Origin of the sequence: Acinetobacter sp. ANC 4558, from assembly GCF_002135375.1 — a bacterium.
Lineage (GTDB): Bacteria > Pseudomonadota > Gammaproteobacteria > Pseudomonadales > Moraxellaceae > Acinetobacter.
On sequence record NZ_NEGH01000013.1, the window covers coordinates 1 to 57671 of the forward strand.

At 35.7% G+C, this 57671-nt stretch carries 44 protein-coding genes and 2 pseudogenes; 27 read left to right on the forward strand and 19 right to left on the reverse strand.

The genetic code is table 11. The annotated features are described in order from the left end of the window. From B9T31_RS14310 to B9T31_RS14330, 5 genes and pseudogenes are all read left to right on the forward strand, one after another. Positions 1-354 (forward strand): annotated as a pseudogene (locus tag B9T31_RS14310) (urocanate hydratase); the annotation flags it as partial. 108 nt (positions 355-462) lie between these two features. After that, complete coding sequence (hutH, locus tag B9T31_RS14315) at positions 463-1995, forward strand: histidine ammonia-lyase (RefSeq protein WP_086182621.1); 1533 nt, start codon at positions 463-465, stop codon at positions 1993-1995. Between the two features lie 76 nt (positions 1996-2071). Further along, positions 2072-3481, forward strand: a complete 1410-nt coding sequence (locus tag B9T31_RS14320; RefSeq protein WP_086182622.1) for an amino acid permease — start codon at positions 2072-2074, stop codon at positions 3479-3481. Between the two features lie 395 nt (positions 3482-3876). After that, complete coding sequence (locus B9T31_RS14325; protein ID WP_086182623.1) at positions 3877-5151, forward strand: Glu/Leu/Phe/Val family dehydrogenase; 1275 nt, start codon at positions 3877-3879, stop codon at positions 5149-5151. A gap of 334 nt (positions 5152-5485) precedes the next feature. Next, positions 5486-6070 (forward strand): DedA family protein, encoded by a 585-nt coding sequence (locus tag B9T31_RS14330; RefSeq protein ID WP_228146055.1) that lies wholly within the window; start codon positions 5486-5488, stop codon positions 6068-6070. Positions 6071-6117: 47 nt separating this feature from the next. Here B9T31_RS14330 and B9T31_RS14335 read toward each other — a convergent pair whose 3' ends face one another. The 3 genes from B9T31_RS14335 to B9T31_RS14345 all read right to left on the reverse strand — a co-directional run bounded on the left by B9T31_RS14335 (position 6118) and on the right by B9T31_RS14345 (position 10970). Next, complete coding sequence (locus B9T31_RS14335) at positions 6118-7347, reverse strand: SLC13 family permease (protein WP_086182625.1); 1230 nt, start codon at positions 7345-7347, stop codon at positions 6118-6120. 105 nt (positions 7348-7452) lie between these two features. Then, positions 7453-8289: a polyphosphate kinase 2 family protein gene (locus B9T31_RS14340; RefSeq protein WP_086182626.1), complete on the reverse strand. Its 837-nt coding sequence runs from the start codon at positions 8287-8289 to the stop codon at positions 7453-7455. Positions 8290-8390: 101 nt separating this feature from the next. Next, the gene (locus B9T31_RS14345; RefSeq protein WP_086182627.1) at positions 8391-10970 is read right to left on the reverse strand and encodes a plasma-membrane proton-efflux P-type ATPase; all 2580 of its coding nucleotides are present in this window, start codon (positions 10968-10970) and stop codon (positions 8391-8393) included. A gap of 492 nt (positions 10971-11462) precedes the next feature. Between B9T31_RS14345 and B9T31_RS14350 the strand changes: the two genes are divergently transcribed. Further along, the gene (locus tag B9T31_RS14350; RefSeq protein WP_086182628.1) at positions 11463-11822 is read left to right on the forward strand and encodes a hypothetical protein; all 360 of its coding nucleotides are present in this window, start codon (positions 11463-11465) and stop codon (positions 11820-11822) included. 131 nt (positions 11823-11953) lie between these two features. On the opposite strand, the gene B9T31_RS14355 is transcribed toward B9T31_RS14350, so the two are convergent. After that, positions 11954-12577, reverse strand: a complete 624-nt coding sequence (locus tag B9T31_RS14355; RefSeq protein ID WP_086182629.1) for a MarC family protein — start codon at positions 12575-12577, stop codon at positions 11954-11956. Between the two features lie 277 nt (positions 12578-12854). Between B9T31_RS14355 and B9T31_RS14360 the strand changes: the two genes are divergently transcribed. Continuing rightward, entirely contained in the window at positions 12855-13772 is a 918-nt protein-coding gene (locus tag B9T31_RS14360; protein WP_086182630.1) for a LysR family transcriptional regulator, read from the forward strand. 246 nt (positions 13773-14018) lie between these two features. Then, complete coding sequence (locus tag B9T31_RS14365) at positions 14019-14831, forward strand: DUF4198 domain-containing protein (RefSeq protein WP_086182631.1); 813 nt, start codon at positions 14019-14021, stop codon at positions 14829-14831. Positions 14832-15633: 802 nt separating this feature from the next. Here B9T31_RS14365 and B9T31_RS14375 read toward each other — a convergent pair. The 7 genes from B9T31_RS14375 to queG form a co-directional block, all read right to left on the reverse strand. Next, entirely contained in the window at positions 15634-16671 is a 1038-nt protein-coding gene (locus tag B9T31_RS14375) for a fimbrial protein (protein ID WP_086182633.1), read from the reverse strand. 42 nt (positions 16672-16713) lie between these two features. Beyond that, positions 16714-17724, reverse strand: coding sequence for a fimbrial protein (locus B9T31_RS14380; protein WP_086182713.1), 1011 nt, complete (start codon positions 17722-17724; stop codon positions 16714-16716). Next, complete coding sequence (locus B9T31_RS14385) at positions 17721-20279, reverse strand: fimbria/pilus outer membrane usher protein (protein WP_086182634.1); 2559 nt, start codon at positions 20277-20279, stop codon at positions 17721-17723. Before B9T31_RS14385 ends, B9T31_RS14380 begins: the two co-directional genes overlap by 4 nt. Before the next feature lie 59 nt (positions 20280-20338). Continuing rightward, positions 20339-21067 carry a molecular chaperone gene (locus B9T31_RS14390; protein ID WP_086182635.1) on the reverse strand — a complete coding sequence of 243 codons (729 nt, stop codon included), beginning with the start codon at positions 21065-21067 and terminating at the stop codon, positions 20339-20341. 71 nt (positions 21068-21138) lie between these two features. Then, positions 21139-21675 carry a fimbrial protein gene (locus tag B9T31_RS14395; protein ID WP_086182636.1) on the reverse strand — a complete coding sequence of 179 codons (537 nt, stop codon included), beginning with the start codon at positions 21673-21675 and terminating at the stop codon, positions 21139-21141. A 571-nt stretch (positions 21676-22246) separates the two neighbouring features. Beyond that, positions 22247-23236: a biotin synthase BioB gene (bioB, locus tag B9T31_RS14400; RefSeq protein ID WP_086182637.1), complete on the reverse strand. Its 990-nt coding sequence runs from the start codon at positions 23234-23236 to the stop codon at positions 22247-22249. Positions 23237-23517: 281 nt separating this feature from the next. Then, positions 23518-24612 carry a tRNA epoxyqueuosine(34) reductase QueG gene (gene queG / locus B9T31_RS14405; RefSeq protein ID WP_086182714.1) on the reverse strand — a complete coding sequence of 365 codons (1095 nt, stop codon included), beginning with the start codon at positions 24610-24612 and terminating at the stop codon, positions 23518-23520. Positions 24613-24633: 21 nt separating this feature from the next. Between queG and B9T31_RS14410 the strand changes: the two genes are divergently transcribed. Continuing rightward, positions 24634-26088, forward strand: a complete 1455-nt coding sequence (locus B9T31_RS14410; protein WP_086182638.1) for an NAD(P)H-hydrate dehydratase — start codon at positions 24634-24636, stop codon at positions 26086-26088. Positions 26089-26120: 32 nt separating this feature from the next. Here B9T31_RS14410 and B9T31_RS14415 read toward each other — a convergent pair whose 3' ends face one another. Beyond that, positions 26121-27029 carry a lysine exporter LysO family protein gene (locus B9T31_RS14415; RefSeq protein ID WP_086182639.1) on the reverse strand — a complete coding sequence of 303 codons (909 nt, stop codon included), beginning with the start codon at positions 27027-27029 and terminating at the stop codon, positions 26121-26123. 314 nt (positions 27030-27343) lie between these two features. Between B9T31_RS14415 and B9T31_RS14420 the strand changes: the two genes are divergently transcribed. The 3 genes from B9T31_RS14420 to B9T31_RS14430 all read left to right on the forward strand — a co-directional run bounded on the left by B9T31_RS14420 (position 27344) and on the right by B9T31_RS14430 (position 32035). Further along, positions 27344-28351: a helix-turn-helix domain-containing protein gene (locus B9T31_RS14420; RefSeq protein WP_086182640.1), complete on the forward strand. Its 1008-nt coding sequence runs from the start codon at positions 27344-27346 to the stop codon at positions 28349-28351. Positions 28352-28433: 82 nt separating this feature from the next. Further along, entirely contained in the window at positions 28434-29579 is a 1146-nt protein-coding gene (gene zapE / locus B9T31_RS14425) for a cell division protein ZapE (protein ID WP_086182641.1), read from the forward strand. A 293-nt stretch (positions 29580-29872) separates the two neighbouring features. Beyond that, positions 29873-32035, forward strand: a complete 2163-nt coding sequence (locus tag B9T31_RS14430; protein ID WP_086182642.1) for a malate synthase G — start codon at positions 29873-29875, stop codon at positions 32033-32035. A 463-nt stretch (positions 32036-32498) separates the two neighbouring features. On the opposite strand, the gene B9T31_RS14435 is transcribed toward B9T31_RS14430, so the two are convergent. Beyond that, complete coding sequence (locus tag B9T31_RS14435; RefSeq protein WP_086182643.1) at positions 32499-32963, reverse strand: MarR family winged helix-turn-helix transcriptional regulator; 465 nt, start codon at positions 32961-32963, stop codon at positions 32499-32501. An 819-nt stretch (positions 32964-33782) separates the two neighbouring features. Between B9T31_RS14435 and B9T31_RS14440 the strand changes: the two genes are divergently transcribed. Continuing rightward, positions 33783-35306 carry a TerC family protein gene (locus B9T31_RS14440; protein WP_086182644.1) on the forward strand — a complete coding sequence of 508 codons (1524 nt, stop codon included), beginning with the start codon at positions 33783-33785 and terminating at the stop codon, positions 35304-35306. Positions 35307-35382: 76 nt separating this feature from the next. Here the strand turns inward: B9T31_RS14440 and B9T31_RS14445 are convergent. The 3 genes and pseudogenes from B9T31_RS14445 to brnQ all read right to left on the reverse strand — a co-directional run bounded on the left by B9T31_RS14445 (position 35383) and on the right by brnQ (position 38282). Further along, a pseudogene (locus B9T31_RS14445) lies at positions 35383-36250 on the reverse strand (alpha/beta fold hydrolase). Between the two features lie 141 nt (positions 36251-36391). Then, positions 36392-36631, reverse strand: coding sequence for a hypothetical protein (locus B9T31_RS14450; RefSeq protein ID WP_086182645.1), 240 nt, complete (start codon positions 36629-36631; stop codon positions 36392-36394). 358 nt (positions 36632-36989) lie between these two features. Then, complete coding sequence (gene brnQ, locus B9T31_RS14455; protein ID WP_086182646.1) at positions 36990-38282, reverse strand: branched-chain amino acid transport system II carrier protein; 1293 nt, start codon at positions 38280-38282, stop codon at positions 36990-36992. A gap of 319 nt (positions 38283-38601) precedes the next feature. Here brnQ and map point away from each other — a divergent pair, with 319 nt between their 5' ends. Then, positions 38602-39396 carry a type I methionyl aminopeptidase gene (gene map, locus B9T31_RS14460; RefSeq protein WP_086182647.1) on the forward strand — a complete coding sequence of 265 codons (795 nt, stop codon included), beginning with the start codon at positions 38602-38604 and terminating at the stop codon, positions 39394-39396. 53 nt (positions 39397-39449) lie between these two features. Here map and B9T31_RS14465 read toward each other — a convergent pair whose 3' ends face one another. Further along, complete coding sequence (locus B9T31_RS14465) at positions 39450-40355, reverse strand: LysR family transcriptional regulator (RefSeq protein ID WP_086182715.1); 906 nt, start codon at positions 40353-40355, stop codon at positions 39450-39452. A gap of 199 nt (positions 40356-40554) precedes the next feature. Here B9T31_RS14465 and B9T31_RS14470 point away from each other — a divergent pair, with 199 nt between their 5' ends. Beyond that, positions 40555-40884, forward strand: a complete 330-nt coding sequence (locus B9T31_RS14470; protein ID WP_086182648.1) for a hypothetical protein — start codon at positions 40555-40557, stop codon at positions 40882-40884. 45 nt (positions 40885-40929) lie between these two features. Here the strand turns inward: B9T31_RS14470 and glnG are convergent, their stop codons facing one another. Together glnG and glnL are read right to left on the reverse strand one after the other, a co-directional pair. Beyond that, the gene (gene glnG / locus B9T31_RS14475) at positions 40930-42405 is read right to left on the reverse strand and encodes a nitrogen regulation protein NR(I) (protein ID WP_086182649.1); all 1476 of its coding nucleotides are present in this window, start codon (positions 42403-42405) and stop codon (positions 40930-40932) included. Then, positions 42392-43501 (reverse strand): nitrogen regulation protein NR(II), encoded by a 1110-nt coding sequence (gene glnL, locus B9T31_RS14480; RefSeq protein WP_086182650.1) that lies wholly within the window; start codon positions 43499-43501, stop codon positions 42392-42394. The genes glnG and glnL overlap by 14 nt, the downstream gene beginning before the upstream one ends. Before the next feature lie 346 nt (positions 43502-43847). On the opposite strand from glnL, the gene rimO reads away from it, so the two are divergent. The 12 genes from rimO (at position 43848) to lpxA (ending at position 56114) form a co-directional block, all read left to right on the forward strand. After that, positions 43848-45191, forward strand: a complete 1344-nt coding sequence (gene rimO, locus B9T31_RS14485) for a 30S ribosomal protein S12 methylthiotransferase RimO (protein WP_086182651.1) — start codon at positions 43848-43850, stop codon at positions 45189-45191. Between the two features lie 47 nt (positions 45192-45238). Then, positions 45239-45967, forward strand: coding sequence for a UMP kinase (pyrH, locus tag B9T31_RS14490; protein WP_086182652.1), 729 nt, complete (start codon positions 45239-45241; stop codon positions 45965-45967). A gap of 76 nt (positions 45968-46043) precedes the next feature. Beyond that, positions 46044-46598: a ribosome recycling factor gene (gene frr / locus B9T31_RS14495; RefSeq protein WP_086182653.1), complete on the forward strand. Its 555-nt coding sequence runs from the start codon at positions 46044-46046 to the stop codon at positions 46596-46598. A gap of 5 nt (positions 46599-46603) precedes the next feature. Then, positions 46604-47356, forward strand: a complete 753-nt coding sequence (gene uppS, locus B9T31_RS14500) for a polyprenyl diphosphate synthase (protein ID WP_086182654.1) — start codon at positions 46604-46606, stop codon at positions 47354-47356. Positions 47357-47359: 3 nt separating this feature from the next. After that, positions 47360-48184, forward strand: a complete 825-nt coding sequence (locus B9T31_RS14505; protein WP_086182655.1) for a phosphatidate cytidylyltransferase — start codon at positions 47360-47362, stop codon at positions 48182-48184. Then, a complete protein-coding gene (gene ispC, locus B9T31_RS14510; RefSeq protein WP_086182656.1) occupies positions 48185-49372 on the forward strand; it encodes a 1-deoxy-D-xylulose-5-phosphate reductoisomerase in 1188 nt (395 codons plus the stop codon). It begins immediately after the preceding gene. A 13-nt stretch (positions 49373-49385) separates the two neighbouring features. Then, a complete protein-coding gene (gene rseP, locus B9T31_RS14515) occupies positions 49386-50738 on the forward strand; it encodes an RIP metalloprotease RseP (protein ID WP_086182657.1) in 1353 nt (450 codons plus the stop codon). 38 nt (positions 50739-50776) lie between these two features. Beyond that, a complete protein-coding gene (gene bamA, locus B9T31_RS14520; protein WP_086182658.1) occupies positions 50777-53236 on the forward strand; it encodes an outer membrane protein assembly factor BamA in 2460 nt (819 codons plus the stop codon). Between the two features lie 40 nt (positions 53237-53276). Further along, entirely contained in the window at positions 53277-53765 is a 489-nt protein-coding gene (locus B9T31_RS14525; RefSeq protein ID WP_086182659.1) for an OmpH family outer membrane protein, read from the forward strand. A 2-nt stretch (positions 53766-53767) separates the two neighbouring features. Further along, positions 53768-54838, forward strand: a complete 1071-nt coding sequence (gene lpxD, locus B9T31_RS14530; RefSeq protein ID WP_086182660.1) for a UDP-3-O-(3-hydroxymyristoyl)glucosamine N-acyltransferase — start codon at positions 53768-53770, stop codon at positions 54836-54838. Between the two features lie 2 nt (positions 54839-54840). Further along, positions 54841-55323, forward strand: coding sequence for a 3-hydroxyacyl-ACP dehydratase FabZ (fabZ, locus tag B9T31_RS14535; protein ID WP_086182661.1), 483 nt, complete (start codon positions 54841-54843; stop codon positions 55321-55323). A gap of 2 nt (positions 55324-55325) precedes the next feature. Beyond that, entirely contained in the window at positions 55326-56114 is a 789-nt protein-coding gene (gene lpxA / locus B9T31_RS14540; protein WP_086182662.1) for an acyl-ACP--UDP-N-acetylglucosamine O-acyltransferase, read from the forward strand. Positions 56115-57671 lie beyond the last annotated feature (1557 nt).

Sequence of the window (57671 nt, forward strand, 5' to 3'; positions counted from 1 at the left end):
GATCACTTAGATTCAGGTTCAGTATCAAGTCCAAACCGTGAAACAGAATCTATGCAAGATGGTTCAGATGCTGTATCTGATTGGCCATTATTGAATGCATTGCTTAATACGGCTGGTGGAGCAACATGGGTATCTTTACATCATGGTGGTGGTGTAGGCATGGGCTTCTCACAACACTCAGGTGTGGTGATTGTTTGTGATGGTACAGATGAAGCAGCTGCACGTATTGCACGTGTATTAACCAATGATCCGGCAACAGGTGTGATGCGCCATGCGGATGCAGGTTATGAAATTGCAATTGACTGTGCAAAAGAGCAAGGTTTGAACTTGCCAATGATTACAGGTTCAAAGTGATTGAAAATTCAAAATAAATTTTGTCACAACTTTTGAGTCAGTCATTTTAATTCGGCAAAGAAGTCGCAAGAATGTACTAAAGTGATAATTAGGATATAGGATAGAAAAATGAAATTAGTGATGCAAGCAGGAAAACTAACATTATCAGAATTACGGGTAGCATATTTACATTCTGTACATGTGACATTAGATAAGGCTGCAATACCAGATATTCAAGCGAGTGTAGATTGCGTAGAACGAATCATTCAAGAAGGTCGTACAGCATATGGAATTAACACAGGATTTGGCTTATTAGCATCAACAAAGATCGCCCCTGAAGATTTAGAACAATTACAACGTTCATTGGTCTTATCGCATGCTGCTGGTGTGGGGGAAGCTTTAGATGATGCGATGGTGCGTTTAATTATGTTGCTGAAAGCAAATAGTTTGGCACGCGGTTTTTCGGGTATTCGTTTAAAGGTCATTGAAGCAATTTTGGCATTAATTAATGCAGAAGTTTATCCACATATTCCTTTAAAAGGGTCGGTTGGAGCATCTGGAGACTTAGCGCCACTTGCACATATGTCATTGGTTTTACTCGGTGAAAGCAAAGCACGACATAAGGGTCAATGGTTGTCGGCAAAAGATGCACTCAAAATTGCAGGTCTAGAGCCAATTTCATTGGCAGCAAAAGAAGGTTTAGCATTGTTAAATGGAACTCAAGTTTCTACAGCCTATGCATTACGAGGGTTATTTGAGGCTGAAGATTTATTTGCTGCTGCTACGGTATGTGGAAGCTTAAGCGTAGAAGCAATGCTTGGTTCTCGTTCGCCATTTGATGCACGAGTACATGACGTTCGAGGACAACGTGGACAAATTGATGTTGCTTCTGCCTATCGTGATTTGTTAACTGAACAAAGTGAAGTCAGTTTATCGCATGAAGATTGTGAAAAAGTACAGGATCCATATTCATTACGATGCCAACCCCAAGTGATGGGGGCGTGTTTAACCCAATTACGCCAAGCCGCAGAAGTTTTAGAAGTTGAAGCGAATGCGGTATCAGATAATCCATTAGTTTTCGCCCAAGAAGGTGATGTTATTTCTGGTGGTAATTTTCATGCCGAACCTGTTGCAATGGCAGCAGATAATTTAGCATTGGCAATTGCTGAAATTGGTTCATTGTCTGAGCGTCGTATTTCGATGATGATGGATCGTCATATGTCACAGCTTCCACCATTTTTAGTTGAAAATGGAGGAATAAACTCAGGATTTATGATTGCTCAAGTTACTGCTGCGGCATTAGCAAGTGATAATAAGGCACTGGCACATCCAGCAAGTGTGGATAGTTTGCCCACCTCTGCTAATCAAGAAGATCATGTTTCAATGGCGCCAAATGCAGGAAAACGATTATGGTCTATGGCAGAGAATGTACGCGGTATTTTAGCGATTGAATGGCTAGGTGCATGTCAGGGTTTAGATTTTCGTCATGGGCTCAAAAGTTCAGAAAAATTAGAACGTGCACGTAAAATGTTACGTGATCATGTTCCTTATTATAGTGAGGATCGTTTTTTTGCACCTGACATTGAACAAGCCAGTCAACTTTTAGCAAATGGCTGTTTTAATGAGCTAATAATAACGAATTTACTCCCAAGTCTTAAATAATAAGTCAATATTTAGCGTAAAAGGCCACATGAAGTGGTCTAATCCAATATAATTTCCACATGGATTGGAGATAATAATGTCACAGAAGTCAGTATTACAACGGGGATTAAATGCCCGTCATATTCGATTTTTAGCTTTAGGTTCAGCAATTGGTACTGGATTATTTTACGGTTCAGCAACAGCAATACAAATGGCAGGTCCATCAGTCCTGCTTGCATACATTATTGCGGGAATTGCAATTTATATTGTCATGCGAGCATTGGGGGAGATGTCTGTACACAACCCAGTGACAGGTTCATTTAGTCATTATGCAAGTAAATATATTAGTCCATTTGCAGGGTTTACCACAGGGTGGACGTATGTATTTGAAATGATTATCGTTGCCTTGGCTGATGTCACAGCATTTGGAATCTATATGGGATTTTGGTATCCAGATGTTCCAAGATGGATTTGGATTTTATCTCTGATCATGTTCTTAGGTGCGATTAATCTTATTCATGTCAAGGTATTTGGTGAACTTGAGTTTTGGCTATCTATCATTAAGGTCTCTGCCATTATTGCTATGATTGTTGGTGGTTTTGGTCTCATGATATTTGGGTTCCAAACAGGTCAAGGCGATATCTCATCAGGTATTCAAAACTTATGGATCTATGATGGTTTTATGCCGAATGGAATTGCTGGATTAGTCGCATGTTTAGCAGTCGTTGTCTTTGCATTTGGTGGAATTGAAATCATTGGTATTACGGCAGGTGAGACCCAGGATCCGAAAAAAACAATTCCACAAGCAATTAATGCGGTTCCAATTCGTATTTTACTATTTTATGTACTCACCATATTTGTCTTAATGTCAATTTTCCCTTGGAATCAAATTGGCGTGCAAGGAAGTCCATTTGTACAGATTTTTAAAAACTTAGGGATAGAGTCTGCTGCAACGATTTTAAATATTGTCGTTATTTCCGCTGCAATTTCAGCCATTAATAGTGATGTTTTTGGTGCGGGCCGTATGTTGTATGGTATGGCAAAAGATGGTCAAGCGCCGAAAGTATTCACTAAAATATCAAAAAATGGTGTGCCTTGGATGACTGTTGTTGTCATGGCGAGTGTGCTCTTAATTGGTGTGATTCTTAATTATTATATTCCAAAGAATGTTTTCTTAATTATTGCTTCTATTGCAACGTTTGCGACTGTTTGGGTGTGGTTAATGATTTTAATCTCTCAAATTGGAATGCGTCGTAAATTATCAAAAGAAGAAGTGAAAGCACTTGATTTTCCAGTCATCGGTTGGCCATATGCACCTGCTTTTGCTGTCGTATTTTTGGTCTTTGTTTTAATCATCATTGGCTATTTTCCAGATTCACGACCTGCAATTTATGTCGGTGGTATTTGGTTAATCATTTTAGGATTGGTGTATTACTTTAAAATTAAACCCAATCAACGCTTGCTAAGCCAGCATCAAGAGGAACGTCGTACATCTGTAGATGAATAGGGGCGCAGCGATTCAGTCACTTTAAAGTTAGCATGGTGATGTACTTGTACTCACCATGCGATGAATGATTAAAAATAGAATGACAAATTTAATTCTCTTCTTTGCTATGTTTATGGGTTGAATATAATGACTTTATATAAAATATTGATATGATTGACGTATGGTTAGATTTGTCTTTTAAAGTTTTAATGGGCTTATATTAAGTTTTTAAATGATAAAAGAGAACAATCTAGCATTGTCGGAAAGTAAATTAATTGTGTCTAATATCGTGAAAAATACATTTTGCTATAGAACAGAATGCGATTTAAATTTCGATAGATATGATAACTCGATTTTCGATATAAATTATGCGCAATTATAGTGCAGATAAATAATCAAAAAAACAGGAAATAACAATGTCCAATCTTTCTTATGTAGATGCAGAAAACGGTGCTTGGCAGACTTTTTTAGCACAGATCGATCGTGTAGCACCTTATTTAAGTGGTGACCTCCAAGAATATATCGACACACTGAAACGACCAAAAAGAGCATTAATTGTAGACCTTCCAATTGTTATGGATGATGGTTCAATTCAGCATTTTGAGGGATACCGAGTACAACATAATTTATCACGTGGTCCAGGCAAAGGCGGAATTCGATATCATCCGAATGTTGAGTTAAGTGAAGTGATGGCACTTTCAGCATGGATGACGATTAAAACAGCGGTACTTAATTTACCTTTTGGCGGTGCAAAAGGAGGAGTTCGTGTAGATCCACGGAAACTATCTACGCGAGAGTTGGAACGATTAACACGTCGTTATACCAGTGAAATTGCACATATTATTGGACCTCAAAAAGATATCCCTGCGCCTGATGTGGGTACAAATGCGAATGTTATGGGCTGGATTATGGATACCTATTCTTCAGCACAAGGACATACGGTGACAGGTGTTGTAACAGGAAAGCCTGTACATTTAGGCGGTTCATTAGGTCGTGTAAAAGCAACAGGGCGAGGCGTTTATGTCACAGGGTATGAAGCAGCGAAAAAAATTAATTTAAAAGTAGATGGTGCTAAAGTATCAGTGCAAGGCTTTGGTAATGTGGGGAGTGAAGCTGCCAATTTATTTTATGCCTCGAATGCCAAAATTGTATGTATTCAGGATCATACAGGAACTATTTTGAATGAAGCTGGCATTGATGTTCCAAGCTTAAATGCGTATGTTGAAAAAAATCAAGGTGTATTGGGATTTGATGGTGCAGCACAGATTGATAATGAACATTTTTGGGATGTAGAGACTGATATTCTTATACCTGCAGCATTGGAAAGCCAAATTACGGTTGATCGTGCACGAAGATTGACAGCAAAAATGATTTTAGAAGGTGCGAATGGTCCGACATACCCAGCTGCAGATGATATTTTAATAGAAAGAGGTATCACTATTGTACCAGATGTGATTTGTAATGCTGGCGGGGTAACGGTCAGCTATTTTGAATGGGTACAAGATTTTGCCAGTTATTTTTGGAGTGAAGAAGAAATTAATGAGCGACTAGATCGACTCATGGTTCAAGCTGTTGAAGATGTTTGGTCATGTGCAACACAAAATAAATGTACATTACGAACTGCTGCGTATATTTTGGCTTGTGAAAGAATTCTAAAAGCACGTAAAGAGCGCGGTATTTTCCCTGGATAATTAAAATGGGATAAACTAGCCTTTCTTATATTTTATTTTAATAAAAAGGCTAGTTTGATCATTCACTTTGATGAATCATAATTAAATATATAAATAAAATTATTCAGAGATTTATGTAGATAAATGTTGATTTATATAAAATATTTTTAATCATGTGATAAATTAGAAAATATCTAAAATATTTATGCTTGTTATTCTGAGCAAATATTCATGATTTTATGATTCAAGGTTAAATCAGCTACGAATTGTAACTTATTAAATTTTCTTAATTTATATACTTGGCCTAATGAAATGGCTGTTAATTAAGCGTAAATTAGCATTTAGAGTTATTTTAATGGATTGGTCAAATTTATTACAAAATTATGGGTATATTGCTGTTGTTGTTGGTGCATTTTTTGAAGGGGAAACGGTTTTATTACTGGGAGCATATGCAGTTCAGCAAGAAGTATTGAAGTATTGGATATTAATCTTAGCAGGGATGTTAGGTGCATTTATTGGCGACCAATTTTATTACTTTATTGGTGCTAAATTTGGTCATAAATTTATTAATGATCGTCCTAAACTTGCTGAAAAATTTAAAAAAGCCAGTATTTTGATCGACAAGTTTCCAATACTGAGCATTTTATTTATGCGTTTTGCTTGGGGACTTAGAACAGTAATACCAATTAGTTTTGGTATCAAAAAATATCATTTATCTCGTTATATATTGGTGAATATTTTAGCAGCATTTATTTGGTCTTTTATGATTGTAACTATTGGTTTGCAAGTTACACACTGGCTTCATAAATTATGGATGTATTTAATTCACGAAGAAAGTCATATGCATTTGGTCATTGGCGCTGTGATTCTTTGCATCTGCTTGATTGGCATTATTTATGGCGCTATTTTTTATCATAAGAATAAAATAAAGAATCAATGAATAACACGTTTTCTGCCATACATAAAATGACAGAAAACATTGATTTCTTAAATCCAATATACCCAAAATGCGGATAGAAAAATACAGACAAATGCAACAGGTACACCAGCTTTAGCATAATCCATAAATGAAATTTGAATGCCGCAGGTCTTTGCTTGTTCTACAACAACAATACCCGCCAAGCTTCCAAAGATGACCATATTGCTGGAGAAACCAGTACCTAAGGCCAACGCTGCACACAGTGCATTGGCATTTGCACCAGCATCAAGATACGGCACAAGAAGCATGACAGTCGGATTGTTCCCAACAATATTACTGAGCGCTGCACTGGTGATAAACAGTGAAAGAGGTTCATTGAGGTTTAATCCCATATCTTTTAGATCACCTAATAGAGCTTGTGGTAATCCAGTGGTAGACATGGCAGCATTGACAATGAATAAGCCCATAATGAGTAAAAGTAAGTTACCATCGACTTCTTTAAGTACATCATTTGATGCAACGGTACGATTAATCAGTAAAATACCCGCAGCAGTTAATGCCACTAATTCTTGTGGCCAAATATCAACAATAAATAAGACGACAATAACAACAGTGACGATTAAAGCTTTCACGGTTTCCGCAATATCAAGCTTAGGCTGAACGATAGATGGTTTAGGTGTGTTTACTGTTTTTTCAATAGTCCACTTTCCTTTAAATAAATAGCAAAGGATGCCCCATACAATAGGCAATGATAAAAGTGCAGGAATACCCGCAACTTTAAGAAGATCTATAAAAGATACATTGAGTGCTTGTGCTGCAATCATATTTTGAGGGCTACCAATCAGTGTTCCTACCGAACCTGTATTGGCAGCAAAGCAAAAGCCAAGCAAGAATGGAATCGGATTTAAACCTCGGGCCAAAGTGATTGAAACCAGTAAGGGAGTCATTGCAACGACCACAACATCATTGGTCAAAATTGAAGATAGTACGCCACTGACTACAATAAAAACAGCGAGTAATTTTGCAGGGCTGACTCGTAAGGTAGCGACTTTATTTGCAGCCCAAGCATAAAAGCCAGAAACAGCAAATGCGCCTGAAACGATCATCAACCCAAATAATAATCCGACAGTTTTATAGTTAATTGCATTCCATGCATCTTGAGCAGAGATGCTACCCACAGCAAGCATGGCTAAGGCACCAACAAGGGCAGCACCTGTACGATCTATTTTAAAGCCAGGCAGTTTGCCAAAACCCATCGCAATATAGACCAAAAGAAATATTAAAAGTGTTGCATTCATTGGTATTGCCTTAAGACATTGGATAAGAAAGCATAATGCTTCTTTTTGTCATATAAAAAGAAGCATTGAATCGATGAATTAAAATTGTTTATAGGTATGCTGTAATTATTCCTTTCCTTTTTTAATCTCATGGTATTTATGACGAATTTCTTTTAAATCGACGAGAGGCTCTGGTAATTTTAAGTGTAAGTTTTCTAGTGTTTTTACAATAATTTCTGAAACAGCTAAATTGCGGAACCATTTATGATTGGAAGGAATGATGAACCATGGTGCTTCTTTAGTTGAACATTTTTCAAGCATATCTTCATATGCACGAATATACTGATCCCAATATGCGCGTTCTGTATAATCAGATTCACTAATTTTCCATTGTCTAGATGGATCATCTAATCGCTGCTTAAAACGTTCTAACTGCTCTTCAGGGCTAATATATAAGAAGAATTTTAGAATTGTGACATTATTGGTTTGTAATAACGTCTCAAAATTATTGATATGTTCATAGCGCTGAGACCATACTTTTTTTGGCACAATATTATGCACACGTTGTACTAAGACATCTTCGTAATGAGAACGGTTAAAAATTGAAACATCACCTAAACCAGGGGTATGGGGATGTACACGCCATAAAAAATCATGCGACTTTTCCTCAGCAGTGGGTTGTTTAAAACCATGTACATACGTGCCTTGAGGATTCATTGAATTCATTACATGCCAACATGTACCATCTTTACCTGCAGCGTCAATACCTTGTAAGACGATGAGTAAAGCATGTTTCTTTTCCCCATAAAGTTTACGTTGTAATTCTCCTATTTTCTCAACATGTTTTGCTAAAACTTCTTTGGCATGTTCTTCATCGACATAGTCTGCATGAAATGATGCATCTACTTTTTTTAATTTGACTTTAGTTTCTGGTTCAACAATTAGTTTTTTATATAAGCTCATCGGTTAAATACTCTTTTAAGGGAATTGGTGTTTTATACTTTTCTATTTATCGGATCTCCACATATAAGACATCCGATAAAAGAAGATACTTGTTTATTGATTTAGTGATGGCTTTCTCGGCGATCCATAAATTTGTAATATGCAATTTTTGCAAAGTTAGCGATCACTAACCAAATCAAGACATAGATCCAAACGACACCAATCATTTCTAGTGGTAAGGCTGGAACAAATATGCCGAATGCGCACAGTAAAATAGCAATAATTTGGGTTGCCAAAATTGCTAAAAGTAATTTTTGATTTGGGAATGGACGTGCAAAAATAGAACCACGATTACGGACAATGAAAATAAGAAGTTGACCACCAGCTGCAAGTTGTAAGAACACCATGGTTTGAAGGTGATCAACGGTTAATGGAATATGATTCATCAATTCAGGATTATTCATCCAATATTTACACAGTAATACCATCCCAAAACTTTGCGCTAACGCGATGATTCCCATGACTGATGAGAAGGAAATAATGCGATGCATATTCCAGCGAACAGGTTGTGAGCTTACTTTTACATTGTCATAGGCAATGGTCATAATTGGAATATCATCCAATAATGCTAAAACCACAATCATAATCGCGGTGAGTGGTTGTAAGTCGAAAATGATATATGACAGAACGACCACACACATAATTGCAATGGTCATTGCAACACGGTAATACACATACGATGTAATACGTTCAAAAATTTTACGTGCTTCAATAATCGCACTAATAATGGTTGAAAGACCTGGCGCAGTAAGCACAATAGCGGCAGCAGAACGAGCTGCATCGGTTGCGCCACTCACAGCAACACCGCAATCGGCTTGTTTAAGCGCGGGTGCATCATTCACCCCATCACCCGTCATGGCAACAATATGCCCTTGCTGTTGTAAGGCTTTAACAATTTCATATTTATGTTCAGGGAAAACTCGACCAAAACCATCCGCATTTTCTACTGCACGTGCAGTATCTATATGAATGTGGTTCGGGTCTTTATCATTTTTAAAAACATCACTTGCACTTAATAAATTTTGACCAAGTCCCAATTGACGAGAAATTTCTGAACCAATTGCAACGTCATCACCCGTGACCATTTTGACTGAAAGACCGAGTGCTTTGGCTTTCTCAATGGTTTCTTTTGCATCTGGACGAGGTGGATCAAGTAATGGAAGAATCCCCAATAAGATCCATGTTTTACCATCATCATTTGAACGTGCAACCCCAAGTGCGCGTGTACCATGTTTAGCCAGTTCAGCAACTTGTCCAAAATATTGTTGGGAAGTTTGATCTGCACCTGCGTGTTCACCAATACCACATATTTTACCAATGGCTTGCGGTGCACCTTTGGCAAATTGTATCTTTTGACCTTGGACATCACTGACAATCCCCACTGTTTTCTTATTGACAGGATCAAAAGGTACAAAGTCGACAGCTTTATATTGATCTAAAACATTAGGATCTTTCAGTGCTTTTAAAACAGCAAGATCAAGCGCATCGGTACTTTGTCTTTGACACGCCAAACTTGCTGCTAAAATAATGTCATCACTACTGGTTTGATTGAATGTAATGGGTTCTTGAAGGGTGAGTTGATTAAGCGTTAATGTTCCTGTTTTATCTGAGCATAGTACATCTACACCTGCAAGTTCTTCAATTGCAGATAAGCGTGAAACAATCGCTTTTTGCTTAGATAAGGTTAGTGCGCCCAGTGCTTTGGTCACAGACATGACCGCAGGCATAGCCACAGGAACGGATGCAACTAATAAAACCAAAACAAATTGGGCAATTCGACCTGCTTCACTCCATTCCCAATGACCGACGGTGACAATATCTCGATAGACTTGAACTCCAATGAGAATGACGGCAAGGGTAACGGCAAGTAAAATTAAGAAATCACCAATTTTTAAGACGGCTTCTTCAGCATGAGATTTACTTCCTGCCGAAGCAACCAGTTTTGCAGTATGGCCAAAAAAGGTATTATTTCCTGTTAATGTTACCACGCCAGTCATTGAGCCTTGACGAGCAATAGATCCAGAATAAACCGTGTCTCCAATGCCACGAGAAACTGGAAGGGATTCACCAGTTAAAGCTGCTTGATCTACAGAGAGATATTGACCATCGATGAGAAGTAAATCTGCTGGAAGAATTTCCCCTCCTGAAACGGTGACGATATCACCAGGAACAAGTTGGGCTGAGTCAATTGCATCCCATTTACCATCTCGTAATACATGCGCCTTTGCTGCTAAGCCTTGCTTTAAAGCTGCCAACGCACTTGCCGCTTTATTGTCTTGCCAAAAACCAACAACTGCATTGTAAAGTAATAAGATCGTAATGACGAAAAAGTCTGGCCAATCTTGGCGGAACAAAGAAATAAGCGCTGCTGCTTCAATCATCCACGGAATAGGTCCCCAAAAATATCCGAGTAATTTTTTCCAGCGACTTTCTTCATGAGCCTCAATGGCATTAGGTCCATATTGAGTCAATCGTTTTTGTACTTCAGCATTCGTTAAACCTTGAGATGATGTTTGTAAATCATCTAATTTTTTTTGAATACTTACTGCATCTAAAGTAGTCGAGTTATTTTGACTTTTTGAGGTATTATCACTTTTAGTACTGTCTGCAGGCGAATCTGCGGATGCATTCGTTATTTCCATAATAGTTCCCTAATATTAAAGGTCCTCTTTTTATGAAGTGTGGCTTAGAGGTCTACATTTATAATTAACGCTATAGCATGAAAAATATAATTTATTATTTATCATTAACTAGTAATATTTAGTATATATATCAATGAAAGTAAAATACTTTTGCATTATGAAAACAATTTTTTATCATAAATAAACATTGATCATTATTTTGTTGTTTTGATTTGTTGTTTAAATAAAATAATGTGATTAATAATGCATTATTAATTTGATAAATTTTATTTATCACTAATGACTTAGTGATAGATAAAGAAACTGATATGAGTTCTATTTGACTTTTATAATTATTGATAAATAGCGTGTGTTGAAGAATCAATATATAAATGAATAATACATAAGTATAATCTCGCTTATATGGTTGTGAATTCATGTTATATGTTAGTTTAAAGAAGAAGAAAAATGCAGCGTTGTAATGTGAGTTATTTTAGAAGGGAGCGATCATTAATGAACATGAAACTTGTTTTATCTATATCTATTTTAACGAGTTTACCTTTTTTGTTTATGGGATGTGCAAGCCCAAGTCAATCGCAAAAAACCGCAAGAACAGCAGCTTTAGGTGCTGGAGTTGGCGGAGCAGTTGGTCATAATCTTGGAGGGACTACTGGTGCAGCAGCTGGAGGTGCAATTGGTGGCGCTACTGGCAGTAAAATGCAGAATGGATCAAATAAAAATGCTGCCGCAAGTGCTGTAGGTGGTGGTGTGGGGGCTGTAATTGGAAGTAAAGTGGGTGGTGCAAAAGGGGCTGCTATTGGTGGTGCGGTGGGTGCAGGAACTGCATCAAATTTAGAAAGTGGCAAAAAATAAATTTTCTAATGACCATTAGACGCTAAATAGCATTATAAATAAATGATTTATTTTATAATGCTGATTCTATTTTAACCCTGAATATAAATCCTAATCATATGACATAATGTTTATGTTATAGCATTTATATTTTATACATTGATATGGAAGGCAGCTTGTACGCCTTCAATTAACATTTGTGCACCAATGATCGCTAAAATTAAACCCATTAAACGAGTCACGATATTCAAGCCATTTTTACCTACTTTTTCAACAATCTGATTACAGAAGAGGAAACAAATATAAGTAATCACACAGAGTATAAAGAATACGGCAATCGTAATCATGTCCTGTATACCACCATCACTTGAATAGTTCATTGCTGTTGCTATTGTGCCAGGACCTGCGAGTAAAGGAACTGCTAAGGGTGAGACAGAAATATCATTCGAGTTGTCAGAATCAGTAGTTGCAGCAGCATGAAGATTCGATGTCGAACCTTGTAACATATGAAAGCCTATCATAAACACTAAAATACCTCCTGCAATTCGTAAAGCTGGAAAGGTAATACCGAATAGATTGAATATTTTTTGCCCTAATAATGCAAATAAAGCGATTAAAATAAATGTTAAGGTTAACGCTTTTAGTGCCGTCGTTTTTTTCTGTGCTTTGCTCATAGAACCTGTTAATCCTGCAAATGCGGCTGTATTTGCAATAGGATTCATCATGGCAAAAAATGCCATAAAAATAGTCAGTGCATGTTCTAAGAGAGAATTCATTATTGATATTTTCCAAAATGATAGGTGAGCAAAGTTTAGTATTCATTATTTTAAACAAGATGTGAGAAAATAGAAACTTAATGTCATGGCTCGTGGTCAAAAGATTAATTTTAAGCTATAAATACATGCTTATTTGATAAATTCTTCATTGAATATAACGAAGCATAAAATAAATTAGCCATTTTTATGAGATGATGAAAAAAATAAAAAAAGATATTTTTATCAGTTATGCTATGCAGCATGAAGGATTCATATACATTAAATTGGTTATTAAAAGATGTTAGAGCTACGCCATTTAAAAACATTAAAAGCATTACGAGAGCATGGTTCTTTAGTTGCTGCAGCAGGAGATTTATGCTTAACACCATCAGCTTTATCGCATCAGCTGCGAGAACTAGATCAATGGTTTGGTGTAGAAGTTGTTAATCGTAAAAGTCGCCCTGTGAGTTTTTCTAATGTTGGGCAGCGTTTATTAAAACTAGCAGATGAAGTTTTACCACAAGTTCAAATTGCGCAAACAGATATTTCTCGTATTGTGCATGGACAAACTGGACGTATTGTTTTCTCATCGGAATGTCACAGTTGTTTTGATTGGTTGATGCCATTATTAAATCAATATCGACAACAATATCCTGATGTGGATTTGGATTTCGCCTCAGGTTTTGAAGCTAACCCGCATGAGTTATTACAAATTGGGGAGTTTGATTTACTGATAACCGCTGATCCAATTGCTCTGAAAGGTATTGAATATTTTGCAATTTTTGAATATGAATCTCGGTTAGTATTATCAAATACCCACCCATTGGTACGGACTCAAGAAATTACCGTACAAGAGCTGGCAGAAGAAACGTTGGTGACTTATCCAGTTGATAAACATCGTTTAGATATTATGTCTCGTGTATTTATTCCTGCCAATACTTTACCTAAACAAATACGAACAACAGATTTAACACAGATGTTAATTCAATTAGTTGCAAGCGGGCATGGGATTGCAGCATTACCAGATTGGGTGGTGAATGAATATGAACAAAAAGGTTGGGTAACATCACGTCGTTTAGATTGTGTTTCCCCACAAGGTTTGCGTCGTACGTTATATGCAGGTTATCGAAAAGAGGAAAAAGAGAAAGACTATTTTGAAGGTTTTTTAAAACAACTGGATAAATTTTCAAAAAAACGGAATTCTTATTATCCTTAAAATAATAATGTTAAAGGTTAAAAAAAGCTCATGTAAGATGAGCTTTTTTTATTTGATACTGATTTGTAGAGAAAAAAACTAAAATTAATCTAAGTTTTTTATATATTCTGTTTGTAAAACTTAACACAAATGATTATTATCCTCATTTAATTTATTGTCTTAACCTTGTGCTAAGAACAATATGAACTCGTTTTGAGTTTCATTCATTATGGACACAAAATTTTTACCACAATTGGAATTTAGAATATGAAACGTACATTTTTGGCATTACTACTCGGTGCTGTAGCAACAACCAGTATGGCGCATTCACCTTTTGTTGCACCATATAGCTATTTAGTTGATGGTGAAAATACGGGAATTGTTGCAGGTTTTGCAGAACAACCGTTTGATTCAGAAATTGCGATTCGTGGTTATGATTTTAAAGTTATTAATCCAAATGGTGAGATTAAAGATTTAACGCTTATTAATAGTAAAGCGATGAGTATTGCCGATATTGAAGCAGGGCAAGAAGGAACTTACCAAGTGATTGGTTCTCGGGTTGGCGATATTAAATATGCTAAACAAGGTAACCGTTGGTTAAGAGTTATGAATGCAGAAGGAGATACTTTAGCGCCTATTGCTGAACGTAATTTTATCACGCCTGCAGAGGTGAATAGTAAAACTCAGCAACATACAGTTAAACGTTATGATCAATTGAGTAGCTTTTTTACTAAAAAGAAAGTGTCTAAATTGAATGCTCCGATTTCAAATCAGGGATTAAATATTACATTTTCTGAGCATCCGAACCATCTTAGTTTAGCGAAACCTTTAAGCTTGAAAGTGAGCTTAAACCAAAAGCCAGCGAGCAACTATCAAATTGAGCTTGAAAAACAGCCAACATCTGACCTTGAAAAAGCAGAGCTAATTACACTGGTTACGAATCAACAAGGTGAAATTATTTTACCCATCACTGCAGTAGGACAATATGTTGTTTCAGTGACATCTCCAGAGCAAAAAGCAACAGTAAAACCAAATGCTGAATCACATCGTAGTATTTTAAGTTTTTATGTGAATCCATAAGTTGAATATTGAAGTAAATTTTTGATTATATTTAATATTTAACTAAACAATGCCATCGATTAAGATGGCATTGGATGATTAGTAATCATTTAATATTTTGCTAATTAAAATAAGTATCGGTAAAATATTTATATAAAAATGAGATGGTATAGATAAAATTCTCATTAAGGTTATCAGTTGAATATTGATTAAAAAATAATAGTGAAGTTTTTTTGTTTTTAAATTTAGTGGTAATTTATGACTAATACCTTTTGTGAGTACATTTGGGTATTGGTTATATATATCAGAGCAGTATCTTTGAATTTTTGTCTCAATAGAGAGTCGAGAGCAACACCTTGATATGCGCGTTTAATTGCTTTCGTTAAATTTTTACATTCGATATTAGTTGATGCACTTGAACAACTATCCTCAACGATAGCACCTTGGAAATGAATGGTTTCAGCTTTTGTGGTTGTTAAAAATATTGAGCAAAGAATTGGCGGAAAGAAATATTTAAACCTCATATAACACCTTTAGGAAGCGGGATGGTGTTAAGAGTATTTATATTAAAATAATAATGCACAATTAATTTAATATAAATAAACAAATTAATGTGACTCATACCTTATTAATAAAATTTAATGATATTAAAATTAAAAACTAATATAGGTGAGTTGTAACTTTCTATGGTGAGCTGACAGAAATGGCCAGCTAGTTAGGTTGTAAATTCAAAGAGACCTTAAATAAATTTTATAAGTCAAAGAATAAAATTTTATTTGGATATCTTATTTATATTTATAAAAAGCTAGAGCAATTAGAAACTTTATTGGTACTCAATTGTTACAGTTGCAAGCCCTTGAACGAGACCAGGTGTAATTGTTTGTGCTGTTTGTATATAACGTGCAGTTAAAGGTACATTATAATTAATACGTTGATTTGAGTTCACTGTGCCTAAAGTAAATGTAGAGCCTTTGCTGATTATTGTATTGGCATTATTATCTTTATTAATCAATTGAACACTCACGCCATTTGCTTTAGTGTTTGTTGGCGCGCTATTGACAATAGATTTTAAGTCAGAATTTGCTGTAAAGTCATAGCTGAGACTGATTTTATTAGAAGCTTGTACATTGGTGGGGTTTGCACCTCCATTACATAAAATATCAAGGTTAAAACTTTGTTCACCTGTTGTCGTACCCATTCCTTTAAATTTATCTTGAGTGACTGTTGGCAAGGTAATCACTTTATTGATCTCACCTTGAATTTCACATGAGCTTGAAGCGATTGTAATTGCCTTAGCACCCAACACGGTAATGAGTGATGGTTTATTGAGATTATTGTCAAGAAAATGAGATGTATATTGTCCAGGTGATATTTCTCCTGAACCAGTATTTTGAGAAGTTTTAATTATTTCAATAAAAAAGTTCCCAGATGCTAAGGCTAATTTAGTTGGATAGCTTTCGGACTCGTTTGCATGAAGAACTGAATATGGATATTTTAGTGTGGCAGTAACATCTGTAGTGGTTTGAGTTGCTCTAGAAAGACGAATTCCAATGCCTTGAATATTTGTCGAGTAAATATTATTTCCTAAGTTACTAATCGTTGGATTTTTGGTTAATACGCCATTTATTGTAGGACGGGAAGTACAATAGTATGTAGAATTAGGGTCTCTCGTATATGGAATAATAGCCGTTGCAAGTGACTTTCCAATAGGGTCACTCGGGCGGATAATAATGGGTTGATTGATTTTCATTTGAACGACAGTTGTAATGAATCCATCAATAGGCGTGCATGCTGCGTATGTTTTTGTGATAAAGGCAATGCCTAAAATTAGACATGTACTAGATATTTTTTTTAATTTCATATTGTTACCTTTATAGTTATTTATACTTAAATATGATTTATTTTAATCATATTTAATAGTGACAGTTGCAACCCCTTGAACATGACCAGATGTAACAGTTTGTGCTGTTTGAATATAACGAGCTGTTAAAGGCATATTATAATTAATCGTCTGATTTGAGTTTACGGTACCTATATTAAATGTAGCATTTTTGGTGATGACTGCATTGGCATTGTTATATTTATTAATCAATTGAATGCTGACACCATTTGCTTTTGAGTTCGTAGGCGCACTGTTTATGATTGATTTTAAATCAGGATTTGCAATAAAATCATAACTTAGACTAATTTTATTAGAAACTTGCATATTGGTTGGATTCACACCGCCATTACATAAAATTTTAAAGTTAAAAGCTTGCTCACCTGTCGTCGTACCAATTCCTTTAAATTTATCTTTAGTGACTGTTGGTAGGGTAATAATTTTATTGATATTACCTTGAATTTCGCAAGAGGAAGACGCAATCGTAATTGCATTGCCGTAAATTGTTGACGTAAGTCGAGGACGGTTAGGGTGACCTTGATTATAATAGCGACTATACTGTCCAGGTGTTAAGCTGCCCGATCCAGTAACAGCATTTGTTTTATATATTTGGACATGAAAATGACCATCGCCTAAAGAATGGGGTCCTGAATCTAAATCTACGGTGTAAGGATAAAATCCTGAAGCATTACCTCCAGTAGTTGTTCTGTAAAGTTTTATACCAATGCCTGGGATATTCGTAGAATAAATTTTACTTCCTAAAGAGCTTAATTTGAGGGGCTTTGATAATTCGGCAATATTCTTTCCTCCATTTTTATCACATATAACTTGAGAGGAACCAGAGGTGTAGTTGAATTTACCTTCTTTTATTAAATAACCAACAGGCATGCTTGGGGTAACAACTAAATTGCCCATATCCATTGAAACATCAATAGTTTCAGCATTGCTGGGGCTCAAGGTACACGCAGCATATGCTTCAGAGAGGGAAGCGGTGCAAATGCTTAGAAATGTGCTAGTTAATAGTTGAATTTTCATTGACATATTGTCTCTAAAGAAATGACATTCTCAGTTTTGGCATCCGTATTTACATCATAATTTATTTTACATTGTTCTGTAGGATCATCGCCCCATTTAACTGTTATCACATCTTTAAGATGATTTGTACGTATATAAACGAGACTTCCTTGAGCGACCATACCAATGTTTTCATTATTAGAGTTATAAACTTCAGCTGCAAACGGTATGTTTTTTCCATCGGTTGTTACGCTATGAATATAAAAAGCTTTGCCAGATTTCGTTGCAAAGTTGACCTTTGAAATAGCGCCATCATAAGGTGCAATACGTTGACTATTTTCTAAAAGCTCAACATTTGTAGACATGTTTTGAGGATCTAAAGTAATGTTATTTAATCGATAAGGTGTTACATAAGGAATTACAGCATAGCCAGATTTGTTAATGGTTAAACCCGTTGAATTATTCACTTGAGCACCAACGGCATCAGGTGCATAGACCAGTACCATTGTCTGACCTTGATCTGCACCAAAATGAACGCCGTGTGCATGCGCTACAACATTACCACGTGCTGAAACCATTGCTTGTTGATAAGAATTTGCTATTGAATAGGAGCCACCAAAGGTTGCAAAATTGGTTTTATATTGTGCATTAGTATTGAAGCTTGGGTTTTCACCAAATTGATCTGAAGTTGAAGCCCCGTAACTGAAGCGGTTGCCAATCATACCGCTTACTCCCAGTGTTGTATTATTTGGAGTGGTTATAGAGTTAATATTAATCGATGATTTTTTAAAGGTTAAAGGTAGTGAAAGGGTCATCATATATTCAGTATCATTGTTTGTATCTCCAGAAATCGTATTTCTAACTTCTCTCTTTAATGCGGATAAACCATATGTTAGTCCATGGTAAGTATTGCTGTAGCCAATTTGATATTGACGTTGAGACTCATTTCTATTCCAATAATCTGTCCATGAACCCGTCGCATAGAAATTGCCTAAATTATTCGGTAGTCCTTGGTTTAACGTAATCTGAAATTCACTACGCTGTTTACCAATGTGGTTAGAGCTCAGACCACGTTTATCAAAGTCATTAATTAGAAGCGCATCACGTAATTTGTAAAAATTTTCAGTAGAATAACGATAAGCTGCAAGAGTGAAATTGGTATTGGTTGGCACGATGAGCTTGCTATAGCTAAGACGATAACTTTGTCCAGCTAAGTCTTTACGATTTTCAAATTTTGCTTGAGAATGAGTGACGTCTAAAGCGACAGCACCAATAGGAGTTGCAAATGCAGCACCTGTTGAAATCGCTTGATAATTTTTAGCGACTTGAATGCCTGCGAATCCAGTTAAATAGTTATTAATACCTAGCTGAAATTTTCCTTGAAAAATGGCAGGATTAGAATTTATATCTTTGTCTCTAAACTGACCCAATGTTAATGCATAGCGTTTCATTCCTGGGCGAAGCATTTGAACAACAGAAGCATATGGAACGGTAAATGTTTGAATACTTCCATCACTTTCAATAACTGAAACTTTAAGTTCACCGCCAAAACCTGTTGGATATAAATCATTAATTTCAAAGTTACCTGCTGCAACAGTTGATTGATAAATAATTTGACCTTGTTGATGAACTTCAACTTTTGCATTTGTTTTTGCATAACCTCGAATACGTGGTGCATAACCTAGCATGCTATCTGGAAGCATTCGATCATCGCTTGAAAAATCCATCCCTCGATAGCCAAATGAATCAAAAATTTCACCATTTGTGAAATTATCACCTAAAGTAAGTACACCACGATATTGAGGAAATGCTCGTTGTAAGTAGGTAGAAACTGAATCATAGCTAGAACTTGAATTATTATTGAATGCGCTATCGCGCCACTGCCATTGCCCATTATGGCGGAGTTGCCATCCTGCAATGTTAAGTCCTGCATAAATTGAAGAAAATGCATTTGTTGTATTTGCGTTGTTTGACGCATTAAACGATTTATATGCACTTGCATTGTAAGAGAGAAATGCAGCATTTATACCACGATCCCATACACTCGGATCAATATAACCTTGGGCATTTTGTTGAAGAGCAATCTGGGGAATTGAAATATCGATACGAAGTGTAGATGAGTCAAACTCATAAGATGCATCTTCAATCCATTCATTTATTTTTAAACATTGTGGAGATGATAAGTCACTAACTTTCTGTTTTAGTATGTCTGTTTTAACACCAAATTCTAATAAGTTAGATGCCGTGAAACATGTAAATGCATTTGACTTTTGGTCAATTGCTTTGAAAACGATTCGTTGCTTGCGTTTCCAGTTTTGGTTTAAATAGACATCTACGTTATATTCGCCTGGTAAAATCGGATTACCATATTTAAATCGGTCAATATTTACGTGTTGAGCATGATCACCAATGAGGAAATTTGAATCGAAATCGGCAGCTTGCGTTATTGTTGGTTGTGTTAAGCTTGTTTGATCAGCATAAGTAAGAACTGGAAAACTTATGATTACAGCACCAGAAGCCATGTAATAAGCGATATTGTGTTTTATCCATTTATAATTTTGTTTATTTTTTTTCATGAGACAACCCGCCTATTAAATATTAATAGGTGCTTTAGATTAAAAAAGAAAAAGTAAAATTAATTAAGTTTTAATTCAGTCTCAACTCGACCGCCATAGTCATTGATGGTTGTAAATGATAATTTTCCTTGCACCGCATTAGAAATATTCAATTTTTCGGTAGAAAATGGCTTAAGCATTACGCCATCTGCTAATAGTTCAACATTTTTATCGCCTACTGTACTGTTAATACCTGTAATCGTGATGTGGTATGGTGTTGGATTTTTTACTTCCAAAGATGAACCTTTGCGAAACCATTGAAGTTTAGTTGGAGCTAAAGAAATATCTTCTTTTAAACCAGCAGGGCGATAAAAAAACTTAATTCTCGATCGAATGGCGAGTTGTAAAAAATTATCGGGTATATCGGTTTCATTTTTTGTTGTTGGTTTGGGTGGAATATCTAATACATTTAACCAAAATAGTGTTTCTTGGGTTTTACTTAAATTTATTGTTTTGGGTAACGCCGCTATTCTTAAAGCTTGTCCTTTTTGTGCTTCAACACGACTAATAGGAGGTGAAATCAAAAAAGGTGCCTTTGATTGATCAGGCGTTACTTTTGCATCACCATCGTCAATCCATGCTTGAACTAAGGAGGGCTTGGTTCCATTATTACTCACTTGAATTGTTATTTCACGTGCATCTGAAGGATAGATAGCACGAGTCCCATGAATAATAATTTCAGCATGGGCAGTATATATAGGAATAAGTATTGTGCATATAACTGCTTTTAATAACTGATTAAATTTCATATTTTCACCCCACCAAAGTTAATCAAATTAGAACTAAGAAGCGAGCTTCTTAGTTCAAGAATAATTTTTAATTATTGATAGATAATTGTATATTGCACAGAAGTTGTTACAGGACCGGGAGTTGCTGCATTTGTTGCATAGTATTCTGCATAATAATGAAGATCTGCGGCACCATTTGCGACTACGTCAATCCATTGAGAGTTAGTTTGGTTACCAGTCGTACTATTAGCTGCTAAAATAGGAAGAAATTGACTATTACTGCCAAGTAATTGAACTTTTACGTTGGTTGCACCAGCAGTCGCTTGGTTGTTTAAACGGCCAGTAGCAAAGTCAACAGTGGCACCAGGTTCAAAATAAGTTGCAACTTTACCTTGAGAGCATTTTGCTAAATTAATTGAAAATGGTGTTCTACCAGCAACGGCACCCGTTGTTGCAAGTGATTGTTTAGACACTGTCGGAAGAGTGACTGTAAAATCTTTACCAGCAGGTGTAACAATGTCACAAGTTTTATCTGTTACCAGTCCATTGATTGTGATCGTACCATCTGCTGCATAGGCTTGAGTAATGGCAACTAAAGAAAGCGCAGAAATTAAGGCAATTTTTTTCATTTTTAAAACTCATTATTGTAAAATATTGTTATAATTACAGCTAACTTTTAATGCTCAGCAGCCAACCGCAATTGTTTTTTATTTTATATTATTTTTGTAAAGTGTTAACTGTTTATCATTATTTCTGTTTTTGAATTTTATTATTTTTTAGATTATTAATAACTTTAATTTTATTAAGAGTGTTGGTTTTAACTTGATTTGTCTTCATGCTTAAAATCGAATTATAAGTGTAATTTTTATATTAGGTAAGTTGGCTGATGATATTTTAAAAATAATTCAGTTTTTAATTTTGATTAAATATAGTTGTTATTTAAGTATTTTTAATGATTCATTTATGCAGTAGAAAAAATGTATTAAATTTAAATGATCATTAATTTGATTTGATCGGTAGTATGTTCCTTGAAAATATGGATCTTATTTTTTAGTTTAAACTTTCATATACTAACTCTTGAAATACATGATTATTAATTTTTTTTTCTCGATAGGATGATGCATTTTAGGGATGAATGGTTACAAAAAAGTATAAAAACAATTTTATTTGCTTTAAAGCCTCGTATTGAGGCTTTAGTGTTTAGGCCTGCATTGCATCAATTGTTAGTTCTAAAATACTGAGTTTGGGCTTTTCCACGTTTAATCCTAATTTTTTAAGTAGAACTTTATCCCTACCATCCCCAGCATTAGGCGTTGTAAGTAGTTTTTCACCTGAAAAGAATGAATTAGCACCAGCCATAAATGCCATTGCTTGGTCTGTATCACTTAATGATTCTCGACCAGCAGATAGGCGAATATAACTTTTTGGCATGATGATGCGTGCTACAGCAATCGTACGGATCCATTCTGTAACATCAAGTTTCTCTACGTCTTGCATAGGCGTGCCTTCTATAGGGACAAGCATATTAATGGGTACGGATTCAGGATGAATTGGAAGAGTAGCAAGTTCATATAGTAGACCAATTCGATCTTTTTGACTTTCGCCTAGACCTAAAATACCACCACTACATATTTTCATACCAGCATTTCGAACATGATCTAACGTATCTAAACGATCATCAAAAGTGCGTGTACTAATAATGTGAGAATAGTATTCTCTGGAAGTATCTAAATTATGATTATAATAATCTAATCCAGCATCTTTTAAACGTTCAGCTTGTGATTGATTTAACATCCCTAAGGTCATACAGGTTTCTAAGCCAAGTGCTCTTACTTCTTTCACCATTTCTAAAACATAGGGCATATCACGTTCATGGGGGTTGCGCCATGCTGCACCCATGCAAAAACGAGTTGAACCTTGCTCAACGGCTTGCTTTGCTTCTTCAATGACTTTTTCCACTGCAATTCTTTTTTCTGTTTCTAATTTTGAATCGTAATGGGCAGACTGTGAGCAGTATTTACAATCTTCTGGACATTTTCCAGTTTTAATAGAAAGTAATGTACTGACTTGAACCGTATTTGCGACAAAGTTTTTACGATGAACATTTTGTGCTTCAAATACTAAATCTAAGAATGGAAGAGCATAAAGTGCTTGAATTTCATCGCGTGTCCAATCGTTTCTTATTCCCATTTTAAAATTCCATTGTGATGAGTAAGACCGAGAGCGATTTTTACATTGATTACATCGAAAAGAAAGGCAATAAACGACAAATTTGGTTAGCTTTATAAAATATTTCGATGTTTTTTTGTAAAATAATTTTTATTTAGATATCTGCAAAGTTGTGTATTTTACTGTAAATATAGTGACAATATTTTTATTTTAAGAAATAAAAATTGTAGAGAATTAGAGGTTAAAATTTATAAATTTTGCAAACTTTGTAAGGAACTAGATTTTGGCTACATAGGGAGAATTTACGATTTTTTTTGTTGCTGTTGCTGAATTGCCCAATCAATATGGACTTGCACAATGTGATCATGCGCATCACGGGTCGTTTCTAATAGATTTAGAATATCGATTGAATAAGGTGCATTGCCGAGTCCAATTGCAATATTGCGTTTAAAGCTTTGGTAACCCGTGCGTCGAATGGGACTTCCTTCGGTCTTAGCTAAAAAATCAACCTCATTCCACTTCCAAAGCTCAACTAATGTCAGATGATCTAAATCATGTCGTGGGTAAAAATCTTCAATATCAGTTTTTTTAGCAAAACTGTTCCACGGACAGATTAATTGACAATCATCACAACCAAAAATACGATTTCCAATCGATTTTCTGAACTCTTCGGGAATAATCCCTTTATATTCGATTGTTAAGTAAGCAATACATTTTCTTGCATCCAACATGTATGGTTCCACAATAGCTTGTGTCGGACAAATATCTAGACATGCAGTACAAGAGCCACAGTGTTTTGTCGTGGGGGAGTCGAAAGGTAAGTCTAAAGATGTAAATAATTCGCCTAATACAAAAAATGAACCTGATTTTTTATGAATAAGTAAGGTGTGTTTTCCTGTCCATCCCATTCCTGCATTTTCAGCTAATGATTTTTCAAAAATTGGAGCTGAGTCTGCAAACGGACGAGATTCAAAGTCGCCAAATTTTTCTTTAATCTTTGTTGCTAAAATTTTTAAACGACCACGCATGACTTTATGATAATCACGACCACGTGCATAGCGGGCAATAATGCCACTATTGGGTAAATTGGGAATAGTTCTTGCCTTTGGCGGCTCTACTAAGTAGTTCATTCGAACACAGATAATGCTTTTGGTGTTGGGAACGAGTAATGTCGGATTTGCACGCTTCTCTAAATTCTCAGCTAAATAATTCATATCAGCATGGTAGCCCCGTTTTAAATATTCTTTTAAACGAGGAAGTTCTGCTTGAGCATCTGGACGAGCGATGACACAATCAGAAAAACCAAGCTGTAATGCTTGAGTCTTAATCCATGCTTTGACAGCTTCAGGATCATGCTGGTGAACATGAATTGTGGGTAAAGATGACGTAGAATTCATAAAAAATAAGAGGGAATAACAATGCATCAGCAAGTTTATCATAGTGCTGAAATTCAAGCATGGGAGCAGCGCTGGTTTGACCAGAAAAATAGTTCTTATGGCCTGATGCAACAAGTTGCTTGGCATATTTCACAGCGATTAATTCCAATTTTATTGTCAAAAAATATAAAAACAATAGCGGTATGTTGTGGACAGGGCAATAATGCTGGGGATGGTTATTTAATCGCACAGTATTTATGGGAACAACATTTTACGGTTGATCTTTATACCGCTGAACGTGGTCATTCTTTAGATTTAGCCAAAGCGTATGATGCTGCCGTATTAAGTGGTGTACCTATTTATGATGGCTTTGAGTTTCAGCAACTGTATGATTGTTATATCGATGCATTATTTGGTATTGGTTTATCTCGAAATTTGGATGAATTTTGGCAAGCCATTATTTATAAGATTAACCAACAAGATGCTTTTAAGGTTGCAATTGATATTCCAAGTGGATTGCACCCCAATACGGGGCAACCTTTACCATGTGCAATTAAAGTAGATATGACTTACACCATATTGGCAAAAAAAGCGGGGTTGTATACTGGGCAAGGCAAAGAGTTTGTTGGTACTATTGAAGTGGTTTCATTAATTCCCAAAGATTTTGAATTACCTACATTTGCACACTTGTCTCCAAAAAAAATTACCTTGCCTAGACGTAAAGCAGATGGGCACAAAGGTATTTATGGTCATGCATTAATTGTCGGTGGGCATCAAGATATGGGAGGTGCTATCATTATGGCTGCTGAGGCTGCATTTGCCACTGGAGTTGGTAAGGTTACCGTTGTATGTCATAAAAATCATCATCAAGCGATTTTGGCAAGATCACCTAATATTATGCTAAGGGATATTGATCATTTAAGTGCAGAACAATTACATGAGTTAATTTCTCATATCGATGTTGTTGCGTTTGGAATGGGATTAGGGCGAGATAAGTGGGCAGAAAAACATTATATACAATGGTTTGAGTATTTATCTGGTATAGATAAAACTGTAGTCTTTGATGCAGATGCTTTATGGTTTTTAGCAAATAGACCAGTTAAGTTGACTTTTGAGACGTATTTAACCCCCCATCCAGGAGAAGCTGCAAAATTATTAGATGTTACTACACATGATATTGAAACAGATCGAACGGCTACAATTCAAAAATTACAACAAAAATATCAGGGGCAGTGGGTTCTAAAAGGTGCAGGGAGTTTAATTCTTGAAAAGGAATTATGGATATGTACTGCTGGAAATGCTGGTATGGGAACAGGAGGAATGGGCGATATATTGTCTGGAATGATTGCGGGCTTGAAAGCACAATTTAAAGATGATATTGCTTTGCATGAAATTGTCACCTTACATGCGTTGGCTGGAGATATGCTTGCAAAAGATGGTGTAAGAGGATTGCAAGCGCAGCATATGCCAGCCGCCATTTATCATGTTGTTAACTAAAAATTCTAAATATCTGTTGATAATGTATTGAGTTACAGCGCTGCAAGCACACTGACCAGTATGGGTGCAAGTAGTGATAAAATAAAGCCGCTGACCATCGCATGAGGAATGAAGTCATTGCCACATGCTTGTTTAATCATAGGTAAGGAGACATCCATGGAGGTTGCTCCAGCTGTTGCAATCGCAGATCTCGGATATCTCCATCCCACTGCATACATGATTAAAATGGCAATAATTTCGCGGAACAAGTCATTCATTAATGCAATGCTGCCTAGTTCAGCATTACGCAGTTCTGTAATGACAATTCCAGACATTGAATAGAAGCCATAGCCTTGAGAAAGCATAATTAAATCTTTAAAGTTAATGTTTTCTATAAAAAGAATGCTCAGGAATGCCCCAAAAATAGAGCCAATAATTGCACATAAAGGTACCAGCATAATTCTCCAGTTCATCCATGAACGATCTAAAGGGGAATATGCTAAGTCTAAACCAATGAGGAACATGAAGAAGAGCAACAGGTTCCAAGAGTTGATATGTAGTGTGTAATGAAAAGATGTCAATGAGATTGCAGCAAAATAACCGAGGCAAAGTGCAATAAATGCATAACTAATATTGAGTAAAGATTTAAAAAATAATGAAAGTGATACTTGGCCGTGCGTAGGTTGAATACCTAAACTTTTAAAGAAAAAGTAACAACAAATAACGGTGCCTAGAGATGTACAAACTGAAATAATCAATGCACTTTTTAAAATGAGTTGAGGTTGCGTAATAGAGTCAATAATTTGGGCAAATTCAAAGGCAATCGCAAAAAGTAGAAGATATGAAAAATAAGGAAGTAGCTTAAAAGCAGCTTTTTCTATCATAGAGGGTAATCGTCTTGCGAACAAAAAACCAATAATTAAACAAACAAGAAGTTGAAAAATAAGCCAAATGGATTGCATTTTATAAAATGATGAGTAGAGGGATGAAGTTGCTCTATATTATGTCAATGAGATGATCTAAAGATGTATATTTTTTATTTTTTATCTATTTACTTAATTATTAAACAAATTTAAAAAATCAATCATTATTTGAAATGTTATTGTAATTACATTGTTATTGCAATGTGTGTTGTTTTTTTTCTAAAATGATCGAGACAGTAAAAAAAGTGACTAAATATAAACATAACTTAACTTTTTTAGAAAAATGATATTTTAGGCAATTCATTTGAATTACATTCTGTAGTACAAAAGAACAAATCTCATTATCTTTTATTATGAAACGTTCAATTCTTAGTCTTATGTATTTGATTCAGGGAATGCGTAATGCAGGAATTGATATAGATGAAAAGCTCATGCGTATTGGCTTAAAGGTCGATGCAATTGATTTAGCTTCGGCAATCGATATTAATCTTGAGCGAGAAATACTGAAAGTATTGTGTTCTAACTTCTCAGCAGAACAAGGTCTAAAGATTGGTCAGCATTATACTTTGGAGGGCTATGGTCCATTATTGATGTTGTTGATTTCAAGCCCATATATTGAAATTGCGTTACATAAAGCAATTCAGTATTGTCAGTTGACCCATTTGACCGGTACGTTGAACGCACATGTTGAAAATGATCAAATCGCAATCTTATACCAATCGACTCGTCTCACCGATGAGTTGGACTATTTTCTCGCACAGTGTGAAATTGCAGGAACATTTAAATTTCTACAAAGCCTATATCAAATAATGGATTTGCCATTTCCACGAATTCGTGTTGAACTACCCTTTGAATTGCCTAGCAATTTAGTTGAAATGGAATTTTATCAGCAATTTTATGGTATGGATGTTTGTTTTGGTGCGCCAGAAGCTCGATTTTGGTTTAGTCAAGATGTGTTAAAAGTCAAAATTCCTTCATTCGATGAAGTGGCTTTTCGTATTTATGAGCAAAAATGTATTGACGAGTTATCAAAACTATCGATGTATGAGAATAAGCCACGTATTGTACAGCGTGTGATGGATTATTTGGTCTTACAGAACTCGATTATGCCCACAATGACTGAAACGGCACAGGTTTTAAATATGCCAGAGCGTACACTTAGACATCAGTTACAACAGCATCAAACTAGCTATAAAAAGATAAGAGAGGAAATTATCAAAAATAAAGCATTGGAAATGATGGAGTATAAAAAATATTCTATCGAAATGATTTCTGAGTTGCTTGGTTATTCAGAACCAGCAGCTTTTAACCATGCATTTAAACGCTGGTTTGGTCAAAGTCCACGACAATATTTAAAATAGCCTAAGTGAAAACACGACATGCTAGTATCGAATATTGAATGAACTCCTTATAATTGTCATAGCCTAAATTAGTATTGAAAAAATGTCAGATTTAAACGTTGAAAGTACAACCTATAGTCCTTTATCTCCTGCTGAGCGTTATGCACAAGTTTTGGCATCTGGTCAATTCATGCCAGATGAGGCGCAAGCACATGCAGTTCAAGAATTAGACCGAGTGTGGCAAGAACTCATTCAACGCTATAAATCATCGAAACGAATATTTCATCGTTTTAGAAAAACGACAACACCCAAAGGTGTATATATGTGGGGTGGCGTTGGTCGTGGAAAAACATGGTTGATGGATCAATTTTACGACTCTATTCCATTTAGACGTAAAACACGCATGCATTTTCATCATTTCATGCAACATGTGCATAAAGAATTAAATAAATTATCAGGGCAACGAAACCCTTTAGATGCTGTTGCAGATCAAATTTATAAAGATGCTGTCATCATTTGTTTTGATGAGTTTTTTGTATCAAATGTAACAGATGCCATGATTTTAAGTGATCTCTTTCAAAAGCTATTTGCACGAGGGATTACACTAATTGCGACATCAAATATTGCACCAGATGGTTTGTATAAAAATGGTATTCATAGAGATCGATTTTTACCAACAATAGAATTGGTTAAAAAGAATTGTGTAGTGTTAAATGTTGATGCTGGTGTGGATTATCGTTTGCGTGTATTAAAGCAAGCACAATTATTTAAATCTCCTTTGAATGTTGAACATAATGAATGGATTGCTGAGCGCTTTAAAGCATTAACACAAGGGCAAAACCGATCAGCAGAAGCAATTACGATTAATCACCGTCAAATCGAAACAATTAGTCATACTGAAGATGTATTATGGTGTGAGTTTTCAGAATTATGTTTTAAACCACGTAGTCCAGCAGACTTTATTGAAATAGCAAATGTCTACAATACTATTTTGGTGAGTAATGTTCCAAAATTGAATGATTATTTATCTGAAGGGACACGTCGTTTTATTTATTTAGTTGATGAGTTTTATGATCGTGGTGTGAAACTATTGCTGACGTCAGAAGATACGATTATTGAAATCTATGAAGGTGAAAAATTAGCCTTTGAAATTGAACGGACGCGTTCAAGATTGCTCGAAATGCAATCCGATGATTATTTACATGCTGCACATCGACAGATTAATAAAGAAGAACTTCCTGATCACTAAAAAAAGCTCCTGAAAAGGAGCTTTTTTATTTGAGGGACTAAAATTTATAGGATTAAAATGTTTGTATACAGTGTACTTAAGTCTAATTAATGATAATAAAAAAAAGAAATACAATGTTTAAAAGGTATTTATTTGAATGATAGTGTTGTGTTTTTACAATAACGATGCATTAAAGGTGAGTTCTATGCTGCAAAAAATGCTCATTATTTAGGAAATTGATAATACTATTCAGATGGGTATAAATAGGTATACTAGATTCTCTTGTATAAAAAGTAGCAATATCAGGAAAGACAATGACTGCACGCATCCAAAAAGGCAAGTTAGCGATTGCTAAAGAACTCTATGATTTTATCGAAAATGAAGCTTTGCCAGGTTCTGGTTTAAACAGCGAAACATATTGGAAAAATTTTGAACAAGTCGTTGTTGACCTTAGTCCAAAAAATAAAATACTTTTAGCTAAACGTGATGCTTTACAAGCAAAAATCGATGAATGGCATCGTAATAATAAATTTGAATTAGAAGCTTACAAAGCTTTTTTAACTGAAATTGGCTACTTATTGCCAGAAGTAGAAGATTTTACGATTAGCACTGAAAATGTGGATGAAGAAATCGCGCTTTTGGCTGGTCCGCAGCTGGTCGTACCTGTGCGTAATGCGCGATATTGCTTAAATGCCGCAAATGCGCGTTGGGGATCTTTGTATGATGCACTTTATGGATTCGATGTAATTCCAGAAAGTGATGGCGCTGAAAAAGGTAAGGGGTATAACCCAGTACGTGGTGAAAAAGTCATTGCATTTGCGAAGAATTTTTTAGATGAAACCTTCCCTTTAACGCAAGGTTCGCATGCAGAAGCTACCGCATATACAGTTGAAGCAAATAAGCTTATCGTGACTCTAAGTAATGGATCGAAAACAACGCTTTCTAAAGAAGCTCAGTTTGTCGGTTTTAATGGTGATGCTGAAACGCCAAATGAAATTGTATTACTGAATAATGGTTTACACGTTATTATTGAAATTGATGCAACGAGTGCAATTGGTCAAACTGATTTGGCGGGTGTAAAAGACCTTGTATTAGAAGCAGCAGTTACGACAATTCAAGATTTAGAAGATTCCATTGCGGCAGTTGATGCCGAAGAAAAGGTGGAAGGTTATCGTAATTGGTTGGGTTTAATGCGCGGTACACTTGAAGAGTCCATTGAAAAAAATGGTAAAACAGTAACGCGTAAATTAAATTCTGATCGTACTTGTCAAAATTTAATTGGTGGAAAAACAACATTGCATGGTCGTTCATTGATGTTGCTTCGTAATGTCGGGCATCTGATGACAAATCCAGCCATCTTGGTAGATGGTGAAGAAATCTACGAAGGGATAATGGATGCACTTATTACGCCATTGCTGTCTATTGCTGATATTCGTAGCGAAAACATTAATAAAAACTCTAGAAAAGGGTCAATGTATATTGTTAAACCAAAAATGCATGGACCAGAAGAAGTTGCTTTCGCTGTTGAGCTATTTGAACGTGCAGAAAAAGCATTAGGGTTACCTGATAAAACTTTAAAAATTGGTATTATGGATGAAGAGCGTCGTACATCTGTAAACTTGAAAAACTGTATAGCACAAGCCAAAGACCGCACTATTTTTATTAATACTGGTTTTATGGATCGGACTGGTGATGAAATTCATACATTTATGGAAGCGGGTCCATTTGTTCGTAAAGGTGAGATTAAAGGGCAAAAATGGTTCCCAGCGTATGAAAATCGTAATGTGATGATTGGTTTACAAGCTGGTTTACGTGGTAAAGCTCAAATTGGTAAGGGAATGTGGCCTAAACCAGATATGTTATTGGATATGTATAATACCAAAACTGAGCATCCAGAAGCTGGTGCAAGTTGTGCCTGGGTACCATCTCCATCTGGAGCGGTAATTCATGCCATACATTATCACCAAATTAACGTGGCAAATCGCCAGCAAGAATTATTATCAGAACAAGCATTGCCTTTAGATGATCTATTAACACCGCCATTAGCAACAAATACAAATTGGTCTGAAGAAGAAAAAACCAAAGAGTTGGAAAATAACTGTCAAGGTATTTTAGGCTATGTTGTACGTTGGGTCGATCTTGGTATTGGTTGTTCGAAGGTTCCAGATATTAATGATGTTGGTTTAATGGAAGATCGTGCAACTTTACGAATTTCTTCACAGCATGTTGCGAATTGGTTACGTCACGGTATTGTATCTAAAGTACAGGTTGAGGAAGTACTTAAACGGATGGCGAAAATTGTAGATGAACAAAATGCCAATGATCCTTTGTATACACCAATGGCACCAAATTTTAATGGTTATGCATTTCAGGCTGCATCGGATCTGATTTTTAGGGGAGGTGAGCAACCATCTGGTTATACTGAACCTCTTTTACATGCAGCACGCTTAAAGCTTAAAGGTTATACTGGAAATTAATTTAGTCATTTAAAAAAGCTCCCAAATAGGGGAGCTTTTTATTTAAGAAATTAGAAAATAAAGCATAAAGTTTAGATTGAATGAGTGGGGATGTGAGTTGTAGATTTTTACCATTATTAATTAAAGGATGAATTAATTAATAAATATTTTTATTAAAATGATAATTAATGCATATATTTTAAAATATATGTTTTCAAATTATGATTTTATAGATATAATGAGCGAACAAGTTAAGTTATTAGTAATGTTATCTTAAAGATTGTTTGTGAGCCAGTTACACTTTAATTACATTAAAAATCTTGTATGAGTAAAGATTTAACCAGTACAATAATAGCGTAAAGTGTGAAAAGAGTTGTATTCTAAAGATTAAAGTGGAATGTAGAAGCTTAGGTGTTATGAGTATTTTTTGAAAATAAAAAACGCGCTCTATTTTGCAAAAAATACTCAATTGAATGAATGATATTTATCGTGAAATATTTTTAAAAATATGCTTTAAACACTCCATCATTTTTTCAATTTGAAGTGGTGTTAATCCGTCAAATGATTGCTCGAGCACGACGGATGTTAAGTCATTTATTTTTAAAGTCATTTCATCACCTTTTTCAGTAAGAATGACGCGAGTGATTCGGTGATCATCTTCGCAGGAATAGGTGTCTACGAGTCCTTCATCTTTTAATCGATAAACAATTTTGGTTGTTGTCGACATTTTTGAAACGACCATATCTGATAAATCAGATACACTCGCATTTGGTTTTGATTTAAGTGCGAGAAGAATACGACGGCGTGAGCTGTCTAAACCGAATTTTTTCAAAACATGATCAACATTTTGAACATGTTGCGAGTAGACTTGAGTGATCCAATAAAAAGGAAATTGTTCTAAAGAATAATCTTCGGAAGATGGCAAAAATTTAGAATATTTTTTACTCATTTATAAGATGTCCTTAAATTAAAAGAATTGTTGTTTAATTGTAATTTGCGAGCAGTTTATATTTTATGTGAAAAAATATCATATATGCAAGCGTTTAATTTTACTACATATAAAAAATGAACAAATTTACCTACATTTTTGTAACTAAGGCTGTGTTTTTAGGTATTATTAAAAATATAATTATTGTTATCTTGATGAAATTTAACATTAGTTTATTTAATTTAAAAATAATAATAATTTTTGTTAAAAAAGAAAAAATTGATTAAATACATACAGATTTAAATTTTAAGTGATAATAAGAATTATTTATCTTTTTAAAATTATATGGTTTTTTTAAAATGTGGCTTTTTTCCTTTTTTAGAGTTCATGTTTTTTTATTTGTATTCAAGGTGACTAATATTTATTTATTTTTTATCGGAAGGATTTTATTTATATTAAATTAAATGATTTGCGATACAAAGTTTGAATGATTAGTTTCTTATTGTATTGTTTGATTCATTAAGTGAATTTATCGCTTTATTGTTAATTTAATCTTAATAATTGTTTTTATTATGAGGTCTTGGTTTTTGTGATAGGTGGATTGGTTAATCTATTTGCAATCATTGAATGGGATGAAGATAAAATATACATGTGCCCATGCTATGGTATGCAGAAGTGTTACGAGATTGTAGAAGTTTTGAAAAAAATACGTAATGCACTGTGTGGTTGATGCATAATAAAAATAATTATAGTTGAGTAGGTTAAATTAATGGACCCCTCGCAGAGCGTTGGACAAGTAAATTATTGTTTTGTTAGTATATATGTTGGAGAGAAGAGATAATGGAATTTCTTCTTGATCCAGGTATATGGGTTGGTCTAATAACACTTATTATTTTAGAAATTGTACTTGGAATTGATAATTTAGTTTTTATTGCAATTTTGGCTGATAAATTACCACCTGAGCAGCGCGATAAGGCGAGGGTGATTGGATTATCCTTAGCGCTTTTAATGCGTTTAGCGCTTTTATCAGTCATTTCTTGGCTGGTTACTTTAACAAAGCCATTGGTCGAAGTTTGGGGTTTAACCTTTTCTGGGCGAGACTTAATTTTATTATTTGGTGGTTTGTTTCTCGTTTATAAAGCGGTCACAGAGTTACATGAAAAAATAGAAGGTAAGCCTATTGTTCGGTCTAACTCTTCAGTGATATATGCTGGATTTTGGGTTGTCGTTACTCAGATTATTGTATTAGATGCGGTTTTTTCTCTGGATTCGGTGATTACAGCGATAGGGATGGTTGATAACATCTATGTCATGATGGTTGCTGTGACCGTTGCTGTAGTTGTGATGTTAATTGCTTCTAAGCCATTAACTGCATTTGTAAATAGACATCCGACAGTCGTTATTTTGTGCTTAAGCTTTTTATTAATGATTGGAATTAGTTTGATTGCAGAAGGATTTGGTTTTCATATTCCAAAAGGCTATATTTATTCAGGGATTGGTGTTGCGATTTTGATTGAGGCTTTTAATCAGTTTTTTAAACGTAACGTACAAAAACACGCGTCAAAAATTCCATTGCGTCATCGTACAACAGATTCGATTTTGCGTTTAATGGGGGGGAGTGTTCAAACTGAAGGGGATATTCGGTGTTTAGATGCAAAAGAAGCTTTTGCAAATGAAGAGCGTTATATGATTGGTGGTGTTTTGACGCTGGCAGAACGTTCAGTTGCATCTATTATGACGCCCCGCAATCAGATTTCATGGGTAAATTTAGATGATACGGCAGAGCAGATTCGAGAAAAAGTATTGTCTGTACCTCATAGTTTGTTCCCTGTTTGTCGGACTGATTTAGATAAGGTAATTAGTGTTGTTCGTGCTAAAGAGCTTTTGGATGTTTTAGATGAACCAGAAGAATTAAAGGGGCTGTTGAAGCAACAACGACCTATTTATATTTTTGAAAAAATGAAAGTGATTGATGTGATTAATACGTTAAGATCGTCTAAGGGGTTATTGGTTTTGGTGAGTGATGAATTTGGTCATGTTCAAGGTTTAGTCTCTCCTTTGGATGTGTTTGAGGCGATCGCTGGTGAGTTTCCAGATGCGGATGAACAACTAGATTTGGTTAAGGTGGATAAAGGTACTTGGAAGGCTTCTGGTATGTTGGATGTATATCAGTTGGAGCTTGAGCTTGAAATGTTAGATTTGGTTGAAGAGGATGCTGGTTATATGAGTTTGGCTGGTTTGATTCTGGATAAATTTAGCGGTGAGATTAAGGTGGGTTCACAGCTTGAGTATCAAAATATTCATTTTGAGGTCATTGAGTTGGATGATCATCGGATTAAAACAGTATTAATTAAGTATATTTAAGTATGTTGATTTAAAAAACCTCTTTTAAAAGAGGTTTTTTATATTTGAATGTAATTTGCGTTTTTTAAATAAAAGATTAAATATAAAGTTGATCTTTAATGATCATCCATATTTCTTTATGGGAGTGTTTAAACATTGACATATGACCAATACTTTTATATGGGTAGTCTTTGGTATTGAGTTCAATTAAGGTTGTTTGAGCATGTGGATATAACCGTAGTAAATCTAGAACATTGGTTTTCGTGGCAATTTCATCATCTGATGAATAAATTGCAGTGATGGGTTGGGTTATTTTTGAATGAAAATTTTGATCATCGTTGAGTGTTTTACCGAACGCATTGATGACATAACCAGGTTTTGAGCAAAACTCAGCCCATTGTTTTGCTACATTTTTGGGTAGATTTTCGCCCATTCCGATGGCATGGGTAGAGCCATATCCAAGAACAAGTCGAGCAACAGGAAAAATTCCTTTAAACATAATGGGGGGCTAAAATTTTAGTGCGGCCTTTTAGACCTTTAACATGTCCAGATGAGCCAGAGATAGTTATGATTTTTGCAATTTCATTGTAATTGGGAATAATGCCTGTGAGTTGTCCGCCTGCACTATGACCGAGCAAAATGATTTTTTTGGCATCAGAACGTTGAAGTAAGGTGTTAATTGCTGCGGGAAGATCTAATTGCCCCCAGTCGGTAATGCTTGCAGTAGAATCTTTTAAAGGGGTGTGTAAAGATTTTCCAATGCCTCTAAAATCGAAGCTGAGTACATCAAATCCCTGTTGGGATAACCACCCTGCAAAAGCATGATAAAAATTAACGGTAATTCCAGTTGCAGGTGCAATTAAAACAGGAAGATTTTGTTGTGTTGTTTTTTGCTTTGGGTAAAACCGACCCATTAAGCGATACTGATCTGCACATGTGATTTCAATGTTTTGATAGTTTTCCATTGTGCTATATCTGTCTAAAGTACGATTTATTACTGTATTCAATTGGTGATGAGAGGTGGGGGAAATAGTTTGACTTATAAGTCAAAAAATAAATCATTATTCTTTTAATATATTTCAAATGGATGACACGCATCCATTTGGTTAGTCAAGGTGTTGTGCTTTTTGAAATTTGCGATAGGTGTGATCTACAACGTTCCAAAATGCAAAAGCTAAAGATACAATAAAAGCGTATAAGAAATACTCTGGTTTTAGGTTGCCTTGTAGCATGCCGTGCAGAGCGAGAATCACCATTAAAGCAATGGTCGTGCTTAAATAGGTTGTTACGTGTTTGGTCTTCAGAGTGTTAATGAAGACTTGCTTATTGAAATGTGTTGATAACATCTCCATCCCTCCTTTTTAAATAATTTCTTTATAAAACAAAACGTTTTATTTTGAAATAGACTATTTACCATATACTAAAATGGTTAATATTTCAAGCGGTGATGGGAATATTTTTTGTGGAAATACAGATTAAAAAGGTAAGATTTATTTATATCTCATATTAATACGGTCTGATTTATTTGTAAATTATAATTTATGATATCCGCATAGATTTAAATGATAATTATAAAAAATAAGCTATATGATATTGAGTGATCAATGCGTAATAACAGCTTGTTTGGGTAAAACAAAGCAATTATTAGCTATAAAAATTATGTTTGGATAAAACACAATTTCGAGTTCACTGTTAAATCAGAGGTTACTGTTTAACTCGATCTACCACGATGCAAATGATGAAGACAATTAATGATGGAATTAGCCAAGCCAAATTTTGTTCATTTAATGGAAGGTGGGTGACTGCTTCGGGTAAAAAGCGTTCTAGACCTGCAACTTTTAATCCATCAATAATGCCAAAAACTAATGAAATGGCTGTAACTGGCGCTATAACGCTTGAGGGATTTTTGAAATTTTTCCAAAAGAACCCTAGAATAATGACGACAATTGCTGGTGGGTAGATAGCGCTTAAAACAGGAACTGAGACAGCAATTAATTTAGTTAATCCAAGATTGGAAATAATAAGTGAAAATCCAATCAGAATAAGCACAAATATTTTATAGGGTATTTTAGTCAGACTAGAAAAATATTCAGCACAAGCACATGTTAAACCAATTGCGGTGACCATACATGCGATAAAAATCATGGCAGATAAGAAATATGCGCCCATGTCGCCAAATGCATGAAGAACATATGCATGTAGAATGATCGCACCATTTGCAGCATTTGGAGCAATTTCATGGCTGCCCATACCAAGCTTAAATAAACTTAGGTATACCAATGTTAAACCAATTCCAGAAATAATGCTGGCAATGACGGCATATTTGGTAATGAGTTTTTTATCTGTGACGCCACGTGAGGTAATTGCACGAACAATCACAATGCCGAATACCAAAGCACCTAAAGTATCCATGGTTAAATAACCATTCACAATACCTTCAGATACTGGCGTAGCGACATAGTTGTTAATTGCAGGATGTACAATGCCTGCTGGAATAACAACAGCGGAAATACCTAAAATAATTAATGCAATAATTTTAAGGGGAGAAAGAACATATCCAACCGTATCTAAGATTTTATTTGGATAGAGAGATACAAGGGTAACAATCGCAAAATAAACGATACTGTAAATCAACAAGCTGCTTGAGGAGTTGGGGAAATAAGATGAAAAACCAATTTCATAAGAAACAGTTGCTGTGCGAGGTGTTGCAAATAGTGGTCCAACAGCAAGATAGCACGCAACGGTGAGTGTGATGCTTGCAACTTTACCCAATGGTGAGCTGAGTGCTTGAATAGAGCCACCCACACGAGATAAAGCAATAATAGTGATTACGGGTAATCCAACAGCAGTGATTAGAAAGCCTGCAGAGGCTAACCAAACATGTTCACCAGCTTGTTGAGCAACGATTGGAGGGAAAATAATATTACCTGCACCAATAAAGAGTGCAAAGGTCATAAAACCTAGGGCAACAATATCCCGAGTACTTAAATTCGTCATATCAGGAGATGATTGGGCGCAAAAGAAAGGGATTTTAGTGGAATGAAATTTATTTTTCTAATTTATTTCATGGTGAAATGTACATTACTTATGCTTAGATATTGATTTTTATGTTTCATAAATATTTTTAATGAATTATATGCTTGATTTTTATTAATATATTTTTTTTGATTTTTTTTACTTTTTTTGAAGGAGAATGAGAAGAAAATTATTAATTATGTGATTGATTTTACATTATCGTATTTCAGGTGGAGGGTGATGTCAGTTTGCTGCTTGAAAAGAGGTATACTGATGTGGCGATTAATAAGAGCTGATGAGTATGAGAGTGTCCTCTGTTAGGATTAAAACTGCACAAGATATTGAGGGTTTACGAGTCTCAGGACGACTCGCAGCACAGGTTTTAGAAATGATTGCGAGGTTTGTAAAACCAGGCGTAACTACAGAATATTTAGATACGATTTGTCATGATTATATCGTTAATGTTTTAAAAGTTATTCCAGCAAATATTGGATATCATGGCTATACCAAGACAACGTGTATCTCTCCTAATGAAGTGGTTTGTCATGGCATACCCTCTGAGCGTATTGTGTTAAAAGATGGTGATATTATTAATATTGATGTTGCCATTGTTCATAATGAATATTTTGGTGATACAAGCCGAATGTATTATGTCGGACTGGTTGCACCAGCGGCAAAAAAACTATGCGACATAACGTATGAAGCTATGCGCGCTGGTATTCATGCGGTTAAACCTGGTGCAACACTAGGTGATGTGGGTTTTGCGATTCAATCTGTGGCGCATCGAGAAGATTATACAGTGGTAAGAGAGTACTGTGGACATGGTATTGGTAAAATTTACCATGAAGCACCAAGCGTATTGCATTATGGTGCGCCAGGCCAAGGCTTAGTGTTGCAAGAAGGGATGGTTTTCACAATTGAGCCAATGATTAATGCAGGCAAGTCAGCGGTTAAGGAATTAAGTGATGGTTGGACGGTGGTCACTAAAGATAAGTCATTATCTGCACAGTGGGAACATATGGTTGCGGTGACGGAAACTGGATTTGAAGTGCTTACTCCTTGGCCGGAAGGAACAGGCAATTATTTAGAAATTTAATTGATGATTTGAAATGAATAAAAGCCTATAGAGATAGGCTTTTAATGAAATTGTTAGTTTTGTGGTGTACTGAGTTTTTTCACTAAATAATCAATAAATATACGTACAGCAGGTAAAATCCCACGCTTAGACGGATAAACGATATGGAAGATTCCGTGAGGTGCTTTCCAATCTGGGAGTATACGTACAATTTGTCCATCTTTTAAATATTGTGATGCAATAGTATCGGGGAGAAGCGCTATGCCACAATCTTTGCTGACCAGCTCTGCCAGCATACGTAAATCTGAACCCATAACTACTGGGGTAACTTTTACTTTCTTTTGTTGATTTTGTTTGTTGTATACGACGATATGCTGATCAACATGATCTTCTACCATGCTTAAAATGCGGTGATGACCTAAATCATCTGGATGTTTGATATCACCATGTTCATTTAAATATGCTTGTGTTGCAAAGAGGTGTTGCTCAATATTGCTTAAGCGACGAATGACTAAGCTTGGGTCGTCATCTAAATTGGATCGAACACGTAAAGCAATATCAATACCTTCGTTAATAACATCAATTCGACGATTGGTAATAATCATTTGAACTTTAATTTCGGGATATTGCTTTAAGAAGTGAGGTAAAATTTGAGCGACTTCTTGTTGTGCAATGGTCATAGGGATGCCAATTTTAATGGTACCACGTGGCTCAGTGCTTAGGTGGTCGACTAAGTTGTGCGCTGCTTGAGCTGCATTCACCATAACTTGTGCATGTCGATAAATGTTCATCCCCACATCTGTAACAGCAAAATGTCGAGAACTGCGTTGAATTAAACGCACGCCAAGTTGTTCTTCTAAATTGTATACTCTGCGACTGAGTTTAGATTTTGGAATATCTGTTGCACGCTCAGCAGCACTGAATCCGCCATGTTCAACGACCATTGCAAAACAATAGAAATCATCTAGATCTGACAATATGTTATACCCATATGAAACGATAGTCACATTAGAGAGCGAACGTTTTACTAAGTCAAATTCTAATATGTTAATTTATTTAATTTTTGTTTTGAATTGAATATTGAATAAAGCATTTGCTTGTATTTTGATTAAATAGCGATGGATACAGCATCATAGAACGTTATAAACTCAAACACAAATGAGTAAAGTTAGTTAAATTATGACATATCAATTCATTCAATTAGATGTCAAAGCAACAGATAATATTGCTTGTCCGCATTGTGGGCAAGATGTAGTTGATTGGTCTGATGAACAATATATTCAGCCTTGTGAGCATGTATTATTTATTGCGATGGATATTGGTTTTGAATATATGACCGATATTTTTGAGCAGACCATGGCAAGAGGTGTAGATGATTTACATGCAAATGATGATACGGTGTTGATGCTGGAAGAAATTAAGGCAGCAACTTATCCTGAATTTATCATTACAGCCTCAGATTTGGGGATTCAAGGTTATTCTCGATATATTGGTTTTGCTATCGTGTGAAATACTGGGTTTGAACTTAAAAAAAGCTCCTTAAAGGAGCTTTTTTTAATTTTCTAATTCTTCTTCTATGTCATCATCGGTAGAGTCCATTCCAAGTTCTTTGAGTTTTCGCGTGAGTGTATTGCGTCCCCAACCTAGAAGTTCAGCTGCATGTCGCTTACGACCTCGCGTTTGTTGTAGTGCTGCATTAATTAAAGTGCGTTCAAACATTGGCGTTGCAATATCCAATATTTTCATTTCACCATTTTGAAGTTTTTGAATTGCCCATTGATTGAGTAACTCATTCCAATGATGAACAGTAGTATGCTCAATATTTGGATTGCTATGTCCTTCACTATTTTTGCTAATCGGAATTTGTTTGAGTTCTGTTGGCAAGTCCTCGGGGTAGACCTCGCGACTTGTAATCATGACGGTTAACCATCGACAAGTGTTTTCAAGTTGACGAACATTTCCAGGCCAAGGCAGTTGTTGCATGTATTCTTGAGTGGCTGGGCGTAAGATTTTAGGACTAACGCCAAGCTCTTTTCCTGCACGGGCTAAAAAATGCTGCGCTAACATGGGAATGTCCTCGCTTCGGTGTGCCAATTTTGGAATATGAATGCGAATGACATTTAGGCGATGATATAAGTCTTCACGGAAACGACCATCGTGAACTAATTTTTCAAGATCTTGATGGGTGGCTGCAACAATACGAACATCAACTTTTACAGGAATGTGTCCGCCAACACGATAAAACTCGCCATCAGCCAATACACGAAGTAAACGAGTTTGAGTTTCAAATGGCATATCACCAATTTCATCTAAAAAAAGTGTTCCGCCATTTGCTTGTTCGAAACGACCTTGGCGTTGTGAGTTAGCACCTGTAAAAGCGCCTTTTTCATGACCAAATAATTCAGTTTCAATTAAGTCTTTCGGAATTGCCGCCATGTTGAGTGCAATAAAGGGCTTGCTGCTTCGTGGAGAATGGCGATGTAATGCATGGGCAACAAGTTCCTTTCCTGTACCAGATTCTCCATTAATTAAAACAGTAATATGTGATTGCGACAGGCGACCAATGGCACGAAAGACTTCCTGCATTGCAGGTGATTCACCAATAATTTCAGTGGATTGAATGGGTTTGGTCGATTTTGCAGATTCTTGTTGTTGTAATTTAGTGAGGTGCATCATGGCACGATTAACTAAAGCAAGTGCTTCATCAATATCAAACGGTTTAGGTAAATATTCAAAAGCCCCCGTTTGATAACTGGACACTGCTGACTCTAAATCTGAATGAGCGGTCATAATGATGACAGGTAAATCTGGGTGACTGCCTTTAACCTTGGCTAAGAAAGTTAAGCCGTCAATACCGGGCATACGAATATCGGTCAGAATGACATCAGGTGCTTCTTCACTGAGTCGATTTAATGCAGATTGTGCCTCTTCAAAGCTGGTAACATCAAAGCCTTCTTCTTTAAATGTTTTTTCAAGTACCCAGCGCATCGCACGATCATCATCGATGACCCATATTTTATTTTGCGACATGATCTGACTCCCAAGGTAGATATAAGCTAAATGTTGTTTTTCCAGGAACTGATTGACATTCAATCATTCCATTGTGTTGATGCATAATATTTTGTGCGATGCTTAAACCTAATCCTGTACCGTTCGCTCGGCTGGTTACTAAAGGATAAAATACTGACTCAATTAGATCTTCTGTGATTCCTGGACCATTGTCTTCAATGTCAATTCGAATAGCCGATCGATTTAATACGCCGTTAATCGTCACAAGGCGTTGAATTCTTGTTCTTAGAATAAGCGTAGGTTGATGATCTATGAAAAAATCTTTATTTTCCATCATCGCCTGAACAGCATTTACACTAATGTTGAGCATTACTTGAATGAGTTGATCGCGATCAGCATTCACCTCTGGTAAGGAAAGGTCATAGTCGCGAATAATTTTAATTTTTTTCTTGGTTTGATTGGTAATGAGTGAGCGTACACGTTCTAAGGGTTCGTGAATGTTAACAGCTTGATAACTCGGAAGTTGACGAGAACCAAGCATGGTGTCAGCGAGTGTTCTTAAGCGATCAACTTCACTAATAATAATGTCGGTAAATTCGGTATATTGTGGATCATTTAAACTGCGTGCCAAAAGCTGAGTTGCGCCACGAATTCCACCGAGTGGATTCTTAATTTCATGAGCGACGCCACGAATAAGCTGTCTGGTAATTTGATGTTGTTGAATGAGGTTTTCTTCTTTTGAGATTTTCAACATACGATCAATAGGGTTGAGTTCAATTAAGAGCAGTGGATGATAATCTTTGTTATAGTTGAGTAACGAAACCGTATAATCAACATGAATATCTTTGAAATTAACATTGATGGTTGCTTCTCGACGTGTATAGGCTTGAGAAAACTCTAAGGTGTTTTTTAAGGCTTCTTCAGTATTGAACTCATCACTTGGAACACATAATAAATTGAGCACAGGCATGCCTAATGCACGCAGTAAGCTCATATCAAAAAGAGCTTCGCATGAAGAATTAAGATAAAAAATATTTAAATTACGATCGACTAAAAGAATTGCAGTAGATAGATTGTCTACTAAAAGTCGATAATCGATAGCAGGTTTGAGTTCCATTAATTAGAATTTCCTGAAATAAAAAATAACAGCATTAACCTCTGTAATTGGCTTTAACCTAAAGCGCCTTATTGATGCACTTTAAGCAAGATATGCGCCAACTTTTTACTGAAGGGTTTTAATGCGTCACTTTTGTTGAAAAAATGCCCTGAAAACGCGCTATGCATAAAACGTATAACGGATCAGAATTTCAAAGTAAAGAACTTATGCACAATTATGGTGCATGTAACAAAGTGTGATAAATATGTGGTTGTATTTTGGTGCATTATGCAAAGAGTCATGAAATCAACTATTTTTCTTTAAAAAAAAGTCATACAATACGCGCATTCTAGTGGAGCGCAGATTCATGAAGTCCCCCAAAGTCGGTTTTGTATCTTTAGGTTGTCCTAAGGCATTGGTAGATTCTGAACGAATTTTAACTCAGTTGAAAACTGAAGGTTATGATGTAGCATCAGATTATGACGGTGCTGATTTAGTTGTTGTGAATACTTGTGGTTTTATTGAATCTGCAGTACAAGAGTCTTTAGATGCGATTGGCGAAGCAATGAGTGCCAATGGTCGAGTGATCGTAACGGGTTGCTTGGGTAAAGATGAAGACAAAATTCGTAAAATGCACCCAAATGTTTTAAAAGTAACAGGGGCAGCAGCCTACCAAGAGGTTATGGAGGCAGTACATCAGTATGTTCCTGAGCCGCCAAAACATAATCCATTCATTGATCTTGTACCAGAACAAGGCATTCGTTTAACGCCAAAACATTATGCATATTTAAAAATATCGGAAGGATGTAACCACCGTTGTACCTTTTGTATTATTCCGAGCATGCGTGGTGATCTAGTTTCTCGACCTGTTGGTTCTGTACTGAGTGAAGCACAAGCATTGAAAAATGCAGGTGTTAAAGAAATATTGGTCATTTCACAAGATACGTCAGCTTATGGTTTAGACACCAAATACAAGCTTGATTTTTGGAATGGACAACCTGTTAAAACGAAATTCTTTGATATGTGTGAAGCACTTGGTCAGATGGGAATCTGGGTGCGTCTGCATTATGTTTATCCGTATCCACATGTCGATGCTGTAATCGATTTGATGGCACAAGGTAAAATTTTAGCGTACTTGGATATTCCATTCCAACATGCAAGTCCTAAGATTCTTAAATTGATGAAACGACCTGCACATAGTGAAAACACGCTTGAGCGATTAAAACTATGGCGTGAAAAATGTCCAGAATTGGTGATTCGTTCAACATTTGTTGTCGGCTTCCCTGGTGAAACAGAAGAAGACTTCCAAATTTTGTTAAACTGGTTGAAAGAAGCGCAGTTGGATCGAGTGGGTTGTTTTACCTATTCTCCAGTGGAAGGTGCAACAGCCAATGATTTACCTGACCATGTACCTGAAGAAGTTAAGCAAGAGCGCTATGAGCGTTTTATGCAAGTTCAACAAGAGATTTCAGCTGCGAAGTTACAACGCCGCATTGGTCAAATAATGACGGTGCTTGTTGATGATCTTGAAGATGAGTTTCCCGTTGCTGTGGCACGATCTTATGCAGATGCGCCTGAAATTGATGGAAATGTATTTGTTGAAGATATTGATAAATCACAGATTAAAGCAGGTGATTTGCTCGAAGTCGAAATCACAGATGCAGATGAATATGATTTATACGCAAAATTAATTCGTATTAAATCAGCTTAATTGATAAAAAATAATCAAATAGATTTAGGTAAATTGGAGTTTTGATCATGTTAGATTCTAAAAAGCCGCGATATTCACGTATCTTGTTAAAACTTTCTGGTGAGGCATTGGCTGGAAATAAAGAGATGGGGATTGATGCACAAGTGCTTGATCAGATGTCTCTCGCGATTGCTCACTTGGTTGGTTTGGGTGTGCAAGTCGGTATTGTGGTGGGTGGTGGTAATCTTTACCGTGGCAGCCAACTACAACAAGATGGGCTGGTTGGTCGTGTGACAGGTGATCAAATGGGAATGCTTGCCACAGTCATGAATGGTCTTGCATTACGTGATGCATTGGTCCGTCGTAATATTAAAACGCGTTTAATGTCGGCTTTACCTATTGGTACAGTTGTAGAGTCTTATTCGAGTCGTGATGCGATTCGCCACTTGACTCAAGGTGAAGTGTGCGTATTTGTTGCGGGAACAGGTAATCCATTCTTTACGACAGATACGGCTGCTTGTTTGCGTGGTATTGAAATTGAGGCGAGCTTGATTTTAAAAGCGACCAAAGTTGATGGTGTTTATAATAAAGACCCAAGTAAATTTGATGATGCTGTGAAATATGAGACATTATCGTTTGATCAAGTGCTAGATGAAAAGTTGGGTGTTATGGATTTAACCGCAATTTGCTTATGCCGAGATCATAAAGTACCACTTCAAGTCTTTGATATGAATAAGTCAGGGGCTTTACTTTCAGTGGTTATGGGTGAAAAAGAAGGTACACTCGTAACGAACTAATGTACCTACGCTTTAAAGCACTTTATACTACACGCTATTTTGTATACATCATTTAAAATTAAGTAAGGAAGATCATATGATTAACGATCTTAAAAAAGACGGCGAACAACGCATGCAAAAGACCTTAGAGTCTTTGGAACTCGGTTTTGCTAAAGTTCGTACAGGACGTGCTCACCCATCTATTTTAAATGGGGTGATGGTTCCTTACTATGGCTCAGATGTCCCTTTAAACCAAGTTGCGAATGTGGGTGCAGAAGATTCACGTACTTTAATCGTTCAACCATTTGAACGTACAATGGTTTCTGCAATTGATAAAGCAATTCGTGAGTCGGATTTAGGGTTAAACCCAATTACTTCAGATACGATTCGTGTACCTTTACCAGCATTGACTGAAGAAACACGTCGTGATATGCAAAAAATTGCGCGTTCTGAAGCAGAGAATGCGAAGGTTGCCATTCGTAATATTCGTCGTGATGTTTTGGGCGATGTAAAAGCATTGTTGAAAGAAAAAGAAATTTCTGAAGATGATGACCGCCGTGCAAGTGACGAAATTCAAAAACTAACTGATAAGTTTGTTGCTGAAGTTGACAAACGTCTTGCTGCTAAAGAAGCTGAATTACTGAAGGTCTAATATTGATGACCTTAATAGAAGATAATCAGCATCTTCCAAAACATGTTGCCATCATTATGGATGGCAACAATCGGTTTGCTAAAAAAAATCAAATGCCTAAGGGTGATGGACATCGGGAAGGTAAAAATGTTCTCGATCCAATTGTAGAGTTTTGTCGAACGAAACATATTCAAGCACTGACCGTTTTTGCTTTTTCAAGTGAGAATTGGAATCGCTCAGAATATGAAGTTAAACTTCTTATGCAATTGTTGGAAGATGCAATTATTGAGCAAATTCCACGGATGGAAAAGTATAATATTGCACTACGTTTTATTGGTGATCGATCAAAACTATCCACACATTTACAGACCTTGATGCTACAAGCTGAGGAAAGGACTGCGACTTTCACAAGCATGACCTTAACCATTGCAATTAGTTATGGTGGAATGTGGGATATAGCGCAGGCAGCGAAACAATTGGCAACTGATGTTTTAGATAAAAAAATTACGATAGATCAAATTAATGAACAACAATTTGCACAATATGTATGTTTATCAGATTTGCCTCCAGTAGACTTGCTCATTCGAACAGGTGGTGATTATCGAATTTCAAACTTTCTTCTTTGGCAAACAGCATATGCTGAGTTGTATTTTACACAAACTTTATGGCCTGAATTTACAGTAGATGAAATGACTGAAGCTTTTACTGTCTTCGCCTTACGAGAACGTCGTTTTGGCAGAACTTCAGAGCAGATTCAGCAAGCGAAACTAGAGAAATAATACATGTTAGAGCGGATTATTACTGCGCTAGTATTGGTCGCTGTGGTATTGAGTTGCATGTTTGCAACGCAATCACATTATCCAATGTTGGTGTTAATGATTATGGCAGCAGGAGTTGCTGGTTATGAGTGGTTTAAACTCATGCCAAGAAAAGCAGAACATTTACTCAAGCCGCGAGCATGGGCATTTGGGGTGTTTACTGCTGCTATTTCAGCATTAGCCCTTCATCATACGGATATGGCGCTTCTGCTTTGGGGAGCCTCCATCATCTCTTGGCTCTTTAGTGTTCATTGGGTAAAGACTTATCCAGAATATGATGGTTGGTATCACCCAATTCTCTATGTCATTGGATTGGTATTAATTTCAGCAGCAGTGACTGCAATTTTTGATGTGTGGGAAAACTCACCTTGGTGGCTCATGTATCTGTTCCTATTGGTTTGGGGTGCAGACAGTGGTGCATACTTTGTGGGTCGTAAATTTGGTAAACATAAACTAGCACCTCATGTAAGCCCCAATAAGTCGATAGAAGGACTTGTTGGTGGAGTGATTACAGCCGTGATTATTATTGTGGTTGTCGAGACGGTTTATTTAGATTTAAGCATTGCTCAACATGTATTATTCCTAATTCTTTCTATCATCACTGTATTTAGTTCGGTGCTGGGTGATTTGCTCGAATCTATGATTAAGCGTCGTGCAGGAATCAAAGACTCAGGTCGAATTTTACCTGGCCATGGTGGCGTGTTGGATCGGATTGACTCTTTACTCGCAGCAGCGCCTGTGTTTGCTACAGGTCTATATATTTTAAACCTCATTGGTGTAGATTTATAAATGTCTCAAACTGTTTGTATTTTAGGTGTTACAGGTTCAATTGGTCAAAGTACGTTAAAAATACTACAACAGCATCCAGAGAAGTATTCACTCTATGCAGTGTCTGCATATAGTCGAATTGCTGAACTTGTAGAAATTTGCAAACAGTTTAGACCAAAAGTTGTTGTTGTACCGTCAGCTCAACGAGATGAGTTGCAACTCAAATTAAAATTAGAAAAAATTTCAGATATAGAAATATTGGTGGATGAGGCTGGCTTGATAGAAGTCTCGTCGTGTGAAAATGTCGATATTGTGATGGCTGCAATTGTTGGTGCAGCAGGCTTATTACCAACACTTGCTGCAGTGAAAGCAGGTAAGCGTGTTTTGCTTGCGAACAAAGAAGCATTGGTGATGTCAGGTGAAATAATGATGCAGGCTGCAAAAGAGCATCAAGCATTATTACTTCCTGTAGATTCTGAACACAATGCGATCTTTCAATGTTTGCCACACAACTATTTGCAATCAGTACGTGATGGTCAACCTAAACTCGGTGTTTCTCAAATATTACTGACTGCTTCGGGCGGTCCATTTTTAAATCATAGCTTAGAACAGTTACAAACTGTTACGCCAAATCAAGCGTGTAAACATCCCAATTGGTCTATGGGACGTAAGATTTCCATAGATTCTGCAACGCTCATGAATAAAGGTCTAGAACTGATTGAAGCGTGTCATTTATTTGCAGTAGAAGAACAATTTGTTACAGTTGTTGTTCATCCACAAAGTATTATTCATTCAATGGTTCAATATGTGGATGGTTCAACTTTGGCACAAATGGGTAATCCTGATATGTGTACGCCAATTGCACATGCATTAGCATGGCCTGAGCGTATTCAAACACAGGTTTCAGCATTAGATTTAATTCAGCATCATCGTTTAGATTTTACAGAGCCTGACTTGGTGCGATTCCCTGCATTAAAATTAGCTCGCCAAGCAATGAGTGCAGGTGGTTTAGCGCCTACAATTTTAAATGCAGCAAATGAAATTGTAGTTGAGGCATTTCTAAATCATCAAATAAACTTTGTACAAATTGCTGAAATTGTTGAATCAACATTAAATCGGGTTGAAAATAAATCAGCAAATAGTTTAGAGTTGGTGCTGGAAGTTGATCAGCAGTCTAGACGTGTTGCGCAACAATTGTTAGTGAATTAGGAGTGATATTCAGATGAGCGCATTATTTATGATTATTGCAGCTGTCTTATTGCTCGGCCCATTAATTGCAATTCATGAGTTTGGTCATTATTTTGTTGCACGAAAACTCGGGGTAAAAGTTCTGGTTTATTCTATTGGTTTTGGACCAACTTTATTCAAATGGACATCCAAAAAAACGGGAATACAATATCAACTTAGTGCTTTACCACTGGGTGGTTATGTACGAATGTTAGATGAGCGTGAAGGGAATGTTGCTGAAGAAGACTTGCCTTATGCATTTAATCGGCAGAATCCGTGGAAACGAATCGCAATTGTTGCTGCAGGTCCGCTGATTAATTTGGCATTTGCTGTTGTTCTTTTTTGGATTTTACTGTTACCTGCTCAAGAGCAATTGAATACCCGAGTAGGTTCAGTTGCACCGAATACACCAGCAGCAGCGCAAATGCAAGCTGGTGATAAAATCACGGCTATTGATCATTCATCAGTTTCTACCTGGGAAAAATTAAATTTTGCATTGGTTGATCGCGTAGGTGAAACGGGTCATATTTTAGTGACAGTTGAACGTAACGGTGAAGTTAAAAATATCAATTTACCGATTCAAAACTTTCTTAAAGATCAATCTAAATCACCATTAGAGGCATTAGGATTTACACCTTATCGCCCATCTATTCCCGCAATTGTAGCGAAATTAAGTGAAGATGGTGCTGCAATCCGTCAAGGAATGAAAGAAGGTGATAAAATTGTTGCAATTGATGGCAAACCAATGAAAGAATGGTTTGATGTTGTACATATTGTGCAAGAATCACCAGAAAAATTATTAAAAATTGAAGTCATTCGAGATAATCAACCTGTATTATTGGAAGTTATGCCTCAAGGCAAACGTGATAATGCTGGGAATGTTGTTGGAATGTTAGGAGTACAAAGCGATCCAGGAAAAATTGTAATTCCTGAAACATTTAAGCAAACAATACAATATAATCCTGCTGAAGCATTTGTGATGGCTGTTGAAAAAACAGGGCAAATTTCGAGTATGATTTTGCATTCAATTGTAAAAATGATTCGAGGAATGATTGGTTTAGAAAACCTTTCGGGGCCAATTACCATTGCGAAAGTTGCAGGGCAAAGTGCTGAAATGGGATGGCAAACGTTTCTATCTTTCATGGCACTGATGAGTGTAAGTTTGGGAATTTTAAATTTATTGCCAATTCCTATGCTAGATGGTGGACATTTAGTTTATTATTTTGTAGAACTAATTCGCGGTAAACCTGTTTCTGAACAAATCCATTTGGTTGGTTTGAAAATTGGTATGGTATTGTTAGGGAGCATGATGCTTCTGGCATTATTTAACGACTTTATGCGTTTATAAAATAACGCAGACGATATAAATTATTGGAACAAACAGGCATGCATCATAACAATCTTTTTATGCCCTTAGCACTGGTATGTGCTATGGCAGCAGTACAACAAGTATATGCAGCAGAAGAATTTATAGCACGGGATATTAAAATTGATGGACTTATACGGTTAACTCCAGAAAATATTTATGGAATGATTCCCGTGAGTGCGGGTCAGCCTGTCAATAACGTGGTTATCGCGAATACGATTCGTTCTTTATTTGCATCAGGCTTATTTGATGATGTTAAGGTATCTCGTGATGGTGATAACTTACTCATTACTGTTGTTGAGCGCCCAATTATTTCAAGTGTTGAATTAAAAGGTAATAAGTTAATTCCTAAAGAAGCCTTGTTAGATGGTTTGAAAAAAATGGGAATTGCTGAAGGTGAAGTACTTAAAAAATCGACCTTGCAAACCTTGGAATATGAGCTTGAACAGCAATATATGCAACAAGGTCGTTATGAAGCAGAAGTTAAAGTTAACGAGCAAGAAAAACCCAATAATCGTGTAGATTTGATTGTTGAGTTTATAGAAGGTAAAGCGGCAAAAGTTGTAGATATTAATATTATTGGTAATACTGTTTTTAGTGATGCAGATATTAAACAAGTTTTTGCTGTGAAAGAAACAGGCTGGAGCTCAATTGTTTCAGGTAATGACCGTTATGCTCGTGAAAAAATGGCAGCGAGCATGGAGTCATTGCGCGCACTTTATTTGAACAAAGGTTACATTAACTTTGATATTGTAAATTCTAATTTAAACTTGAGTGAAGATAAGAAAAATATTTTCGTTGAAGTGGGAATTAATGAAGGTGAAAAGTTTAAATTTGGTAAATCTAAATTTTTAGGCGATGCGCTGTTTAAACCTGAAGAGTTGGAAAGCTTAAAAATTTATACCGATGGCGATACATATTCACAAGAAAAAGTAAATGCAGTCAAACAACAGTTAATTCGGAAATTTGGAAATGCAGGTTACTATTACGCAGAAGTAAATGTTGTTCCTCAAATTAATAATGATTCTAAAGTTGTTGATTTAAACTATTATATTAATCCTGGTCAACAGGTTTCTGTGCGTCGTATTAACTTCACGGGTAACACTAAAACTGCAGATAATGTTTTGCGCCGCGAAATGCGTCAAATGGAAGGTGCATTAGCAAGCGGTGAAAAAATTGAACTTTCTAAGATTCGCTTAGAGCGAACAGGTTTCTTTAAGACCGTTGATATTGTTCCAGCGAGAATTCCCAATTCCCCTGATCAAGTCGATTTAAATGTTAATGTAGAAGAACAACATTCTGGAACGACAACATTAGCTGTAGGTTTCTCTCAAAGTGGTGGTGTTACATTCCAAGCAGGTTTGAGTCAAACTAACTTCTTTGGAACAGGAAACAGTGTTGCAATTGATCTTTCTCGTTCACAAACCCAAGATTTTTATAATTTAAGCGTCACTGATCCATATTTTACCATTGACGGTGTCCGTCGTGGTTACAACATGTATTACCGTAAAACAAAACTTTCAGATAATTATAGTGTAAACAATTATGTGACAGATAGTTTTGGTGGTGGTTTAACATTTGGTTATCCAATTGATGAAAATCAAAGCTTAAGTTACGGTTTAAATATTGATGAAACGAAAGTGACGACAGGTCGTTATGCTTCAGATTATATTGCTGACTATTTGATGAGCCATGGTGGTAAGCAGACAAAAACAGTGACTGAGTGTGTAGAGCAGGATGGTGATAAATGTAAAAAAGAAGTTACCTATGGTGATCAGTTCCAGGGTAAATTCTTAACCTATAACCTGAATCTGGGTTGGAGCTATAATACGCTAAATAGACCACTCTTTCCAACGAGTGGTGTTTCACATCGTGTGAATGCGGAAATTGCAATACCAGGTAGTAAGGTTGAATATCAAAAACTAACCTATGATGCGCAAGCCTATTTCCCATTAGGTCGAGATTTTGTGATTCGTGGTTATGGAAAGTTAGGTTATGGTAATGATTTACCATTTTATAAGAACTTCTTTGCTGGTGGTTTTGGCTCTGTACGTGGATATGAAGACAGTACGCTAGGTCCTCGCTATAACTCTATTCGTAATGAAGCATTGGGTGTAAATGCGAGTCGTAAGAATGAAACCGATAGTGTGGGAGGGAATACGCTGGTTCAATTTGGTACCGAACTCGCTCTTCCATTACCATTTAAAGGTGACTGGACACGTCAAGTAAGACCTGTAATATTTGCTGAAGGCGCGCAAGTATTTGATACCCAGTGTAAAAATATTTCTAAGGCGACTATTCGACAAGATTGTAAAGATAATTATGGATTTGATCTCGGTAATATGCGTTACAGCGTTGGGGTAGGCTTTACTTGGATTACAATGATTGGACCTTTATCTCTGAGCTATGCTTATCCGTTAAATGATAAAAAAGGTGATGAAACGAAGAACATCCAATTTGAAATTGGTCGTACTTTCTAAGTTTGACTTTATAAATGTTTAAAATAGGATTATTTCTAGAATGAAAAAATTGGCTTTATCTTTAATTGTAGGTTTATCATTTTCAGTAGCAAATGCTGCGGATATTGGTGTTGTTGATATTGAAAAAGTAGTTCAAAACAGTACTTATTTGAAGCAACAACAACAAGTTTTTCAAGCATCTGTTAAGCCACAAACAACGCAGATTGAACAATTACAGAAGGATTTAGGTGCTTTACAACAAAAAGCTCAAACAGCAAAGTTAACTGATGCTGAAAAGAAAAAGATGAGCGAAGAGTTTGAAACTAAAGCACAAAAATTAGAGTCTTTGCAGCAAGAAGTACAGTCAAAAGTACAAGCTTCTATGCAAGCAACACAAACGACTTTTGAAACACGAGTGAAAGCAGTCGCTGAACAATTACGTCAAGAAAATAAACTAGATGCCGTTTTAAATAAAACAGCAGTACTAGCTTTTAACCCGAAAGATGATTTAACTGATAAAATGCTTCAAAAGGTTAATGCAGTTAAGTAAAAATGAATGATAAAAAGTTTAGTTTAGAAAACTTAACTCAGGTTGTTCAAGGAAGTTTCCTTGGACAACCTGATTTTATGTTCAAGGGTCTTGGAAGTCTTGAACATGCCAAGCCCGATCAAATTGCTTTTGTAAATGGTGAAAAGTATTTGGCACAAGCATTGGCCTCTAAAGCTGGCGCTTTAATTGTGACCGCAGATTTACAGCCACTTTTGACATCACATTCAAATTTTTTAATTGTTCAAAATCCGTATTTAGCATTCGCAATTCTGACTCATATTTTTGAAAAACAATTTGAATCTAAAGGAATTGAAATCACTGCGCAGATTCATCCTTCTGCAATCATCTCAGATTCTGCATATATTGGGCATTATGTGGTTATCGGAGAGAACTGTGTGATTGGGGATGAGTCAATCATCAAATCTCATGTCACTATCGATCCTAATGTTGAAGTGGGTAAGTCTTGTTTTATCGATTCGCATGTTATATTGACGGGTGAAGCAAAATTAGGTGATCGTGTGAGAATTCATGCGAATACTGTCATTGGAAGCGAAGGATTTGGTTTTGCACCTTATCAAGGAAAGTGGAATCGAATCGTACAATTAGGTTCTGTTAGAATTGATAACGATGTTCGTATTGGTTCAAATTGCAGTATAGATCGTGGTGCTTTAGATGATACGATTATTGAGCAAGGTGTGATTATTGATAACCTTGTGCAAATCGCTCATAACGTAAAAATTGGTGAACATACAGCAATTGCTGCAAAATGTGGTATTGCAGGGAGTACGACGATTGGCAAAAACTGTGTCTTAGCAGGTGCAGTTGGTATCGTAGGTCATATTAAAATTGCTGATAATGTGACAATTACTGGAATGTCAATGGTCACAAATAATATTTATGAAGCAGGACGGTATTCTTCTGGAACAGGTTTGTTGCCAAATGCACACTGGAAAAGAACAGTAGTAAGGTTACGACAATTAGCAGATGTGCCATTGACCCAATTGACTAAAAAAATTGATTATATGCAGTCTCAAATAGAGTCCCTTGAATCAACTTTAAAATTGCGTAAATAATTATGACGACAGAATCGAGTTTACCAGCATTCACAATTCCTAAATTGCCAATGAATATTCATACAATTCGTGAATATTTACCACACCGCTATCCTTTTCTTTTGGTAGATCGTGTAACTGAAATTACTGAGAAAGGTATTGTTGGTTATAAAAATGTTTCAATCAACGAAGAGTTTTTTCAGGGTCATTTCCCTGATTATCCAATTATGCCGGGTGTTTTAATTATTGAAGCATTAGCTCAAGTATCTGGAATTCTTGGCTTTGTGATGAATAATGTAAAACCTCAACCTGGCACAGTATTTTTATTTGCAGGTGCTGAGAAGGTTAGATTTAAAAAACCAGTCGTGGCTGGTGATCAACTGATATTAAAATCTGAATTAATAATGCAAAAATTGGGAATATACAAATATAATTGTGTTGCCTCGGTTGATGGTATTGTCGCAGCAACAGCGGAAATTATTATTTCCAAACAGAATACAGAGTAAGCATGAGTAATAACGAATTAATCCATCCAACGGCTATTATTGACGCATCTGCAGTCATTGCATCAAACGTAAAAATTGGACCTTATTGTATTATTGGGCCAAAAGTAAGTATTGGTGAAGGGACAACGTTACATTCACATGTTGTCGTAGCAGGTTATACTCGAATTGGTGAAAATAATGAAATTTTCCAATTTGCTAGTGTGGGTGAGGTTTGCCAAGATTTAAAATATCAAGGTGAAGAAACCTGGTTGGAAATTGGTGATCACAATACTATTCGTGAGCATTGTAGTTTACATCGTGGTACTGTCCAAGATAATTCACTGACCAAAGTGGGTAGTCATAATTTATTGATGGTGAATACGCACATTGCGCATGATTGTATTGTGGGAGATCATAATATTATTGCAAATAATGTAGGTATTGCTGGGCATGTACATATCGGTGATTATGTTATTGTTGGTGGTAACTCTGGTATTCATCAATTCTGTAAGATTGATTCGTACAGTATGATTGGCGGTGCTTCGTTGATTTTAAAAGATGTTCCAGCTTATGTTATGGTGTCGGGGAATCCTGCACATGCATATGCAATGAATGTTGAAGGAATGCGTCGTAAAGGTTGGTCAAAAGTAGTAGTTCAAGGGCTGCGAGAAGCATTTAAGCTGATTTATAAATCAGGCTTAACAACTGAAGAAGCAATTCAAAAAATACGTGCCGAGATTCTACCAGAGGTTTGTGAAGTACAATTACTTATCGATTCACTTGAGCAGTCTAAGCGTGGTATTGTTCGCTAATTCATAATCATATAATTTAAAAAGACACCTTAGGGTGTCTTTTTTATTGTTACTCGTTAAAGTATTGTTCTAAAGGATACTTTCGAAGAATATCGTGACAATGTTGCAATAAAGAAAAAAGTGTAAATAACTTTATCTTAAAAATATGAGATGAAGTATACCATTTGTTGATATTGATCAGGATTTTCTCATTTCTTGGTGAGAATGACGCCTAGAAATAGTATGTAATGTTCAAGTAAAATCAGATATAGTTAGAGAGAAATTATCTGTTTTTTGCTTAAAACTGTTGGGTGATAAATATTCTAAAATTGAATGTAATTGAATCTGATTATAAAACATCGTGATGTAGTGACTAATACCTTTAATCGCCTTTTGGTGATTTTACTTGGTCCTTACATTACAATCTCACTGCTAGTGAGATTACATTGTGGTTTTAATTTTTTGTTCGAGGCTTAAATTAATTAGATAATAAAAATTATAAAATTCATATAAATAACTTCAATTAACAATTTAAGAGTTAATTATTAGAAATAAAATATCCAAGACGTAAAATAATGAATTTTATGAGCATAACGAATGCCGTTGAAATGAGTTGTTTTTATTATGTGAGCTTTTTACCTATTTAAACTCGTTGTGTTGCAATTTAATCCCAAAACCTCACGATTTAAAATGAATAAAATTCTAAAGTTGTATCGTGTTAATGCACTTGGTTTTTATATAATTTATACCTACAATGAAGTATATATTTACTAGACTAATCACGTGAATTATGAGTGGATATGAAACTACTTTTATTGTATTAAAAGTAGAAGATAAGCAATATGAATTATGCAATTGCAGAATGGATTATCGTAAAAGAGTTGTGTATACCAAAGTTTTAAGTTGTGACATTAAAAGTGGCGACAAGCTATTTAGAGAAAATAAAGGTGGGTACATAGAATCATATTTAGTGATACATGTTCGAAAAAAAATAACTTTGAATAAGGTGGTCGTGATCCACATTCTACAGTTTTAATTTTTAATTAGTGGATTAGTGTTTAAAAATTGTGTAATAAGGGATCATAATCATTTAATTAAAAAAATTTATGAATAAGTATAATAAAAGAATGAGTGTTTGATGAGTTGATGGTAATCGATATGACTTAGGTCGATGTGAAATAAATATTCGCAAGAAAATTATTTATACAAAGGATTTAAGTACCGAAATAAGGGTTGGCTATACATTAACTTGGAAGTTTAAAACTGGCTATAACGAACAATATTTAGTAATACATATATGTAAGAGAGTTTTTTTGAAGGACATTAACGTTATACATATAATGAAAATTCATTAAAATGAATATTAGGAATAAAATACTAAGCCTCTTTCATAAATCAAAAAAATGTTCATCTTTTTGCTTATTTTTTATCCTCAAAATTTTAGATTTTCACGCATAATCTGTGTATGAAATATCGCGATCCTAAAACTTTCTGATTCTCAGTTTAAGCGTTATATAGGCATCTCATGGTCAACTTTTATTTGATGGTTGAGCAGGTGAATAAACATATTTCTGCTAA

Coding starts and splice junctions, on each gene's coding strand:
- hutH (WP_086182621.1), top strand. CDS start 463: ATGAAATTAGTGATGCAAGCAGGAAAACTAACATTATCAGAATTACGG.
- B9T31_RS14320 (WP_086182622.1), top strand. CDS start 2,072: ATGTCACAGAAGTCAGTATTACAACGGGGATTAAATGCCCGTCATATT.
- B9T31_RS14325 (WP_086182623.1), top strand. CDS start 3,877: ATGTCCAATCTTTCTTATGTAGATGCAGAAAACGGTGCTTGGCAGACT.
- B9T31_RS14330 (WP_228146055.1), top strand. CDS start 5,486: ATGGATTGGTCAAATTTATTACAAAATTATGGGTATATTGCTGTTGTT.
- B9T31_RS14335 (WP_086182625.1), bottom strand. CDS start 7,347: ATGAATGCAACACTTTTAATATTTCTTTTGGTCTATATTGCGATGGGT.
- B9T31_RS14340 (WP_086182626.1), bottom strand. CDS start 8,289: ATGAGCTTATATAAAAAACTAATTGTTGAACCAGAAACTAAAGTCAAA.
- B9T31_RS14345 (WP_086182627.1), bottom strand. CDS start 10,970: ATGGAAATAACGAATGCATCCGCAGATTCGCCTGCAGACAGTACTAAA.
- B9T31_RS14350 (WP_086182628.1), top strand. CDS start 11,463: ATGAACATGAAACTTGTTTTATCTATATCTATTTTAACGAGTTTACCT.
- B9T31_RS14355 (WP_086182629.1), bottom strand. CDS start 12,577: ATGAATTCTCTCTTAGAACATGCACTGACTATTTTTATGGCATTTTTT.
- B9T31_RS14360 (WP_086182630.1), top strand. CDS start 12,855: ATGTTAGAGCTACGCCATTTAAAAACATTAAAAGCATTACGAGAGCAT.
- B9T31_RS14365 (WP_086182631.1), top strand. CDS start 14,019: ATGAAACGTACATTTTTGGCATTACTACTCGGTGCTGTAGCAACAACC.
- B9T31_RS14375 (WP_086182633.1), bottom strand. CDS start 16,671: ATGAAATTAAAAAAAATATCTAGTACATGTCTAATTTTAGGCATTGCC.
- B9T31_RS14380 (WP_086182713.1), bottom strand. CDS start 17,724: ATGAAAATTCAACTATTAACTAGCACATTTCTAAGCATTTGCACCGCT.
- B9T31_RS14385 (WP_086182634.1), bottom strand. CDS start 20,279: ATGAAAAAAAATAAACAAAATTATAAATGGATAAAACACAATATCGCT.
- B9T31_RS14390 (WP_086182635.1), bottom strand. CDS start 21,067: ATGAAATTTAATCAGTTATTAAAAGCAGTTATATGCACAATACTTATT.
- B9T31_RS14395 (WP_086182636.1), bottom strand. CDS start 21,675: ATGAAAAAAATTGCCTTAATTTCTGCGCTTTCTTTAGTTGCCATTACT.
- bioB (WP_086182637.1), bottom strand. CDS start 23,236: ATGGGAATAAGAAACGATTGGACACGCGATGAAATTCAAGCACTTTAT.
- queG (WP_086182714.1), bottom strand. CDS start 24,612: ATGAATTCTACGTCATCTTTACCCACAATTCATGTTCACCAGCATGAT.
- B9T31_RS14410 (WP_086182638.1), top strand. CDS start 24,634: ATGCATCAGCAAGTTTATCATAGTGCTGAAATTCAAGCATGGGAGCAG.
- B9T31_RS14415 (WP_086182639.1), bottom strand. CDS start 27,029: ATGCAATCCATTTGGCTTATTTTTCAACTTCTTGTTTGTTTAATTATT.
- B9T31_RS14420 (WP_086182640.1), top strand. CDS start 27,344: ATGAAACGTTCAATTCTTAGTCTTATGTATTTGATTCAGGGAATGCGT.
- zapE (WP_086182641.1), top strand. CDS start 28,434: ATGTCAGATTTAAACGTTGAAAGTACAACCTATAGTCCTTTATCTCCT.
- B9T31_RS14430 (WP_086182642.1), top strand. CDS start 29,873: ATGACTGCACGCATCCAAAAAGGCAAGTTAGCGATTGCTAAAGAACTC.
- B9T31_RS14435 (WP_086182643.1), bottom strand. CDS start 32,963: ATGAGTAAAAAATATTCTAAATTTTTGCCATCTTCCGAAGATTATTCT.
- B9T31_RS14440 (WP_086182644.1), top strand. CDS start 33,783: ATGGAATTTCTTCTTGATCCAGGTATATGGGTTGGTCTAATAACACTT.
- B9T31_RS14450 (WP_086182645.1), bottom strand. CDS start 36,631: ATGTTATCAACACATTTCAATAAGCAAGTCTTCATTAACACTCTGAAG.
- brnQ (WP_086182646.1), bottom strand. CDS start 38,282: ATGACGAATTTAAGTACTCGGGATATTGTTGCCCTAGGTTTTATGACC.
- map (WP_086182647.1), top strand. CDS start 38,602: ATGAGAGTGTCCTCTGTTAGGATTAAAACTGCACAAGATATTGAGGGT.
- B9T31_RS14470 (WP_086182648.1), top strand. CDS start 40,555: ATGACATATCAATTCATTCAATTAGATGTCAAAGCAACAGATAATATT.
- glnG (WP_086182649.1), bottom strand. CDS start 42,405: ATGTCGCAAAATAAAATATGGGTCATCGATGATGATCGTGCGATGCGC.
- glnL (WP_086182650.1), bottom strand. CDS start 43,501: ATGGAACTCAAACCTGCTATCGATTATCGACTTTTAGTAGACAATCTA.
- rimO (WP_086182651.1), top strand. CDS start 43,848: ATGAAGTCCCCCAAAGTCGGTTTTGTATCTTTAGGTTGTCCTAAGGCA.
- pyrH (WP_086182652.1), top strand. CDS start 45,239: ATGTTAGATTCTAAAAAGCCGCGATATTCACGTATCTTGTTAAAACTT.
- frr (WP_086182653.1), top strand. CDS start 46,044: ATGATTAACGATCTTAAAAAAGACGGCGAACAACGCATGCAAAAGACC.
- uppS (WP_086182654.1), top strand. CDS start 46,604: ATGACCTTAATAGAAGATAATCAGCATCTTCCAAAACATGTTGCCATC.
- B9T31_RS14505 (WP_086182655.1), top strand. CDS start 47,360: ATGTTAGAGCGGATTATTACTGCGCTAGTATTGGTCGCTGTGGTATTG.
- ispC (WP_086182656.1), top strand. CDS start 48,185: ATGTCTCAAACTGTTTGTATTTTAGGTGTTACAGGTTCAATTGGTCAA.
- rseP (WP_086182657.1), top strand. CDS start 49,386: ATGAGCGCATTATTTATGATTATTGCAGCTGTCTTATTGCTCGGCCCA.
- bamA (WP_086182658.1), top strand. CDS start 50,777: ATGCATCATAACAATCTTTTTATGCCCTTAGCACTGGTATGTGCTATG.
- B9T31_RS14525 (WP_086182659.1), top strand. CDS start 53,277: ATGAAAAAATTGGCTTTATCTTTAATTGTAGGTTTATCATTTTCAGTA.
- lpxD (WP_086182660.1), top strand. CDS start 53,768: ATGAATGATAAAAAGTTTAGTTTAGAAAACTTAACTCAGGTTGTTCAA.
- fabZ (WP_086182661.1), top strand. CDS start 54,841: ATGACGACAGAATCGAGTTTACCAGCATTCACAATTCCTAAATTGCCA.
- lpxA (WP_086182662.1), top strand. CDS start 55,326: ATGAGTAATAACGAATTAATCCATCCAACGGCTATTATTGACGCATCT.